Annotated in this window: 53 protein-coding genes and 2 tRNA genes (2 of these 55 running past the window's edge); 22 read left to right on the top strand and 33 right to left on the bottom strand. The window is 70.3% G+C overall.

Going from position 1 to position 56629, the window contains the following annotated elements; genetic code table 11:
* A protein-coding gene (gene uvrB, locus BJ991_RS11360; protein WP_179490052.1) for an excinuclease ABC subunit UvrB crosses the window boundary here: on the bottom strand, positions 1-1039 show its 5' end (the start). Its footprint begins 1043 nt before the window's first position; only the first 1039 of its 2082 coding nucleotides appear in the window; its start codon is at positions 1037-1039; its stop codon lies off the left edge, out of view.
* 54 nt (positions 1040-1093) lie between these two features.
* Positions 1094-1732, bottom strand: coding sequence for a dephospho-CoA kinase (gene coaE / locus BJ991_RS11355; RefSeq protein ID WP_179490050.1), 639 nt, complete (start codon positions 1730-1732; stop codon positions 1094-1096).
* Between the two features lie 581 nt (positions 1733-2313).
* Here coaE and BJ991_RS11350 point away from each other — a divergent pair.
* On the top strand, positions 2314-3066 hold the full coding sequence (locus BJ991_RS11350; protein WP_179490048.1) for a response regulator transcription factor: 753 nt from the start codon (positions 2314-2316) through the stop codon (positions 3064-3066).
* 6 nt (positions 3067-3072) lie between these two features.
* Here the strand turns inward: BJ991_RS11350 and BJ991_RS11345 are convergent, their stop codons facing one another.
* From BJ991_RS11345 to BJ991_RS11320, 7 genes are all read right to left on the bottom strand, one after another.
* Positions 3073-4233: a hypothetical protein gene (locus tag BJ991_RS11345; RefSeq protein WP_179490046.1), complete on the bottom strand. Its 1161-nt coding sequence runs from the start codon at positions 4231-4233 to the stop codon at positions 3073-3075.
* The gene (locus tag BJ991_RS11340) at positions 4230-5471 is read right to left on the bottom strand and encodes a sensor histidine kinase (protein ID WP_343048727.1); all 1242 of its coding nucleotides are present in this window, start codon (positions 5469-5471) and stop codon (positions 4230-4232) included. The genes BJ991_RS11345 and BJ991_RS11340 overlap by 4 nt, the downstream gene beginning before the upstream one ends.
* Positions 5422-5970 (bottom strand): hypothetical protein, encoded by a 549-nt coding sequence (locus BJ991_RS18440; protein ID WP_246301082.1) that lies wholly within the window; start codon positions 5968-5970, stop codon positions 5422-5424. The genes BJ991_RS11340 and BJ991_RS18440 overlap by 50 nt, the downstream gene beginning before the upstream one ends.
* 133 nt (positions 5971-6103) lie before the next feature.
* A complete protein-coding gene (gene rpsA, locus BJ991_RS11335) occupies positions 6104-7549 on the bottom strand; it encodes a 30S ribosomal protein S1 (RefSeq protein ID WP_179490044.1) in 1446 nt (481 codons plus the stop codon).
* 224 nt (positions 7550-7773) lie between these two features.
* Positions 7774-8538 (bottom strand): PH domain-containing protein, encoded by a 765-nt coding sequence (locus BJ991_RS11330; RefSeq protein WP_218852931.1) that lies wholly within the window; start codon positions 8536-8538, stop codon positions 7774-7776.
* Positions 8535-8702: a hypothetical protein gene (locus BJ991_RS11325; protein WP_179486428.1), complete on the bottom strand. Its 168-nt coding sequence runs from the start codon at positions 8700-8702 to the stop codon at positions 8535-8537. The genes BJ991_RS11330 and BJ991_RS11325 overlap by 4 nt, the downstream gene beginning before the upstream one ends.
* A 113-nt stretch (positions 8703-8815) precedes the next feature.
* Positions 8816-9169, bottom strand: a complete 354-nt coding sequence (locus BJ991_RS11320; protein ID WP_179490042.1) for a TraR/DksA family transcriptional regulator — start codon at positions 9167-9169, stop codon at positions 8816-8818.
* A gap of 154 nt (positions 9170-9323) precedes the next feature.
* Here BJ991_RS11320 and BJ991_RS11315 point away from each other — a divergent pair, with 154 nt between their 5' ends.
* Positions 9324-10421 carry an FUSC family protein gene (locus BJ991_RS11315; RefSeq protein WP_179490040.1) on the top strand — a complete coding sequence of 366 codons (1098 nt, stop codon included), beginning with the start codon at positions 9324-9326 and terminating at the stop codon, positions 10419-10421.
* Here the strand turns inward: BJ991_RS11315 and BJ991_RS11310 are convergent.
* On the bottom strand, positions 10390-10770 hold the full coding sequence (locus BJ991_RS11310; RefSeq protein WP_179490038.1) for a hypothetical protein: 381 nt from the start codon (positions 10768-10770) through the stop codon (positions 10390-10392). The genes BJ991_RS11315 and BJ991_RS11310 overlap by 32 nt on opposite strands.
* Positions 10771-10877: 107 nt before the next feature.
* Between BJ991_RS11310 and BJ991_RS11305 the strand changes: the two genes are divergently transcribed.
* From BJ991_RS11305 to BJ991_RS11290, 4 genes are all read left to right on the top strand, one after another.
* Positions 10878-11423: a hypothetical protein gene (locus tag BJ991_RS11305; RefSeq protein WP_179490036.1), complete on the top strand. Its 546-nt coding sequence runs from the start codon at positions 10878-10880 to the stop codon at positions 11421-11423.
* A gap of 182 nt (positions 11424-11605) precedes the next feature.
* The gene (locus tag BJ991_RS11300; RefSeq protein WP_179490034.1) at positions 11606-12178 is read left to right on the top strand and encodes a hypothetical protein; all 573 of its coding nucleotides are present in this window, start codon (positions 11606-11608) and stop codon (positions 12176-12178) included.
* Positions 12179-12277: 99 nt separating this feature from the next.
* Positions 12278-14857, top strand: a complete 2580-nt coding sequence (gene valS / locus BJ991_RS11295; RefSeq protein WP_179490032.1) for a valine--tRNA ligase — start codon at positions 12278-12280, stop codon at positions 14855-14857.
* A gap of 1 nt (position 14858) precedes the next feature.
* Positions 14859-15107: a hypothetical protein gene (locus tag BJ991_RS11290; RefSeq protein WP_179490030.1), complete on the top strand. Its 249-nt coding sequence runs from the start codon at positions 14859-14861 to the stop codon at positions 15105-15107.
* A gap of 52 nt (positions 15108-15159) precedes the next feature.
* Here BJ991_RS11290 and BJ991_RS11285 read toward each other — a convergent pair whose 3' ends face one another.
* From BJ991_RS11285 to BJ991_RS11275, 3 genes are read right to left on the bottom strand one after another with little or no spacing between them, the layout of a single operon-like run.
* The gene (locus BJ991_RS11285) at positions 15160-16512 is read right to left on the bottom strand and encodes an MFS transporter (RefSeq protein WP_179490028.1); all 1353 of its coding nucleotides are present in this window, start codon (positions 16510-16512) and stop codon (positions 15160-15162) included.
* Positions 16509-16733: a hypothetical protein gene (locus tag BJ991_RS11280; RefSeq protein WP_179490026.1), complete on the bottom strand. Its 225-nt coding sequence runs from the start codon at positions 16731-16733 to the stop codon at positions 16509-16511. The genes BJ991_RS11285 and BJ991_RS11280 overlap by 4 nt, the downstream gene beginning before the upstream one ends.
* Positions 16730-17359, bottom strand: a complete 630-nt coding sequence (locus tag BJ991_RS11275) for an ArsR/SmtB family transcription factor (protein WP_179490024.1) — start codon at positions 17357-17359, stop codon at positions 16730-16732. Before BJ991_RS11275 ends, BJ991_RS11280 begins: the two co-directional genes overlap by 4 nt.
* Before the next feature lie 106 nt (positions 17360-17465).
* Here BJ991_RS11275 and BJ991_RS11270 point away from each other — a divergent pair, with 106 nt between their 5' ends.
* Complete coding sequence (locus tag BJ991_RS11270; RefSeq protein ID WP_179490022.1) at positions 17466-19517, top strand: M3 family metallopeptidase; 2052 nt, start codon at positions 17466-17468, stop codon at positions 19515-19517.
* Positions 19518-19530: 13 nt separating this feature from the next.
* Here BJ991_RS11270 and BJ991_RS11265 read toward each other — a convergent pair whose 3' ends face one another.
* Positions 19531-20643, bottom strand: a complete 1113-nt coding sequence (locus tag BJ991_RS11265) for a class I SAM-dependent methyltransferase (RefSeq protein ID WP_179490020.1) — start codon at positions 20641-20643, stop codon at positions 19531-19533.
* A gap of 169 nt (positions 20644-20812) precedes the next feature.
* On the opposite strand from BJ991_RS11265, the gene BJ991_RS11260 reads away from it, so the two are divergent.
* The 4 genes from BJ991_RS11260 to BJ991_RS11245 are packed head-to-tail and all read left to right on the top strand — an operon-like array spanning position 20813 to position 28129.
* Complete coding sequence (locus BJ991_RS11260) at positions 20813-23863, top strand: FtsX-like permease family protein (RefSeq protein WP_179490018.1); 3051 nt, start codon at positions 20813-20815, stop codon at positions 23861-23863.
* Positions 23860-26550 (top strand): FtsX-like permease family protein, encoded by a 2691-nt coding sequence (locus BJ991_RS11255; RefSeq protein ID WP_179490016.1) that lies wholly within the window; start codon positions 23860-23862, stop codon positions 26548-26550. The genes BJ991_RS11260 and BJ991_RS11255 overlap by 4 nt, the downstream gene beginning before the upstream one ends.
* Positions 26547-27449 carry an ABC transporter ATP-binding protein gene (locus BJ991_RS11250; protein ID WP_179490014.1) on the top strand — a complete coding sequence of 301 codons (903 nt, stop codon included), beginning with the start codon at positions 26547-26549 and terminating at the stop codon, positions 27447-27449. The genes BJ991_RS11255 and BJ991_RS11250 overlap by 4 nt, the downstream gene beginning before the upstream one ends.
* Complete coding sequence (locus BJ991_RS11245; protein WP_179490012.1) at positions 27446-28129, top strand: ABC transporter ATP-binding protein; 684 nt, start codon at positions 27446-27448, stop codon at positions 28127-28129. Before BJ991_RS11250 ends, BJ991_RS11245 begins: the two co-directional genes overlap by 4 nt.
* A 7-nt stretch (positions 28130-28136) precedes the next feature.
* Here the strand turns inward: BJ991_RS11245 and BJ991_RS11240 are convergent, their stop codons facing one another.
* From BJ991_RS11240 to BJ991_RS11205, 8 genes are all read right to left on the bottom strand, one after another.
* A complete protein-coding gene (locus BJ991_RS11240) occupies positions 28137-29285 on the bottom strand; it encodes an epoxide hydrolase family protein (RefSeq protein WP_179490010.1) in 1149 nt (382 codons plus the stop codon).
* Positions 29286-29350: 65 nt separating this feature from the next.
* Positions 29351-30619 carry an ATP-dependent Clp protease ATP-binding subunit ClpX gene (gene clpX / locus BJ991_RS11235; RefSeq protein ID WP_179490008.1) on the bottom strand — a complete coding sequence of 423 codons (1269 nt, stop codon included), beginning with the start codon at positions 30617-30619 and terminating at the stop codon, positions 29351-29353.
* A gap of 225 nt (positions 30620-30844) precedes the next feature.
* Positions 30845-31516 carry an ATP-dependent Clp protease proteolytic subunit gene (locus BJ991_RS11230; protein WP_179490006.1) on the bottom strand — a complete coding sequence of 224 codons (672 nt, stop codon included), beginning with the start codon at positions 31514-31516 and terminating at the stop codon, positions 30845-30847.
* Between the two features lie 30 nt (positions 31517-31546).
* Positions 31547-32134, bottom strand: coding sequence for an ATP-dependent Clp protease proteolytic subunit (locus tag BJ991_RS11225; RefSeq protein ID WP_179490004.1), 588 nt, complete (start codon positions 32132-32134; stop codon positions 31547-31549).
* 78 nt (positions 32135-32212) lie between these two features.
* Complete coding sequence (locus BJ991_RS11220; RefSeq protein WP_218852930.1) at positions 32213-32704, bottom strand: tetratricopeptide repeat protein; 492 nt, start codon at positions 32702-32704, stop codon at positions 32213-32215.
* Between the two features lie 76 nt (positions 32705-32780).
* A complete protein-coding gene (tig, locus tag BJ991_RS11215) occupies positions 32781-34235 on the bottom strand; it encodes a trigger factor (protein ID WP_179490002.1) in 1455 nt (484 codons plus the stop codon).
* A 71-nt stretch (positions 34236-34306) separates the two neighbouring features.
* Positions 34307-34380 (bottom strand) — tRNA-Pro (locus BJ991_RS11210).
* An 81-nt stretch (positions 34381-34461) separates the two neighbouring features.
* A complete protein-coding gene (locus tag BJ991_RS11205) occupies positions 34462-34842 on the bottom strand; it encodes a nuclear transport factor 2 family protein (protein WP_179490000.1) in 381 nt (126 codons plus the stop codon).
* A 97-nt stretch (positions 34843-34939) separates the two neighbouring features.
* On the opposite strand from BJ991_RS11205, the gene BJ991_RS11200 reads away from it, so the two are divergent.
* Positions 34940-35013: transfer RNA gene (locus BJ991_RS11200), tRNA-Gly, on the top strand.
* A gap of 145 nt (positions 35014-35158) precedes the next feature.
* Complete coding sequence (locus BJ991_RS11195) at positions 35159-35611, top strand: hypothetical protein (RefSeq protein WP_179489998.1); 453 nt, start codon at positions 35159-35161, stop codon at positions 35609-35611.
* A gap of 6 nt (positions 35612-35617) precedes the next feature.
* Here the strand turns inward: BJ991_RS11195 and BJ991_RS11190 are convergent, their stop codons facing one another.
* From BJ991_RS11190 to BJ991_RS11180, 3 genes are read right to left on the bottom strand one after another with little or no spacing between them, the layout of a single operon-like run.
* On the bottom strand, positions 35618-35980 hold the full coding sequence (locus BJ991_RS11190) for an A1S_2505 family phage non-structural protein (protein ID WP_179489996.1): 363 nt from the start codon (positions 35978-35980) through the stop codon (positions 35618-35620).
* A gap of 1 nt (position 35981) precedes the next feature.
* Positions 35982-36524, bottom strand: a complete 543-nt coding sequence (locus BJ991_RS11185) for a gamma carbonic anhydrase family protein (protein ID WP_179489995.1) — start codon at positions 36522-36524, stop codon at positions 35982-35984.
* 9 nt (positions 36525-36533) lie between these two features.
* Positions 36534-38672, bottom strand: coding sequence for an SGNH hydrolase domain-containing protein (locus BJ991_RS11180; protein ID WP_179489993.1), 2139 nt, complete (start codon positions 38670-38672; stop codon positions 36534-36536).
* A gap of 172 nt (positions 38673-38844) precedes the next feature.
* Here BJ991_RS11180 and BJ991_RS11175 point away from each other — a divergent pair, with 172 nt between their 5' ends.
* Positions 38845-39330 carry a Dps family protein gene (locus BJ991_RS11175; RefSeq protein WP_179489991.1) on the top strand — a complete coding sequence of 162 codons (486 nt, stop codon included), beginning with the start codon at positions 38845-38847 and terminating at the stop codon, positions 39328-39330.
* Between the two features lie 64 nt (positions 39331-39394).
* On the opposite strand, the gene BJ991_RS11170 is transcribed toward BJ991_RS11175, so the two are convergent.
* The 5 genes from BJ991_RS11170 to BJ991_RS11150 form a co-directional block, all read right to left on the bottom strand.
* Positions 39395-40072, bottom strand: coding sequence for a response regulator (locus BJ991_RS11170; RefSeq protein ID WP_179489989.1), 678 nt, complete (start codon positions 40070-40072; stop codon positions 39395-39397).
* The gene (locus tag BJ991_RS11165; protein WP_179489987.1) at positions 40072-41484 is read right to left on the bottom strand and encodes a sensor histidine kinase; all 1413 of its coding nucleotides are present in this window, start codon (positions 41482-41484) and stop codon (positions 40072-40074) included. The genes BJ991_RS11170 and BJ991_RS11165 overlap by 1 nt, the downstream gene beginning before the upstream one ends.
* On the bottom strand, positions 41465-42997 hold the full coding sequence (locus BJ991_RS11160; protein ID WP_179489985.1) for a multicopper oxidase family protein: 1533 nt from the start codon (positions 42995-42997) through the stop codon (positions 41465-41467). The genes BJ991_RS11165 and BJ991_RS11160 overlap by 20 nt, the downstream gene beginning before the upstream one ends.
* Positions 42998-43109: 112 nt before the next feature.
* Positions 43110-44618, bottom strand: a complete 1509-nt coding sequence (locus BJ991_RS11155; protein ID WP_179489983.1) for an amidohydrolase — start codon at positions 44616-44618, stop codon at positions 43110-43112.
* Positions 44615-45289, bottom strand: a complete 675-nt coding sequence (locus BJ991_RS11150) for an FMN-binding negative transcriptional regulator (RefSeq protein ID WP_179489981.1) — start codon at positions 45287-45289, stop codon at positions 44615-44617. The genes BJ991_RS11155 and BJ991_RS11150 overlap by 4 nt, the downstream gene beginning before the upstream one ends.
* 73 nt (positions 45290-45362) lie before the next feature.
* On the opposite strand from BJ991_RS11150, the gene BJ991_RS11145 reads away from it, so the two are divergent.
* Positions 45363-46190, top strand: coding sequence for a nucleotidyltransferase domain-containing protein (locus tag BJ991_RS11145; RefSeq protein WP_179489979.1), 828 nt, complete (start codon positions 45363-45365; stop codon positions 46188-46190).
* 19 nt (positions 46191-46209) lie between these two features.
* Here the strand turns inward: BJ991_RS11145 and BJ991_RS11140 are convergent, their stop codons facing one another.
* Genes BJ991_RS11140 through BJ991_RS11130 form a run of 3 tightly spaced genes read right to left on the bottom strand, consistent with a single transcriptional unit; the run spans position 46210 to position 48971 of the window.
* Positions 46210-47211: an Fpg/Nei family DNA glycosylase gene (locus BJ991_RS11140; RefSeq protein WP_179489978.1), complete on the bottom strand. Its 1002-nt coding sequence runs from the start codon at positions 47209-47211 to the stop codon at positions 46210-46212.
* On the bottom strand, positions 47211-47756 hold the full coding sequence (locus BJ991_RS11135; protein WP_179489976.1) for a ribose-5-phosphate isomerase: 546 nt from the start codon (positions 47754-47756) through the stop codon (positions 47211-47213). The genes BJ991_RS11140 and BJ991_RS11135 overlap by 1 nt, the downstream gene beginning before the upstream one ends.
* Positions 47757-47777: 21 nt before the next feature.
* Positions 47778-48971, bottom strand: coding sequence for a ferrochelatase (locus BJ991_RS11130; protein WP_425487528.1), 1194 nt, complete (start codon positions 48969-48971; stop codon positions 47778-47780).
* 77 nt (positions 48972-49048) lie between these two features.
* Here BJ991_RS11130 and BJ991_RS11125 point away from each other — a divergent pair, with 77 nt between their 5' ends.
* The 7 genes from BJ991_RS11125 to BJ991_RS11095 all read left to right on the top strand — a co-directional run.
* Positions 49049-49417 (top strand): ArsR/SmtB family transcription factor, encoded by a 369-nt coding sequence (locus BJ991_RS11125; protein ID WP_179489974.1) that lies wholly within the window; start codon positions 49049-49051, stop codon positions 49415-49417.
* Complete coding sequence (locus BJ991_RS11120; RefSeq protein ID WP_179489972.1) at positions 49414-51111, top strand: SulP family inorganic anion transporter; 1698 nt, start codon at positions 49414-49416, stop codon at positions 51109-51111. The genes BJ991_RS11125 and BJ991_RS11120 overlap by 4 nt, the downstream gene beginning before the upstream one ends.
* Complete coding sequence (locus tag BJ991_RS11115) at positions 51080-51544, top strand: class I SAM-dependent methyltransferase (protein ID WP_343048845.1); 465 nt, start codon at positions 51080-51082, stop codon at positions 51542-51544. The genes BJ991_RS11120 and BJ991_RS11115 overlap by 32 nt, the downstream gene beginning before the upstream one ends.
* A gap of 114 nt (positions 51545-51658) precedes the next feature.
* Complete coding sequence (pepN, locus tag BJ991_RS11110; RefSeq protein WP_179489968.1) at positions 51659-54223, top strand: aminopeptidase N; 2565 nt, start codon at positions 51659-51661, stop codon at positions 54221-54223.
* 86 nt (positions 54224-54309) lie between these two features.
* Complete coding sequence (locus BJ991_RS11105) at positions 54310-55383, top strand: mechanosensitive ion channel family protein (protein WP_179489966.1); 1074 nt, start codon at positions 54310-54312, stop codon at positions 55381-55383.
* A complete protein-coding gene (locus BJ991_RS11100) occupies positions 55380-55898 on the top strand; it encodes a globin (RefSeq protein WP_179489964.1) in 519 nt (172 codons plus the stop codon). The genes BJ991_RS11105 and BJ991_RS11100 overlap by 4 nt, the downstream gene beginning before the upstream one ends.
* A gap of 38 nt (positions 55899-55936) precedes the next feature.
* A protein-coding gene (locus BJ991_RS11095) for an FAD-binding dehydrogenase (protein ID WP_179489962.1) crosses the window boundary here: on the top strand, positions 55937-56629 show its beginning. The gene runs 975 nt beyond the window's last position; 693 of the gene's 1668 nt are visible here — the first part of the coding sequence; its start codon is at positions 55937-55939; its stop codon lies off the right edge, out of view.

Genomic DNA, 56629 nt, shown 5'->3' with positions numbered 1-56629 from the left:
TGACGTGCGACTCGTCGATCACCATGAGGAAGTCGTCGGGGAAGAAGTCGAGCAGCGTGTGCGGCGGCTCTCCCGGTGCGCGGCCGTCGAGGTGCCGCGAGTAGTTCTCGATGCCGGAGCAGAACCCGAGCTGCTGGAGCATCTCGAGATCGAAGGTCGTGCGCATGCGCAGGCGCTGCGCCTCGAGGAGCTTGTTCTGCGACTCGAGTTCCTTCAGTCGCTCGGCGAGCTCCTCTTCGATCGTGCCGATCGCGCGGCGAACGGTTTCAGTGCCGGCGACGTAGTGCGACGCGGGGAAGATCGGAACAGAGTCGAGCCTCTGCACGACATCGCCGGTGAGCGGATGCAGCATGTACAGCGCCTCGATCTCGTCGCCGAACAGCTCGATGCGGATCGCGTACTCCTCGTACACGGGGATGATCTCGATCGTGTCGCCGCGCACCCGGAAGTTGCCGCGCGAGAAGTCGACGTCGTTGCGGTTGTACTGCATGGCGATGAACTTGCGGATGAGGGCGTCGCGGTCGTAGACCTCGCCGACCTGGAGCGCCACCATCGCGCGCATGTACTCCTCGGGGGCGCCGAGGCCGTAGATGCACGACACCGTCGAGACGACGACCACATCGCGCCGGCTGAGCAGCGAGTTCGTCGTGGAGTGACGCAGCCGCTCCACCTCGGCGTTGATCGACGAGTCCTTCTCGATGAAGGTGTCTGTCTGCGGGACGTACGCCTCGGGCTGGTAGTAGTCGTAGTACGAGACGAAGTACTCGACCGCGTTGTGCGGCATGAGCTCTCGGAACTCGTTGGCGAGCTGGGCGGCCAGTGTTTTGTTGTGCGCGAGCACGAGCGTCGGCCGCTGAACGGCCTCGATGAGCCAGGCCGTCGTCGCCGACTTGCCCGTTCCCGTCGCCCCCAACAGCACGACGTCTGTCTCGCCGGCGTTGATGCGCGCCGCGAGCTCGGCGATCGCCTGGGGCTGGTCGCCGCTCGGCGCGTACTCGCTGACGACCTCGAAGGGTCGGACGGATCGCGTCGTCTGCATCCTTTCAGCGTAGAACGGACCTGCGACATCGGGACCGGCGTTCGCTGATCGCGGTCAGTACGGCCACGCCCCGCCGCGATCGGGTCGTCGCGCGATGAGCTCCGGAAGCGCCGCCCACAGCTCGTCGACTTGGCGCAGGGTGTCGTCGATCGTGCCGGTCGTGTCGATCACGACGTCCGCGATTGCGAGCCGTGCGCTGTCGTCCACCTGCGAGGCGACGCGGGCCGCGGCATCCGACTCGCTCATCGCCCGAAGATCCACGAGACGCCGCAGCCGGACGTCCGCCGGTGCGTGGGCCACGACGATGAGCTCCCACGGGTCGTCGACGCGCGCCTCGACGAGCAGCGGAACGTCGTACACGACGATCGCGCGCGGGTCGGAGGCGAACGCCTCGTCGAACCGCCGCTGGGACTCGGCCCGGACGGCGGGGTGGACGATGCGATTGAGCCGCGCGACCGCGTCGTCATCGCCGAACACGCGTGAACCCAGACCCGGTCGGTCAAGCGAGCCGTCGGGGCGGATGACATCCGCCCCGAACTCCCGCGCGATCTCGTCGAGCACCGGCGACCCAGGCTGCTGCACGTCGCGGACGATCGCGTCGGCGTCGACGACGATCGCGCCGTGCTCGGCGAGACGCGTGGCGATGGTGGACTTGCCCGAGGCGATCCCCCCGGTCAGGGCGATGAGCGGCATGCACACGAGGATGCCACGACTGCGACTCCCCGGCGCACTCGCCAACCTTTGGACGCTCCTGAGGAACGCCTGAGGAGCGCTTGAGGGGCGACCACTAGGTTTTGGGATACCCGAAAGAGAGACGGACTTCGGCACGAGCGGAGTCTGGGGAGGTCGTGAGATGCTCGAGCGGCGCCGCACATCAGCGCCATCGACTCACGCGGCCCTCTGCTCGTGCCGCACCGCCGTCGCCCACGCGCGACGCGGTGTCTGCCCGGATCCCATCAAAGGCGTAGGCGACGGTGCGGGGGCACCCGCGCAGCGCCGGAGGGCGATGCGGGTGGCGTGGGCGCACGCGGGGGGCGCGCCGCCCACCACTCGCAGCGGCAGGGCGAGCGACGGGGAGCGACTGGGGACCCCCCCTCGCCGTCCTTCCGTATCGCCACCGCGTCGACGCGGCGTCGCTCCGCTTGACGCACTCGGCCCCTCCCCATGCGGTGATTGAGATGCCCGGCGACCGCCGGTTCGAGGCGGCGTTCTGGGATATCATGACCGACGTCAACGATCCGACGGCGGAATCAGCCGCGCCCGGGGGTGCTTCGATGGATCAGCAGCGCGTCGCGGTGGTGATCGAAGACGAGGAAGACATCCGCTCACTCTTGAGCACCGTGCTCGCCAACGCGGGCTTCACCGTGCACGGCGCCGCCACCGGAGCCGAGGGCCTTCGCCTCGTCCGCGACCACGAGCCGCTCGTGACGACGCTCGACGTCAACATGCCCGGCATGGACGGATTCGAGACGGCGAAGCGGATCCGCACGTTCAGCTCCACGTACATCGTGATGCTCAGCGCCCGCACCGAGGAGATCGACGCACTGCAGGGACTCGAAGCCGGCGCCGACGACTACATCGCCAAGCCCTTCCGCCCGCGTGAGCTGCGCGCCCGCATCGACGCGATGCTCCGCCGTCCGCGCCATCGCGTCGACATCGCACCCACGGCCGGCACCGACCCCATCGCCGAGCCCGCCCTACCGACGAACTGGCTCGAGCACAAAGGCGTTCGCCTCAACCGCGACATGCGGATCGCGACGCTCAACGGGCAGGACCTCGAGCTCACGCGCAGTGAGTTCGACATCCTCGCCGACCTGCTCGCCGCAGGCCGCCGTGTGCGTGGCAAGAGCGATCTCGCCCTCATGCTCCGCGGTGAGCGGTACACGGGAATCGAGTACGTGAGCGACAGCGACGCCCGCGCGATCGAGGTGCACGTCGCGAACCTGAGACGCAAGCTCGGCGAGTCGCCGGCGAACCCGCAGTGGATCGAGACCGTTCGCGGCGTGGGCTATCGCCTCACCGCCTGACGCCGGTCAGCGCTCGTCGCCGACGAGGACGGATGTCTCGACGCTCGCGGCCGCGCGCCGTGCGGCGTCGCGCGCGATGCGCACGAGGGCCTCGGTGTCGTACCCAGCCGTGTCGCTCAGGCTCACGCCGACGCCCACCACGGGCAGCACTCCCCCGCCGACCTTCCCGAGGTCGTCGAACAGCCCTCGGTAGATGACGCCCGCGTTCCGCCGGGCCGTCGCCGGCGAATCCGCGACCATGGCGACGAGGAGTCCCGTGGGACCGTCCTCGCCGACGATCGCGTTGGACGGGGCGTGCCTTCGCACACCCGCCCGCCATGCGTCGGTCACCGCGCGGGCCACCTCACTGCCGAACGCCGTCGAGATCTGGTCGAGGTCCTCGACGCGGATCGCGATGACGCCCACGAGATCGCTGCGCCACGCCGCGCGGCTGCACACGTCGCTCAGATCGCGCTCGAACGCCGCGATCGGGACGATCCCGTCCTTGCGATCGCCGTGGGCGACCGGCCCGTACCCGCGCACGGGCGCGCGGGATGCGCGCAGCACCGACGTGACGACCACGGCCACGATCGTGAGCACGACGGTGAGCATCGCGGTGTTCCCTGTGCCGAACACGCCCTGGAACAGCGTGCTGTCGGGACCGGCGATGAGGAACGCACTCGTCCGCGCGATGAAGTAGATCGCCTGGAACGCCAGCACGGTCGCAAGCACCCACGCCGTCCTGCTCTCGAGCAGCGCGCCGCGCAGGCATTCGGCGGCGCCGAGGCCCGCGAAGGCGACGAGCGCGAGGAACATCCACGTCGCGCCCGCCCAGTCTCCGCCGACGGGGTCGAGCATGGTCGCCAGGGCGGCTCCGCCGACCGCGAGGACGACGACGGCGGATGCCGCGACCATGCGCCGCCCGTTGTACGCCCGCGCGCCCAGCCACATGCATCCGGTCCCTGCGACGAAGGCCGCGTTGCCGACCGCGATGGGCCACGCAACCCCCGGCATCTCGGTCCATAGGACGTACGCGATCGTCGTGAGCATCGCCGCCAGGAAGCCGATAGACCAGATGCGGCCGGCGCCCTCGTCCCGCCGGATGATCGTCTCGACGATGAACAGCACCCCGCTCGTGTTGACGACGAGGGCCGTCATGACCATCACGCTGAACAGGTCGAGGTTCATTCCGTGCTCACGCTCCCGCTCCACGCCGGCCCGGCCGCGGCCGCGGCTTGAGTCGCCGGCAGCTTGACCACGAAGGTCGAGCCGACGCCGGGCGAGCTGTGCAGGCCGATGTCGCCGCCGTGTGCGCGCACGATGTCGCGGCAGATCGAGAGGCCGAGCCCGGTGCCGGTGCCCCGCGGCGCCGAGGCTCGATAGTAGCGGTGGAACAGCCGCGCGCGATCCGCCTCGCCGATGCCGACACCGGTGTCGCGCACGAGAACCCACGTCGAGACTCCGTCGGTCGTCGTGCCGAGGAACACCGAGCCGCCGTCGCGGTTGTACGTGATCGCATTCGCGAGGAGGTTGTCGATCACCTGCCGCAGCCGCATCGGGTCCGCCCACACCTTCGCGGGCTCGAGCCCGCTGGTCTCGATCGTGATCGCGCGTGACCGTGCTCGCGGCAGCATCGCCTCCGCCGCCGCCCGCGCGATGTCGTCGGCGCTCACCTCGCGCGGCGACACGGTGAGCTCGGCCGACGAGGGCGAAGAGCTCGACGCCGCGAGGATGTCCCCGACGATGCCGAGCAGCCGCTCCGCATTGCGCTCCGCGATCTCGAGTCCCCCGCGCACGCGCTCGGGCAGTTCCTCGTCGTCGAGCGCGAGATCGAGGTACCCGAGGATCGAGGTCAGCGGTGTGCGCAACTCGTGCGAGACGGATGCCACGAGGTCGTCGCGCGCGCGGAGGGCGGTGAGCTCCGCGGTGACGTCGCGCGAGATGACGACCGCTCCGGCGTCCGCCCCCGATGTGTCGGTGAGCCGTCGCGCCGTGATGTTCAGCGCGCGGCGGGCACCCGAGGGGTCGCCGAACCACACGACCTGGCCGTCGAACGCCTCGCCGCGCAGCGCCCGCTCGAGCGGCAGCTCTCCGGGCGGAAGGAGCGTCTCGCCGTCGTCGAGGTAGGCCGGCACCTCGTGCTCGTCGCTGGGGTCGTCGGGGTCAGACAGGTCCGTGCGATCGACCGCGCCGAGCGCGAGCTGCAGGCGGCCGTGCGCCTCGTTCGTGACCGCCACCTCGCCGTCGGGTCCGATGCGGATGACGCCGAAGTCGACGGCGTCGAGCACCTCGGTCAGCTCCTGCTCCTGCCTTCGCGTCCGTTCGAGCACGCGCCGGAGCAGCTGCGCCTGCTTCGCGAGGAGCGTGCGCTGCGCGTCAGTGCGTCGTGCGGTGAGGAAGTTCGTCGCGGCGACCGCGAGCAGCACGAGCGGCAGGAGAAGCGTCGCGTAGTTTGAGCTCCTGGCCGCCGACGGGCAGGAGGATCGCGAGCATCGCCGCGATGCCGGCGACCGCGCCGTAAAGGCCGAGCGCGCCGAATCCAGCGGAGAGCCACGTGACGGGGAAGATCCACAGGAGCCCGAGGGGCGACCGCGGCGACGACAGCTGGATGAGGATGATCGCGACCATGTCCAGCGCCGGGATCATCGCGACCCAGCCGGGTGCGAGACGGTTCCACGGGATGAGGAAAGTCGCACCCGTGAGCACGAGCACGAGCACGACCCCGAAGAAGAAGAGCGCGATCTCGCCGCCGAACGGTCCGAGGGCGACGATCACGGCGAGGATGAACACGACGGTCGCAAGCAGCAGCTGATTGAGCACGGCCGCTCGTTCGCGCGTGCGGTCGGCGCCGCGATCGCTGAACGTGCGCACGCCGGCGTCGACGAAGTCGGTCGGCGGCGCGACGTCGTCGTCTGCCACAGCCATACCGTGAAAGGTAACCGAAACCGGGCACGTGCGCGCGGGATCGCGTACTCGATGAGACGGATGCCGCGGCATCCGTCTCACGCAAAGGGAAGGGGCCGGAACCCGAAGGTTCCGGCCCCTTGCGTGGGATCGATCAGCGACCCGACAGCTTCTCGCGCAGAGCGGCGAGCGCCTCATCGTCGGCGAGGGTGCCCTGCGGACCGCTCTCGGATGCGAAGCTCGACGGACCGAGGTCGGTCGCGGCAGCCTCGGCCTCGAGGGCCTTGGTGACCTGCGCCTTGTGGGCCTCCCAGCGCGCGTGGGCGGCAGCGTACTCCTGCTCCCACTTCTCGCGCTGCTCGTCGAAGCCTTCCTTCCACTGGTTGGTCTCTGGGTCGAAGCCCTCGGGGTACTTGTACTCCCCGTTCTCGTCGTACTCCGTGACCATGCCGTAGAGGGCCGGGTCGAACTCGGTGCCGAACGGGTCGACCGAGTCGTTCGCCTGCTTGAGCGACAGCGAGATGCGGCGACGCTCGAGGTCGATGTCGATGATCTTGACGAAGACCTCTTCGCCGACCGACACGACCTGCTCGGCGAGCTCGACGTGCTTGCCCGAGAGCTCCGAGATGTGCACGAGGCCCTCGATGCCGTCCGCGACGCGGACGAACGCACCGAACGGAACGAGCTTGGTGACCTTGCCCGGCGCGACCTGGCCGATCGCGTGGGTGCGGGCGAAGACCTGCCACGGGTCCTCCTGCGTCGCCTTGAGCGACAGCGAGACACGCTCGCGGTCGAGGTCGACCTCGAGGATCTCGACGGTGACCTCCTGGCCCACCTCGACGACCTCGGACGCGTGCTCGATGTGCTTCCACGACAGCTCGGAGACGTGCACGAGACCGTCCACGCCGCCCAGGTCGACGAACGCACCGAAGTTGACGATCGACGAGACCGTGCCCTTGCGGACCTGGCCCTTGTGCAGGTTGTTGAGGAACGTGGTGCGCGACTCGGACTGCGTCTGCTCGAGGAGGGCGCGACGCGACAGAACGACGTTGTTGCGGTTCTTGTCGAGCTCGAGGATCTTCGCCTCGATCTCCTGCCCGAGGTACGGGGTGAGGTCGCGGACGCGACGCAGCTCGATGAGCGAGGCGGGAAGGAAGCCGCGGAGGCCGATGTCGACGATGAGGCCGCCCTTGACGACCTCGATCACCTGACCGGTGACCACACCGTCGTTCTCCTTGATCTTCTCCACGTCGCCCCAGGCGCGCTCGTACTGGGCGCGCTTCTTGGAGAGGATGAGGCGCCCTTCCTTGTCCTCCTTCTGGAGAACGAGGGCCTCGACCTCGTCGCCGACCTTGACGACCTCGTTGGGGTCGACGTCGTGCTTGATGGAGAGTTCGCGGGAGGGGATGACGCCCTCGGTCTTGTAGCCGACGTCGAGGAGGACCTCGTCGCGGTCGACCTTCACCACGGTGCCTTCGATGAGGTCGCCGTCATTGAAGGACTTGATCGTCTTTTCGACCGCGGCCAGGAAGTCCTCGGCAGATCCGATGTCGTTGATCGCGACCTGCTTGGTGGCCGGGGCGGTCGTTGCGGTAGTCATGTAGTGGGTTGTCCTAGTTGGTTGTTGTTCGGGCTCCGGCACGCGACTTCCTTGTTCTGTCGCGGTCGTGAACGACCGAGGAGCAAGGCGCAGCACACCGGAGCGGAGCGGATTGTTGTCGTGCGATGCCACACGGACCGAAGTCCGGGCGTGCAGAACGAGCCACACGTGTGACACTCCAGAGTATCAGAACGCCGTCGGCGACAGTGATGTTCCCGCGCGGCTCAGGCTCCCGTGCGCGGCAGGTCGATCGGCGCCGTCGTCGTGCGGTCGGGATCGAACGGCGGGTAGGGGCTCTCCTCCTCGCCTCGCAGCTCGGCGATGCGCTGCGCCTCGCGCAGCTGCGCTGCCTCGAGCCAGCCCATGCGGCGCCAGCTGTCGTCCTGCGCGGGCGCGGGTGCATCAGTCGGCTCGACCGGAGCGACCGTCCGCGCGGGCTCCGCGGGTCGCGACACCGGCATGGGGCTGCTCATCCCGCCGGGCTGGGCGGCCAGGCCCCGCAGGCCTGCCTGCTGGATGACGCGCTGGATCGTCAGGCCGCGCCCGTCGGGGTCGCCGACGTACTTGATCTCGCGCAATCCCTGCTCCTGGGCGGCGGATTCGAAGATGAAGTGGCCGTAGCCCAGCATCCGTCCGATCAGCGGCCTGTGCACCGAGATGTCGAGGATTCGCGCGAGCGGCATCGTCGCGATGCGCTGCGACAGGATCCCGTGCACGCGGAACACGCGCATGTTCGTGATGACGAACCGGTCCACGTGGCGATCGAGGATCCGCCACCCGCCGTGCACGATGATCGCGGCACCGCCCAGAACGGGCAGCCACCACACCTGCGACGGCACGACGACCACGAAGGCCATGACGAAGACCCCGCCCAGCATCTCGAGTGCGGCCGAGACCAGAGCCGCCCAGTGCTTCTTCACCTCGTCGATCACGACCTCGCCGAGATCCGAGATGAGATGCTTCTGAGTCTTCGGGTCGAACAACCTCACCCGCCCGCGAGGCTGACGAAGAACTGCGTCACGGCGACACCCGCGCCCCACACGGCGCCGACGGCGCCTTGCACCGCGTTCGCAGCGTCTTCGGGACGGGTCACGAGGTAGAACACGGCGAACGCGATGATGAGCCCGATCACGATTCGCTTGACCAGCTTCACGGCACGGGGTCCCTTCAGTCGGCGAGATTTTGGACGGTCCCCCCGGATCGTAACGGTGCTGTTCTACCGCAAAAGCGGCCGGATGCGGCACCCAACGCGCCGATATGACGAAGTCAGCCGCCCGCCCGCTCCGCGCACGCGACGCAGCGAGTGGCCGTCGGACGGGCGCGCAGCCGAGCGACGGGGATCGGCTTTCCGCAGTCCTGGCAGACGCCGAACTCGCCCGCCTCCCACCGTGCGAAGGCCGCCTCGATGTCGTGCTGCTCGCGTGCGATCTCATCGCGCAGCCCCGCCAGGCGCGACCATTCGGCAGAGAGCGTCGCGCCTTCGGGGTCGTGCTCGTCGTCGGCCTGATCGCCCCGCCGATCGGCGCGCAGCTCTTCGAGATCCGCGTCGATGGCCGCCAGTCGCGCGGACGCATCCGCGGCGAGCTCGTCCAGCAGCTTGCGCATCTCGGCCTCGCGCATCTCGACCTCCCCACCGGCTCGATTGTTCGAGACTAGACCCGCCCCATCGGGTCGAGGCCGTTGGCGTCCCGGCGCGCCGGGCGCGCGGCATCCGTCTGTCACAGGTCGCACATTCCCCCCCACATCCAGGGCGGCCGGGCCGTAGCGTGGGCGCATGCGCATGACCCAGTCGTTCCGTGCGACGAAACGGGCTCCGCTGCTGCAGGTGACGAAGTCCGCCGTCGCCACTGTGGTCGCGTGGATCGTCGCGGCGCTGCTCGTGCCCGGTCCGCCGCCGGTTTTCGCGGCGATCGCGGCGCTGCTCGTGGTCCAGCCGAGCCTGAACCAATCGTTCACGAAGGCCGTCGAACGAAGCGTCGGCGTGATCGTGGGCGTCGTGATCGCGTCTCTGCTGGGCCTGGCCTTCGGGTCGGCATCATGGGTGATCCTGCTCGCGACGGTCATCGCCCTCGCCGTGGCGTGGGCGCTGCGGATGACGTCCGGCACCACGAACCAGGTCGCGATCAGCGCGCTTCTCGTGCTCGCCCTGGGCACCGCAACACCCGGATACGCGATGAACCGCGTGCTCGAGACGCTCATCGGCGCCGTGATCGGCATCATCGTGAACGTGATCCTCGTGCCTCCCGTCGCGGTCGCGCCGGCGCGGACGGATGCTCTGGGCCTCGGCGCGGCCGTCGCCGACTCGCTCGAGCGGCTCGCGCACGCCCTCACCTCGGTGCAGACTCCCGCGCAGCTCACCGGACTCATGCTCGAGGCCCGCCTCATGCGCCCGATGGTGCGCAAGGCGGAGACCGACATCGACGCCGCGAGCGACTCCCTCACGCTCAATCCGCGGGCGCGCCGCCACCGGGCGGACCTCGCCGTCTCGCAGGCGCTCGTGGACCGATACTCCCCCATCGTGACGCAGGTGATCGGGATGACGCGGGCGGTGGTGGACCGCTACGACCCCGGGCTCGTCGACGAGCCGGCCGTCCACGCGATCGCCGACCAGCTGAGGCGCGCCGCCCACGACGTGCGCCTCGACCCGCAGCGCGCGACCGCTGCGCCGGACCTGCCGCCCGTGCCGCACGCCGACTCAGCGGGACTGCCGGACGAGGAGCCCGCCCTCACGGCACCGCTGACCATCGAGACGCCGTCCGTCGACCACTGGGTCCTCATCGGGTCGCTGCTCGAAGACCTGCGCCGCATCCACGACGCGCTCGTCGAACCGCCGGCGGTCGCTACGGAGTCCGCTCCGCCACCACCACGGTGAACTCCAGCGGCTGGATCCCGCCGTCCTCGTTCGTCATCACGACGCCCGTCGACCCGACCCCCACGGCGTTGACGCCCGGGTTGAACGTCGCCGTGTCGTCCTCGCGCCCCTGCGAGAACGTGGCGACGGACTCGTCCTCGATCTCGGCGGTGTAGCTGTCGACCGGGAGCGACCCCGTGTCGATGTTGAGCACCTGTCCCACGACGAGGTCGACGGTCTGCCCCTGCAGATCGTTCGCGCTCATCGTGACCGGTGCGATCACAGGCTGGTTCATCGCCGGCGTGCACGCGGTGAGGGCCAGCGCGGCGGTGACGGCGACGAGAGCCGAGAAGACTCGAACGGATCTCACGGTGGTCAGCATGGCATTGCACGGATGTCCCGTCTACCACTCCTCCACACGACGCCGCCTGTGGACAACTCAGCAGCGGCGCAGGCTCGCGGGACTACCGTGTTCGTGTGCTGCCACGGATCGTATCGGGCCTCGTCGCCCTTCTGCTGGTCGGCGCGATGGCGACCGGATGCAGCGGCCAGCCCGCGCCCGAGCCCTCGACGCCTTCGGCGCCGACGTTCGCGAGCGATGAAGAGGCGTTCGCGGCGGCCGAGGAGACCTATCGGGCGTACGTGGATGCGTTGAACGCGGTGGATCTGAGTGACCCGGCGACGTTTGAGCCGGTGTTCGCGTGGCTCACGGGCGATGCGAGTGCCGATGCCCGCCAACAATTGAGTGAAATGCATGCCAACGGATGGCAAGTCGAAGGCACCACTGCAATTGTGCTTGCGGAGGGCCGCCCACCGGGCTCCGCATTCGCCACAGCTTTGAACGTGTGCGAGGACGTGTCCGACGTGGACGTCGTGGATGCCACAGGGACGTCGGTAGTCAGCGGCGATCGTCCAGACGTGCAACCGGTTCTCGTTGGTTTCGAGTTGAGTGTTACCTCCCCAACCGGACTGTTGATGTCGAGCATTGAGGGACGACAAGGACCACCGCTGTGCGAACAGTAGGCATCGTCGCGTCTGCGGTACTCGCTCTGTTGCTTGCTATCGCACAGTCAGATCCGGCCGCCGCCGAAGGCTGCAACCGGTGGCTCGATCAGTGCGCCGTGTCCAACTCGGGCGAAAGCGTCGATGTCGCCGGGTCCACGACTGACGACGGGGATTCGAGTCCGTCAGATGAGTATCAACACGTGGCCGCACCGCCACCCACCGCCGAACCAGACGACTGCGCATCCGCCACCGTCTGCCGCGCGATGCCGTACGAGATCGTCTCGATCCCCGACGTCATGATCGAGGACCTCGCCTCGTTCCGTCCCTCTCCCCCGACTCTGACCGGCGAGCCGCTCGGGTTCGGGGTCGTCGGGCTGCCGACGAACGTCGTGGCCGCGGCATCCGAACAGCGCCTGAGCGGTGAGCTGCTCGGCTGGGACGTGACCGTCCGCTTCCGCCCCGCGGGCTACGTGTTCGACTACGGTGACGGCACCACGGGCCGGACGGCGACGGGCGGCACGTCGTGGGCCGCGATCGGGCAGGCGCAGTTCACGCCGACCGCGACGAGTCACACGTATCGTGCACGCGGCACGTACACCGTCTCGACCCGTGTGCTCTACTCGGCCGCCGTCGACTTCGGGTCGGGCGTGTGGCGGGCGGTGCCCGGCTACGTCACCGCCCACTCGGGCGCGTATCGGATCGACGTGCTCGAAGCACGCACGGCGCTCGTCGACCGAACGTGCGTCGAGGATCCGCGCGGCCCCGGCTGCTGAGGGCACGCAGCGACGATCAGGGACGACCGGTAGAATCGCTGCGTTCCCACACTCAGGCACGCTCACACAGTGCCGCACATATCGCCTTAGGAGACCCCCATGGCCGACGCGCAGATTCCCGACAAGCCCGCCCTCGAGGGTCTCGAGCAGAAGTGGGACGCCGCGTGGCGCGAGCAGGGAACCTACCTGTTCGACCGCATCGGTGCCGCCGAGGTCGGCCGCGACGGCGTGTACTCCGTCGACACTCCCCCGCCCACGGCGTCGGGAAGCCTCCACATCGGGCACGTCTTCTCGTTCACGCACACCGACCTCAAGGTGCGGTTCGAGCGCATGCGCGGCAAGACCGTCTTCTACCCGATGGGCTGGGACGACAACGGCCTGCCGACCGAGCGCCGCGTGCAGAACTACTACGGCGTCCGCTGCGACCCGTCGCTGCCGTACGACCCCGACTTCACGCCCCCGTTCGAGGGCGGCGAGAACAAGAGCAGCAAGGCCGCCGATCAGGTGCCGATCAGCCGCCGCAACTTCATCGAGCTGTGCGAGACGCTCACCGTCGAAGACGAGAAGCACTTCGAGGCGCTGTTCCGCCAGCTCGGTCTGAGCGTCGACTGGACCCAGACCTACCGCACGATCTCCGACGACACGATCCGCACGAGCCAGCTCGCGTTCCTGCGCAACCTCGAGCGCGGCGAGGCGTACCAGGACCTCGCGCCCACCATGTGGGACATCGACTTCCGCACCGCGATCGCGCAGGCGGAGCTCGAGGAGCGCGAGCAGCCTGCCGCGTTCCACCGCGTCGCGTTCCACCGCGCCGACGGCTCGGGCGATGTGCACATCGAGACGACGCGTCCGGAGCTGCTCGCAGCGTGCGTCGCGCTCGTCGCCCACCCCGACGACGAGCGCTATCAGCCGATGTTCGGCACGACCGTCCGCACGCCGCTGTTCGACGTCGAGGTGCCGGTGCTGGCGCATCCGCTCGCCCAGCCCGACAAGGGCTCCGGCATCGCCATGATCTGCACCTTCGGCGACGTGACCGACATCGTGTGGTGGCGTGAGCTCGATCTGCCGAACCGCACGATCCTCGGGCTCGACGGACGCGTCGTCGCCGACCCGCCCGCGGCGATCACCTCGGACGCCGGCCGCACCGCGTACGCCGAGCTCGCAGGCAAGACCGTCTTCAGCGCGAAGAAGCGCATCGTCGAGCTCCTCCGCGAGTCGGGCGAACTCGTCGGCGAGCCGAAGCCCTTCACGCACGTCGTGAAGTTCTACGAGAAGGGCGACCGCCCGATGGAGATCGTCTCGACGCGCCAGTGGTACATCCGCAACGGCGCGCGCGACGAGGCACTGCGCAGCCGGCTCATCGAGCTCGGCCGCGGCATGGCGTGGCATCCGGACTTCATGCGCGTGCGCTACGAGAACTGGACGAACGGCCTCACCGGGGACTGGCTCGTCTCGCGTCAGCGCTTCTTCGGCGTGCCGATCCCCGTGTGGTACGCGCTCGACGAGAACGGCGAGCGCGACTACGACCGCGTGCTCGCACCGGATGCGTCGCAGCTTCCGGTCGACCCGAGCACCGACGTCCCGTCGGGCTACACCGAGGACCAGCGCGGCAAGCCCGGCGGCTTCGACGGCGAGAACGACATCTTCGACACATGGGCGACCTCGTCGCTCACGCCGCAGCTCGCGGGCGGCTGGGAGCGCGACCCCGAGCTGTGGAATCTCGTCGCGCCGTTCGATGTGCGCCCGCAGGGTCAGGACATCATCCGCACGTGGCTGTTCTCGACGATGCTGCGCAGCGCGCTCGAAGACGGGCGGGCGCCCTGGACGGATGCCGCGATCTCCGGCTTCATCGTCGATCCCGACCGCAAGAAGATGTCGAAGTCGAAGGGCAACGTCGTGACGCCCGCCGACATCCTCGCGCAGCACGGATCCGACGCCGTCCGCTACTGGGCCGCCTCGAGCCGCCTCGGCGCCGACGCGGCGTTCGACCCGCAGAACCCCACGCAGGTCAAGATCGGCCGCCGCCTCGCGATCAAGGTCCTCAACGCGGCGAAGTTCGTGCTGTCGTTCCCCGTGCCCGAGGGCGCCGAGATCACGCACGCGCTCGACGCGTCCATGCTCGCAACGCTCGACGAGGTCATCCGCCAGGCGACGAAAGCCTACGAGGCGTACGACCACGCTCGTGCCCTGGAGGTCACCGAGGCGTTCTTCTGGACGTTCTGCGACGACTACCTCGAACTCGTGAAGGAGCGCGCGTACGACCGCACCGACGTCGGTCAAGCATCCGCCGCTCTCGCCCTGTGCCTCGCGCTCTCGACGCTGCTGCGTCTGCTCGCGCCGGTGCTCGCGTTCGCGGCGGAAGAGGCGTGGTCGTGGTTCAACGACGGCTCCGTGCACGTCGCGTCGTGGCCCGAGCCGCTCGAGATCCAGGGCGACCCGGTTATCCTCACCGCGGTGAGCGAGGCGCTCGTCGGCATCCGTCGCGCCAAGACCGAGGCGAAGGCCTCGCAGAAGACGCCGGTGGCCCGTCTCACGATCGGGGCGCCTGCGGCGGCCGTCACGGCGCTCAAGGCAGCGGAGGGCGACCTCAAGGCGGTCGGGCGCATCGACGACCTCACTTTCGCGGATGCCGAGGCCGTCGCGGTCTCCGACATCGAACTCGTCCCCCAGGAGGCCTGACATGCAGCTCGGCACACGCTGGACCTCGGGCGACGAGCCGCCGAAGGCGGTTCCGGAGGCGCTGGTGCGCGGCATCCGGTCTGTCGACGCGTCGATCCCCGGCGACGAGCTCGGTCAGCCGCGTCCGCGCTGGACGCTCACGTGGCTCGAGGGCAAGCCGATCGCCGAGCTCGACACCGGGGTCATCGTGACGCTCGACGAGAACGGTGAACCGGTCGCGCAGAACGACCCCGACGCGGGGTTCGCCTGAGACGTGAGAAGGGGCGGTGCCGCGGCTGCGGCACCGCCCCTTCGTCCTGCGGTCACACGTGCTCGACGCCCGCCTCGGCACCTGCCTTGCGCGTGCCCACGATGAGCAGCCGCGAGCCCAGGAGGGCGGCGACGACGATCACGCCGCCTCCGACGATGAACGGCACTCGCAGGTCGATGCGAGACACGAGTCCGCCGAGGATCGTGGCGATCGGGAAGAGTCCCCACGTCAGCATCCGGATGATCCCGAGCACGCGGCCGAACAGGTGCGCGGGCACGATCTGCTGACGCAGCGCGCCCCACGGCACGTTCCAGATCGAGACGGACATCGCGCCCACCGCGTACGCGACGCACGCGGTGGCCACCTCGGGCGCGAGCCCCGTCAGCAGCAGCCCCACGCCGGCGCCGATGTTCGCCGCGAGCATCACGGTGCCGCGCCCGAACCGCTCGACCAGCCGGGACGCGATGAGCGAGCCGATGAGAGCACCCACGCCGATCGACGCCGTGACGAAGCCGATCGCCGCGGGAGCGACGTGCATGACGTCGAGGAAGTACAGGATGGTCGCAGCCTGCGAGAAGGTGAGCGCGCTGCCGACGAGCGCGGTGAACATCACCATCGTGCGGAGGTATCGCTGGTGCCACAGGTACGAGATCGCCTCACGCGCGGAGACCTTGGACGGGGAAGGCGGTGCGGGCACGGGTTCGGCCACCGCGCCGGCGGTGACGTCCGGAGCATCTGCGTCGACGACGACGTCTCGCTCGCGCAGAGCACGCGCGGCCGAGAGCGGGAGCAGCAGGGCGAGCACGATCGGCACGAGGTAGCCGGCCGACCCGACCCACAACGGCAGTGCGAGCGAGGCGGCGAACAGCAGACCGGCGATCGGCTGCGACACGAACGAGTCGATCGTGATCTGTGCGGCCTGCATGCGTCCGTTCGCGCGGTCGAGCTGCGGACGGGTCACGACACCGGGGATCACCGCGTTCGTCGCGTTGTCGAAGAGCGTCTCGCCGAGGCCGAACACGAGTGTGCCGAGGAACAGCGCCCACAGGTCGAGTGACCCGGTCACCGTGAGCACGGCGAGCCACAGCGCGACGCCGCCCCGGATCCCGTTCGCGACGGCCATGATGACGCGCCGGTCGAAGCGGTCGACGATCATTCCCGCCGGCAACCCGAACACGAGCCACGGCACGAAGGCCAGGGCCGTGATCACCGAGATCGCGAGAGGGTCGCGTGTGAGGGTCGTCGCGATGAGCGGGACCGCGGTGCGGCCGAGCCCGTCGGCGAGGTTGCTGAACGCGGCGGCCGTCCACAGTTTGCCGAAGTCGCGGCCGAGCGGGGCCCTGCTCCCGCGCCCGGCCGCGCGCTCGGGTGCCTTCGGCGCGGCGGTTTCGGTCGCCTCGCTCATCGCGGGAGCGTACCGGTCGCGCCGAGCGCCTCAGCGCGGCGGCGCGCCTCGACGTAGCGGTCCTGAGCCGCGGCGGCGGCACGGGCCGCGGTCATCGCGCGGCGCTCGAGGCGGCTCGCGACGAAGGCCTCGACGGCGGCCGTCACGCGCAGCAGAGCACGCTCGAAGCGCGTGGTCGACACGCGGGGGTGGGAGAACCGCGGTGCGGAGATCGTGGTCATGACTCTTCTCCAAGCTGTGGGAGCGGGAAGACGTCGGCGCGGATCGTGACCGGCCGCACGTCGTCGCCTGTCTGGTTGCGGTAGTTGTCGACGGCCTCATCGATCAAGGCCATGATCTTGCGGGTCAGCTCCGCGCTCTGCGCCGGCGTGAGGCGGGCGTGGGCGGTGGAGATCATGCTCGACTCCTGCCACGCCTCCTCTTCGTCGGTGAGCCCGTGTCGAATGAACTCCATGAGCTGCTCGTTGCGCAGCCGGAAGAACTCGCTCATCACGAGCTGTGTCGCGGCGCGCCCCGACGGTGTCTTCATCGCGTCGGGGTTGGCGAAGGACACGCCCCCGACAGGTCGCTGCCACCAGCGCTCGCGGGCGTTGCCCCGACCTTCGACCTCTTCGATCAGGTCGTGCTTCGCGAGTGCGCGCAGGTGGTAGCTGGTCGATCCCGACGACTCACCCAGCCGCTCGGCGAGTGAGCTGGCGGTCTGCGGACCGTACTGGCTCAGGATGTCGTAGATCCGCACCCGCAGCGGGTGCGCCAGAGCCCGGAGGGCGCCGGTGTCGAGCACGCGGTCGTCAGGGCGGGCGCCCAGCAGAGCCTTGTCGTCCTCTTCGCGGATCTCGTCTTCCATGGCCCTCACGTTACTCGTGCAAACAACTCTTTGCAAGTATTCCTTTGCAATCGCTTGTTTGCAAAGGAATGGCGGCACCCGATGCCACCTCAGTAGGCTGGGAAGCATGGCGACCGACAACCCGCTGCTCTCCCCCAGTCCGCTGCCCTATCGACTCCCCGACTACCCCGCCATCAGACCCGAGCACTACCTCCCCGCATTCGAAGAGGCCTTCGCGCTGCACAAGGCCGAGGTAGCCGAGATCACCCGGAACGCCGAGGAGCCGACGTTCGAGAACACGCTCATGGCCCTCGAAGAGAGCGGCCGCCTGCTCGGCGATCTCGCGCGCACCTTCTACACGGTGTCGTCCGCCGACGCGACAGATGAGATCCAGCGCATCGAAGAGACCCTCGCACCCCTCATGGCCGCGCACCAGGATTCGATCCAGCTCGACAGCGCGCTCTTCGGCCGCATCCGCAGCCTCTACGAGAAGGCCGGCGACCTCGGCCTCGACGAGGAGCAGCGGTATCTCCTCGAGCGCCATCACACCGAGATGTCGCACGCCGGTGCCGGGCTCGACGACGCCGCGAAGACGCGGCTCACCGAGCTGAACCAGCGTCTGTCGACCCTCACCACGCAGTTCGAGAAGAACCTCCTCGCCGACACGAACGACCTCGCGGTCGTGTTCGACGATGCGTCGGAGCTCGACGGGCTGACGGAGGGCGAGATCTCGGCTGCTGCCCAGGCCGCGGCCGACCGCGACCTCGAGGGCAAGTACGTCGTGACGCTCACGCTGTTCACGGGGCATCCGTATCTGTCGACGCTCACCCGCCGCGAGAGCCGCAGGCGCATCATGGACGCGTCCCGTGCGCGCGGGTCGCGCGGAAACGAGCACGACAACCGCGCGGTGCTCCTCGAGATCGTGCGCCTGCGCGCGGAGCGCGCCGAGCTGCTCGGCTACCCGTCGCACGCGGCGTATGTGACGTCCGACGAGACGGCGGGCTCCCCCGAGGCCGTGCATTCGCTGCTGCGCGAGCTCGCGGCCCCGGCCCGGCGCAACGCCGAACGCGAGCGCGAGGCATTGCAGGCGATCATCGACGCCGAGCCCGAGCCGTTTCTGCTCGAGGCCCACGACTGGGCGTTCCACACCGAGAAGGTGCGCGCCGCGCAGTACGACCTCGACACGACGGCTCTGCGCCCGTGGTTCGAGGCGGAGCGCGTGCTGCAGGACGGCGTTTTCCGCGCGGCGACGGATCTGTACGGCGTCACCTTCGTCGAGCGCGAGGATCTGCCCGCGTACCACCCCGACGCCCGCGTGTTCGAGGTGTTCAACGCGGACGGCTCAGCGCTCGGCCTGTACATCCTCGACCTCTACACGCGTGACACGAAGCGCGGCGGCGCGTGGATGAACTCGATCGTCTCGCAGTCCCGCCTGCGCGGCACGAACCCGGTCGTCGTCAACAACCTCAACGTGCCCAAGCCGGCGGCAGGTCAGCCGACGCTGCTGACGCTCGACGAGGTCACGACCCTGTTCCACGAGTTCGGGCACGCGCTGCACGGGCTGTTCGCGACCGTGACCTACCCGCACTTCGCCGGCACGAACGTGTTCCGCGACTTCGTCGAGTTCCCGAGCCAGGTCAACGAGATGTGGATCTACTGGCCCGAGATCCTCGACTCGTACGCCCGGCACGTCGAGACGGGCGAGAAGCTGCCCGTGGGCGTCGTCGAGAAGCTGCGCGCCACGGAGTCGTTCAACCAGGGGTTCGCGACGAGCGAGTACCTGGCCGCGTCGTGGCTCGACCAGGCGTGGCACTCGCTCTCGAGCGAAGAGGCGTCGCGCGACATCGACGTGGCCGAGTTCGAGGCATCCGCCCTCGCCGACATCGGCCTCGACAACCCGGTCGTGCCGACCCGCTATTCGTCGACGTACTTCGCGCACGTCTTCTCGGGCGGGTACAGCGCGGGCTACTACTCGTACATCTGGAGTGAGGTGCTCGACGCCGACACGGTCGAGTGGTTCCGCGAGAACGGCGGGCTGCGTCGCGAGAACGGCGACCGCTTCCGGGAGCGGCTGCTCGGCGTCGGCGGATCGAAGGACCCCCTTGCGGCGTACCGGGACTTCCGCGGGCGCGACGCCGAGATCCAGCCGCTGCTCGAACGGCGCGGCCTGGTCGCGTGATCCGGTCGCGGGGTCACGCGGCTCCGAGGCGGTAGAAGCTCCACAGCTCGTGCTCGACGGACAGCACCTCGAATCGGGTGAACCCGGCCTCGCGAGCCCACCGCTCGACCGTCGGCGCCCGCATCACCGTTCCGTTGGCCTCGTCCTGTCCCTCGGCGATCGTCGCCGGGAGGCAGTGCAGCACGCTGAAGCCGTAATTGAGGCGCTCGAGGAAGTCGCCATCGGGGGTGAACTCGTCGGCGACCTTCTCGTCGCCGATGACGATCGCACCTCCGGGCTCGAGGAGCGATCCGAGCGCGCGCAGCGTCCGCACGGGCCCGTTCATGTCGTGGAGCGCCTCGAACACGGTCGCGAGGGCGATGGGCCCCGGGACGACCCGGCGCACCGCATCCGCGTCACCCGCGTCGGCGCGCAGGAACTCGACCCGGTCACCGAACTCGGTGCCGGCGACGTTGGCGCGGGCGTCCTCGACGGATGCCTCGTCGAGGTCGATCCCGATGACGCGAGCGAGCGGGTAGGTGCGCGCGAGGGCGAGCGTCGACCAGCCGGTGCCGCACCCCGCGTCGACGATGACCGAGGGTCTCGTGCGGAGCCGCTCGTCGAGGTCGGGCACGGCCTGCATCCACTCCCCCAGTGCGAGCGAGAACGCCGGACGGTTGAGCGACGAGATCGCATCCCGCACGGCGGCGCCGTAGTCGCTGTAGGCGACGCCCTCGCCTTTCTCGAAGTCAGCCACGACCGCGTCGAACACGTTCGCCATGCCGACGAGGAACGAGCCGGCGCCCGCCATGGAGTAGGGGTTCTCGCTGTCGAGCAGCACGTCGGCATGCGCCGCGGGCAGCGTGTATCGCCGGGTCTCGGCGTCGCCGTCTTCGGCGACCTCGAGGATCCCCGCGGCGGTCTGCTGCTCGAGCCATTCGCGTGCGTATCTCTCGACGATGCCGGTCTCGCGAGCGAGGTCGGCGACCGTCGCGGATCCGAGTGTCTGGAGGGCGGCGTAGAGGCCGCCCCGCATCCCCAGTTCGACGCACAGCAGCTCCATCGCGGGCACGAGTGCCTCGAAAAGGCGGGCGGAGAACGCCTCCGCGCGAGGTGTTCGGGCTTCGTCCGTGGCGGGCGTTGTCATGGTCGTCCTCCTTCGGGTGGGTGCTGGCCGGAGTGTACGTCCGCGCATGCCGCGCCCGGAAGACCTGTCGGCTCGGATGCCGCGCGGCGCGCTCGACGTCGCGACCCCCCTCCCCAATAGACTCGGCACACCCAAGAGCGCACACCCGAGAGAATGAGGCCGGCGCACAGTGAGGTGGTTCAGGCGGGCCCGCCCGCACGGCGCCGTCTTCGCCGCCGTCGCGGTCGTCGCGGCGCTCGTCACCGGCACGGTCATCGCGCTCCTGGGCGCGCTCGACGCGGCCGCCGACGACGGGGTCCGGCGCGGTCTCGCGACCCGCTCCGGCGCCGACCTCGCCCTTCGCGCGACCCTTCCCGCCGCAGGCGACGTCGAGGCGCAGGACGCCGCGATGCGCGCGGCGATCTCGCGCGCGCTCGCCTCCCTGTCGACGCCGCCCGAGGTCTCCCGCTCGGCCGTGGCGGAGGCCGCCGTCGAGGTCCCCGGCCCGCTCGAGCGGCTCGAAGCACTGGTGCTCATCGACGAGGGTCTGCAGGGTCATGCGGAGCTCGTCGACGGACGGTGGGCCGCGGGTGCCGGCGAACTGACGATGCAGGCGGATGCCGCGGCCGCCCTCGCCCTCGGAGTCGGCGACACCGTGGTCGTCGCCGGCACGCCGACGCTGCTCACGGGCACGTGGCAGGTCACCGACGCGCTCGACCCGCGGTGGCTCGGAGACGAGCGCATCACCGACGGGCGCGGCCGTGCCGCCGTTCCGATCGTGCTCGGCGAGGTCGACGTACGCGCGCTGGAATCGGAGCGCGTGCACTGGACCGTGGCTCCCGACGTGACGAGGGTCACCGCGGCCGACCTCGCCGCCGCGCAGACGGGATGGCCGCGCCTGCGCTCCGCGCTTCGCGCCGAGGGCGTCGACCCCGCGCGCCTGTCGACGACCGGCGGCTTCACCGACACCGCTGCCGAGCTGCTGGCTCAGGTGCAGGGCATGCGGGCGATCGCACCCGTCGTGCTGCTGCTGGTCGCGACCGCCGCCGTCGTGACCATTGCGGAGCTCGCGCGGCTCGCCGGTGCGAGCCGCGCACCCGAGCTGGCCCTGCTGTGGTCACGGGGCCGCTCCGCGACCGCCAACGCGGTCGAGGCGGCTTCGCTCGGGGCGGGAGCGGCCGTGATCGGCGGGGTCGTCGGCACGTTCGCCGCCTGGGCGTCGGCTGCGTGGTGGGGTCGCCCGTCGAGTGTGCCGCTGCCCACCGTGTCGTCGACCGTCGCGATGCTCGCGCTCGTCGCCGCGGCGGGCTTCTGGATCGGAGCCGCGCGAGCGTCGCGGCCGCACGGCGCCGACGCGAGCGGTGCAGGACGGGCGAGCCGTCTCGTCGCCCCCGGCGCCGCGGTGCTCCTGACGCTCGCGGCGGCGACCGCGGTGTGGCAGCTGCAGCTGTACGGCTCGCCGATCACCGTGCAGGCGGACGGCGAGGCATCCGTCGACCCCGTCACCGCGTTCGCGCCCGCCCTCGCCCTCGTCGCGATCGTCTTCGTCGGGCTCACCGCCCTGCCGGCGATGATGCGCCCGTTCGAGCGGCTGTCTCGCCGGTCGGCCGCCACGGGCATGCTCACGGCGCACAACGTCTCGCGCCGGCTGCCGCGCCTCACCGCGTCGATCGTCGTTGTGGGGGTTGCGACCGGCACGCTCGTCACGGCCGCCGCGTACCAGGCGACGTGGGCCGACGGGTTCGAGCGCGTGAGCGCGTTCCGGTCGGGCGCCGACATCCTCGCGACCGCCTCCGGAGGCGGGTTCAGACCGCAGCAGCTCGAGGTGCTCGACGCGCGGCCGTCCGTCGCCGCCGTCTTTCCTCTCCAGCACGCGCAGCTGCAGGTGCGCGACGGCAGTGCGGCGCTCGTCGCCGCACCGCCGGCGGCTCTTCCGACGCTCGTCGCGCCGGTGCGTGAGGCCATCGACGCGGATGCCCTCGCCGAGTCGCTGCCCGTGGACGCGCCGGGGGTCGTGATCCCGGAGGGCGTCGAGGCCGTGGTGCTCGAGGCCGACACCCGGCACCTCTCCGCCGATCCTGTCGTCACCGTGCTCGTGCTCGACAGCGGCGGGCGACTCACGCGCGTGACGGCCGAAGTCTCGGGATCAGGCGATCCGGCGACCGGACGCTCCATCACGGCGACATCGCCGGTGCCCGCCTCCGCCCGCGACGGGCACGCGCAGGTGCTGGCGGTCGACGTCGACCTGGCGGACGACGCGGTCATCGCCGATGAGGCGCGCTTCGTCCCGACGGCGTGGACGGACGCGACCGGGGGATCCCTCACCGCGTTCGCGGAGCGGCAGTGGTCGCCGCGCGGCGGCGAGATGGTGATCGTCGCTCCCCTGCCTCTCTCCGAAGGCGGGTTCGGAGCCGCACCGGGCGTGACGAACGTGCGGCTCATGCCCGACGCCGATGACTCGGCCGGGCTCTTCCGACCGCCGATCGCTGTCACGCGGTCGCTCGCAGATCGCTACGACCTCGCCATCGGCGACACGTTCTCGTTCGCGGTCGAGCGCTCATACGCCCGCATCGACGGCGAGGTGGTCGCGATCGTGCCGGCGGTCCCGTCCGCGGGCGACGCGGACGCGGTGCTCATCGACCTCACGGTGCTCCAGCTCGACGCGGTGCTCACGACCGAGTTCCCCCGCGCGCCGAACGCCCTGTGGATCCAGGAGGCAGAGACGGATGCCGCGGCCGACGTCCGCCGCGCCCTCCCGCCCAACACCGCGCTGAGCTACGCCGACGATTCGGCGGAGCGCGCCGTCGTCGGCTCGGCCGCGCTCGCCGTGTGGGGGGCGGGCGCGCTGTGCTGCCTGCTCGCACTCGTCACCCTCGCTGCGGTCGCGAGCGCCGAGCATCGCGCGCGCATGCCGGAGATCGGACTGCTTCGCGCGCTCGGGTTCCGTGCGCGCGAACAGGCGTCGAGCCGAAGGGGCGAGTGGATCGCGGTGCTGGCGTGCGCCGTCATCATCGGACTCCTCGCCGGATTCGTCGTCGGGGCGCTGACCGTTCCGCAGCTCGCCAGCGCGGCCATCCCGGGCGTCGACCTCGGGCTCGGCACGCCGCTCCGCCTGGATGTCACGGGACTGGCGATCGCGCTCGCCGCGCTCGTGCTCGTGTGCGCGGCATCCGTCACGTGGGTGTCGGCGAGCGTCGCCCGTGACGCACGCATCGTTAGAGGACCGGAGGGGCTGCGATGAGCGCGCGTTCCCGGTACGGCACGATGGGCCTGCTCGTTCGTCACGCACGGCGAGGCATCGTCGCGACGCTGCTCATGGCGGCGCTCGTCGCGGTGTCGGTCTTCGCGGTGGCGGCCGCGCCCCGCGCGGTCGCGCGCCTGGGCACCGAGGAGGTACGGCGGACGGTCGCGGCGATGCCGCCCATCGTGCACGACCTGCGCGGGGTCGGTCGGGTCGGCCTGCCCATCGGCCTGGCGGGGACTCCGGCCCCGCGCCTCGTCGCCCCGACGGACGGCGCGATCGGGCTCTTCCTCGACGATCTGCCCGAGCCTGTGGCGTCCATGGCGGGCGAGCCGCACTGGGTCGCGAGCACGCCGTCGGGCGACGCCCTGCGCACGGACGGCGAACCGGCCTCGCGGTTCATCCTGCGCCTCGCGACGGATCCTCGGTGGCTCGAGCAGGTCCGCATCGTGTCGGGCGACCCGCCGGCGGCGTGGGAGGGCGACGAGAACGAGCCGGCCGAACAGCCGCCGATCGACATCGCGGTGTCGACAGCCGTCGCCTCGGAGGCCGGCGTCGAGGTCGGCGACAGTCTCCGGTTCGGCGGGCTCCAACTGCGGGTCACGGGGCTCTACGAGCCGAACGATGAGACGGATGCCTACTGGACGCACTTCTCCGACCTCGCGGCGCCGCTCGTCGAGCGCGAGCCCGGGTCGACGCCGATCGTGCGCGCGTCGGTGTACGTCGATCCCGGCTCACTCGGCGGGCTCACAACGAGCATCCCCGACGGGTCCCTCGTCGCGTGGATCCCGCTCGACGACTCCCCGCTGACCGCCGCCAACGCATCGACGGTCGCCGCGCAGCTGCGCGCGGCGGTTGCGGCCGACATCGCCCTCCCGTACGGCGGACGCCTCACGTTCGGCACGGCGCTCGCCGACGAGCTCGAGGAGGCGATCGGCCGCACGGGCACCGTCGCGGGGCTGCTGGCGCTCGGCGCATCCGGTCTTCTCGGTGTTCTCCTCGCGGTCTTCGCCCTCGGGATCGGGTCGATCGTGGACCGCCGGAGACCTGTGCTCGCCCTCGCGCGTGCCCGGGGTGCGAGCGAGCCGGAGGTCCGGGCCGCGATGGCCCTCGAGGGGCTCGCCATCGCGATGCCGGCCATGGCGCTCGGGATCGCGGCGGCCGTCGCGGTGATCCCCGAGCCGGTGGGTGCGGATGCCTGGGTGCTCCCGATCATCGTTGGCGCGGCGGTGCCCGTCCTGTTCCCGCTCCTGTCCGGGCCGCGACCGTTCCGCGCTGAACGCGAGGACGGTCGGGCGGCTGCAGGAGATCGTCGCATCCGCATGATCGCGGAGATCGCGGTCGTCGGCCTCGCCGTCGTTTCGATCGCGCTGCTCGCGCGCCGCGGGATCGACCCCCCGGGCGACGCGGGCGGTGTCGACCCGTTGATCCTCCTCGCGCCGCTGCTCATCGCCGCCGCGCTGTGCATCGGCGCCCTGCGGCTGTATCCGATCCCGCTGCGGCTGGTGCTGGCGGGTCGTCGCGGGCGCGACGGCGCGATCGCCCTGCTCGGCTCGGCGCGTGCGGTCCGCTCCCCCGTGTTCGGGTTCGCGGCGTCGTTCGCGCTGCTCCTGGGGGTGTCGGTCGTCGTCTTCTCGGCTGTCCTCGGCTCGACGCTGCGGGAGGCCATCGTGGCGGGCACGCGCGACCGCGTCGGCGCGGACGTGCAGATCAGTGCGGCGAACCTCGGGCCCGAGGTGATCGCGGCGATCGGCCGTATGGATGGCGTCGACGACGTGGTGGCGCTCGCGCCCGTGACGGGCGTGCGCGTGCTGGGGCACGCCGGCACGGCGACGGTCACGCTCGTCGCGGCCGACACCGCCGCCCTGCACCGCGTGCGCCCCGATATCCCTGCGGCCGACGCTCCTCGCGACGGCACGGTCCCCCTCGTCGTCTCGAGCGGCGCCCTCGCGCGGGCCGGCTCCGATCCGCGCATCGGGAACGCCGACGTCGAGGCGGTCGCCGAACTGCCGCCGGAAGCCCTGCCCGGCGGGGCGCGCGCGTGGGCGATCATCGACACGCGGTTGGCCGCGGACGTCGGTCGCGCCGACATCGAGACCGAGCGGCTGCTCGTGGGACTGCGCGACGACGCCGACGCCGCGACCGTCGCGGCCCGCATCGAGGAGGCCGTGTCGGCCGCACAGTCCGACGACCGGCTCGGCACCGTGAGCGTGCTGTCGGCGCAGCTGCTGCTCGATGAAGCGCGATCATCCCCGCTCACACGAGGTGTGGAAGCGTCCCTGCCGTGGGTGTCCGCCGCGGCGCTGCTGCTGACGCTCATCGGCGTCGCCCTCGCCACCGTCGCCACCTCCGGCACCCGTGGGCGAACGGTCGCCGTCCTGCGGATCCTCGGCGCCGACGCACGCCAGCAGCGCGGCGTGCTGCTGTGGGAACTCGCTCCCCCGGTGGTCGCGTCCGTGCTCGTCGGCACCGCCGTGGGCTTCGCGCTGCCCGCCGTGCTCTCGCAGGTGATCGATCTGAGGCCTTTCGTCGGAGGCACCGCGCCGCCAGCGCCGACGGTCGATCCCGCGTCGATCTCCCTCGCTCTGGGAGCCGTCCTGCTGTTCGCGTTCGCGGCCGGCGCGGTGGCGTTCTTCGTCGGGCGTCGCATATCCGTCGCCACCACGCTCAAGATGGGAGAGAGATGACCGCCCACATCCGCTGCGTCGACCTCGTGCGCATCTACAGCGCCGAGGGCGTCGAAGTTCAGGCCCTTCAGGGGCTCACCCTGAACGTCGTGCGCGGCGAGCTCACGGCGATCGTCGGCGCATCCGGCTCGGGCAAGTCCACGCTCCTCGGGATCCTGTCGGGGCACGACAAGCCGACGGCGGGCTCCGCGCACGTCGCGGGGCACGACCTCCTCACGATGTCGAGCCGGGAGCGCACGCAGTACCGGCGGCACACGGTCGGCTTCGTGTGGCAGCAGGCGTCCAGGAACCTCGTCCCGTACCTGACCGCGGGCGAGAACATCGCGATGGCCCTCGCGATCGGACACGCTCCCCGCGCGTCCCGGAAGGAGCGCGCGACGGCCCTCCTCGAGCTCATGGGCATCGATCGACTCCACGATCGGCGCCCGCCGGAGATGTCGGGTGGCGAGCAGCAGCGCGTCGCGATCGCCGTCGCCCTTGCGAACAAGCCCGAGGTGCTCTTCGCGGATGAGCCCACGGGCGAGCTCGACGAGGCGAACTCGCAGCTCGTGTTCTCGTCGCTCCGCGACGTCAACCAGCAACTCGGCACGACGATCCTCATTGTGACCCACGACGAGGGCGTGTCGGCTCAGGTCCGCCGCACGGTGCAGATCCGCGACGGACGGCTGTCGACCGAGGTGCACCGCCGGCAGGCCGTCGACGAGCACGGACAGGAGCGGATCCACGCGCAGGAGTACGCCGTGCTCGATCGCGTCGGCAGGCTCCAGCTTCCGGCCGACTACCTGCACGCGCTCGACATGCGCGACCTCGTCCGCCTCGAGCTCGAGACCGACCACGTCGCGGTCCACCCGACCGAGCCTCCAGACGCGCGGCCGACCGAGAGCGGCGAGCAGCGATGACCGCCGACGTCATCGCCCGGTGCGAGCAGGTCACGAAGACGTACGGTCGCGGGGCCGCCGCGGTGCACGCGGTGCGGGACGCGTCGATCGCCCTGCGTGCGGGCGAGGTCGTCGTGCTGCAGGGACCGTCCGGCTCGGGCAAAACGACCCTCCTGAATCTCATCGGCTCGCTCGACGCACCCGACTCCGGCCGCATCTGGGTCGGCGACCGCGAGGTCACCGGCGCGAACGAGCAGCAGCTCGTCGAGCTCCGGCGGCACGATCTCGGGTTCGTCTTCCAGACGTTCGCGCTGCTCCCCGTGCTCTCCGCGCGAGAGAACGTCGACCTGCCGCTGCGGCTCGCGGGCGTGCGTCGAAGGGAGCGCGAACGGCGCGTCTCCGAGCTGCTCGACGCCGTCGGTCTCACCGCGCACGCCGAGCAGCGTCCTCCCGAGCTCTCGGGCGGGCAGCAGCAGCGGCTCGGCATCGCCCGCGCCCTTGCGACGCGCCCACGGCTGCTCATCGCCGACGAGCCCACCGGTCAGCTCGACAGCCTCAACGCCGAGGCCATGATGGGGCTCATCGCCGGCATGGTGCATGAGCGCGGGATCGCCGCGATCGTGTCGACGCACGACGCTCGCATCGCCGCCCACGCGGATCGGCTCGTGTCGATTCACGACGGAGTCGTCGCGGCCACGTGAGGTCGATTCAGCGTCGCGCCGCGGCGGCACCCGCATCCGCGAGCAGTCCGAGCTCCACGGCGAACGCCCTCGTTCGATCGGCCATCACGTCGGGAACCTCGGCGACGACGAAGTGCCCACCCTCCGCCAGCCGCTCGAACGTCCGCAGGTCGCGGTAGTACCTCCGCGCGAGAGATTCCGGGTAATCGCCCTCGTGGCGCTGGATGTGCACCGTCGCCGGCACCTCGACGGACGGCATCGCGTCGGGCTGGTCGGCGCCCTCGTAGTACGGGCGGAACGACGTGCCGATGCTCCGGGTCACCCAGTAGATCATCGCCTCGGTCAGGATTCGCTCTCGTGAGATGCGCCGCTCGACCTCGGCGGGCCGCTCGGTCGGGGTGTCGCTCCACTCCACGAGCTTCTCCGTCAGCCACGCGAGCAATCCCGCGGGCGAGTCGTTGAGCGCGGCGGCGAGCGTGTCGGGGCGCGTCGCCTGCACGTGCCCATACGCGCCGTCCGTGCCGTGGGCCGCGTCGAGGCGCGCGAAGAAGGCCTGCTCGTCGGGTGCCGCGAGCGCCGCGCGCTCTTCGCGTGACGGGAAGTGCGAGTGGGTGACGATGATCCCCTGCACCGCTTCGGGATGGGTCGCCGCGATGAGGTCGTTCACGTTCGCGGAGACGTCCTCGCCGTAGGTGAGGTAGCGGTCGTAGCCGAGCACGTCGGTCATGAGGGCGTGCATCGTGTCGGCGAGTCTCGTCTCGGTGATGGGTCCGTCGCGGTAAGGCGAAGAGAACGCGAATCCGGGAAAGCTCGGCACGACCACGTGGAAATCGGGCAGCAGATCCGCGAAGTCGAGCTGCAGCGCGAAGGTGTGCGGCCACCCGTGCATCACGAGCAGCGCGGGCGAGTCGTCTCGCTCCGACCTGAGATGCGCGAAATGGATCGTCGAGTCGCCGATGTCGACGAGGAACTGCGGATGCCGGTTGAGCCACTCCTCGCGTGCCCGCCAGTCGAACGTGGCCCACGAGCTGACGAGCTCGGCCAGGTACTCGGAGTTCATACCGGCCGGCTTGCGGCGCGGTGAGTCGGGCAGCGGACGGAACCGCGAGAGACGGTCGTGCAGGTCGTCGAGGACCCGGTCGGGGACGGCGATGCGGAACGGCTGCGGTGTCTGCATCCGTCGACACTATGGAGTGTCACCGACATCGTCGGCGGGCCGCCTGACGGACCGCTCCGCGGGTGTCAGGCGCTCTTGCGCGCCTGGCGCACCACGAGGGTGGGCGCGGCGCCCTGCTCGACTGAGGCCCGTGTGATGACGACCTTGTCGACATCGTCGGTCGACGGGATCTCGAACATGATCGGGCCGAGCACGTCTTCGAGGATCGCGCGCAGTCCGCGCGCCCCCGTCTTGCGCTCGACCGCGAGGTCGGCGATCGCCTCGAGCGCCTCGGTCTCGAACTCCAGCGACACGCCGTCGAGCTCGAACATGCGCTGGTACTGCTTGACGAGCGCGTTCTTCGGCTCGGTCAGGATCTCCATGAGCGCGTGGCGGTCGAGCGGCGATACGGATGCCACGACCGGAAGCCGGCCGATGAACTCGGGGATCAGGCCGAACTTGTGCAGGTCCTCCGGCCGCACCTCGCTGTAGAGGTTGAGGTCTTCGCCCTTGTTGTGCAGCTCGGCCCCGAAGCCGATGCCGTGCTTGCCGACGCGCGACGAGATGATGTCTTCGAGACCCGCGAACGCACCGGCAACGATGAACAGCACGTTCGTCGTGTCGATCTGGATGAACTCCTGGTGCGGGTGCTTGCGTCCGCCCTGCGGCGGCACCGAGGCGACCGTGCCCTCGAGGATCTTCAGCAGCGCCTGCTGCACGCCCTCGCCCGAGACGTCGCGCGTGATCGAGGGGTTCTCGGCTTTGCGAGCGATCTTGTCGACCTCGTCGATGTAGATGATCCCGGTCTCGGCGCGCTTCGTGTCGAAGTCGGCCGCCTGGATGAGCTTCAGCAGGATGTTCTCGACGTCCTCGCCGACGTAGCCTGCCTCGGTCAGCGCCGTCGCGTCGGCGACCGCGAACGGCACGTTGAGCCGCTTCGCGAGCGTCTGCGCGAGGTAGGTCTTTCCGCACCCGGTCGGGCCGATGAGCAGGATGTTGCTCTTCGCGATCTCGACCTCGTCGGCGCGCTGCTCCGCCGGCTGAAGCGTTCCGTGCGCGCGGATGCGCTTGTAGTGGTTGTAGACCGCGACCGACAGGGCGCGCTTCGCGTCGTCCTGCCCGACGACGTACTCCTCGAGGAAGGAGTAGATCTCGCGCGGCTTGGGAAGGTCGAAGTCCGCGACCGCGCCCTGGCCCGACTCGGCCATGCGCTCTTCGATGATCTCGTTGCACAGTTCGACGCACTCGTCGCAGATGTAGACACCGGGTCCTGCGATGAGCTGCTGCACCTGCTTCTGGCTCTTGCCGCAGAAGGAGCACTTGAACAGGTCGGCGCTCTCACCGATGCGTGCCATCAGGCTCCTCCTCGTGGCCGGCGTGTGCTTTCCCGTGCACGTGTTCGAGCCTAACGGGTGACGGCGACAAGCGGATGGATTGCGACGCGGAATCCGGATGCTCTGAGCGGCTCCGTCCGCTCAGAGCGGAACGTCTGCCGCACGGTGGATCACCAGGACGAAAACGAGCGCCCCGCCACCCTTCCGGGCGACGGGGCGCGGGCGGAGCATCCGCTGAGGCTTCGCCTACTTCGTGAGCGCGGGCTGGGCCCGCTTGCGCGACGAGAGCACCTGGTCGACGAGGCCGTAGTCGACGGCCTCCTCGGCGGAGAGGATCTTGTCGCGGTCGATGTCCTTGTTGACCTGCTCGGGCGAGCGGTTCGAGTGCTTCGACAGCGTCTCCTCGAGCCACGTGCGCATGCGCATGATCTCAGCAGCCTGGATTTCGATGTCGGAGGCCTGGCCGTGGCCCGCCTCGCCCATCGCGGGCTGGTGGATGAGGATGCGCGAGTTCGGCAGCGCGAGTCGCTTGCCCGGCGTACCGGCCGCGAGCAGCACGGCCGCCGCTGACGCGGCCTGACCGAGGACGACGGTCTGGATCTGCGGCGCGATGTACTGCATCGTGTCGTAGATCGCCGTCATCGCCGTGAACGAGCCGCCCGGCGAGTTGATGTACATGATGATGTCGCGGTCGGGGTCCTGCGACTCGAGCACGAGCAGCTGCGCCATGACGTCGTCGGCCGACGCGTCGTCGACCTGGACGCCGAGGAAGATGACGCGGTCCTCGAACAGCTTGTTGTACGGGTCCTGACGCTTGTAGCCGTAGGCGGTGCGCTCCTCGAACTGCGGCAGGATGTACCGACTGTTCGGGACCTGGAGGCCCTGCGGAAGGCCGGCGCCGAAGGTGGGGGTGTGCATTGCGATGTCTCTCTTTCGCCCTCGGTGCCGTCAGTTCGCGGTTCCGCCGCCGCCGGACACGTCCACCGCGTGCTCGCGGATGTGGTCGACGAAGCCGTACTCGAGCGCCTCCTCGGCGGAGAACCATCGGTCGCGGTCTCCGTCGGCGTTGATCTGCTCGACCGTCTTTCCTGTCTGAGCGGCGGTGATCTCGGCGAGGCGACGCTTCATGTCGAGGATGAGCTGCGCCTGCGTCTGGATGTCGCTCGCGGTCCCGCCGAAGCCGCCGTGCGGCTGGTGCAGCAGCACGCGCGCGTTCGGGGTGATGTAGCGCTTGCCCTTCGTGCCGCTCGTGAGCAGCAGCTGGCCCATCGACGCGGCCATGCCGATTCCGACGGTCACGATGTCGTTCGGGACGAACTGCATCGTGTCGTAGATCGCCATGCCGGCCGTGATCGAGCCACCGGGCGAGTTGATGTAGAGGTAGATGTCCTTCTGCGAGTCCTCGGCCGCGAGGAGGAGGATCTTCGCGCAGATCTCGTTCGCGTTGTCGTCGCGCACCTCTGATCCGAGCCAGATGATGCGGTCCTTCAGCAGCCTGTCGAAGACGCTCGTCGCGACAAGGGGTTCAGCGGCCATGTGTGCTCCTGATTCCGTTCGTGGCATCGAATCTACCGGCGGCTCGCGTGCGACCCGCCCGTGTTCGCCCTGGGCAGATCAGCGCACGCCGGTGTCGATCTCGTCGACGTACGCGAGGACCGATCGCCGGTATCGGGACAGGTGCGGAGCGAGTGCGCGAAGCGCGACGGATGCCCCCTCCCGCTCGTGCCCGGCCGAGACGAGCGCCAGCGCGAGGAACGCGGCGGCCTCGTCCCGGAGTGGGGACGGCGGCTCGCGATCGAGCTCGGCGCGGAGCATCCGGATCGCCTCGTCCGTCCTGTCGAGGTTGCGCAGGGTGCTCGCGAGCTGGATCGCGGCCTGCGGGCGATGCTCGTCGTCGAGCCCCGCCTCGAGCGCTGCGCGGTACAGCGGCTCGGCCTCCGCCTCGAGCCCCGCCGAGTCGCGGGAGCCTGCCCGCTCGAACAGGGCGCGGGCATCGTCGTCAGGCCGCTCGGACGCCAGTGCGTCGATCCGCGCGATGACCTCCTCGTCGGACGCGGTCTCATCCGCCCACACCGCCGCGATCCGCTCATCCCAGTCGTCGATCATCGTCATTCCTCTCGAAAGACGACAGGGGGACGGATGCCGCAGCACCCGTCCCCCCGGTCACATCGCCGTGCGGCGATCACTCCTTGTCGGCGGCCGCCTTCTTCTTGGCGGGAGCCTTCTTCACCGGGGCCTTCTTCGCCGGCTTCTCTTCGGCGGCGGCCTCTTCGGCCTCGATCACGGCGTCGGCCTCGGCCGCAGCATCCGCGCTCTCCTGGGCCTCTTCGACGACCTCTTCCTCGGCCTCGGCCTCGTCTTCGGTGGCGACGAAGCCGGTCAGGTCGACCGCGGCGCCGTTCGTGTCGACCACGGTGACCTTGCCGAGTGCGACCGCGAGGGCCTTGTTGCGCGCGACCTCGCCGACGATCGCGGGCAGCTGGTTGTTCTCCTGGAGGGCGTTGACGAAGTCCTGCGGGGACATGCCGTACTGCGCGGACGACTGGACCAGGTACTGGGTGAGCTCGTCTTGCGAGACCTGGACGTTGAACTTCTCGGCGACCGCGTCGAGCAGCATCTGCGTCTTGAACTGCTTCTCGCTCGCCTCGGTCACCTCGGCGCGGTGCACGTCGTCTTCGAGACGGCCTTCGGACTCCAGGTGGTTGTGCACCTCGTCCTCGACGAGCTGCGCCGGAACCGGGATGTCGACCTCTTCGAGCAGGCGCTCGACGAGCTTGTCGCGAGCCTGCGAGCCCTGCGTGAACGCGGACTGCTGTCCGACGCGCTCCTTGAGGCTCTCGCGCAGCTCGGCGATCGTGTCGAATTCGCTCGCGATCTGGGCGAAGTCGTCGTCGGCCTCGGGAAGCTCACGCTCCTTCACGCTCTTCACCGTCACCGAGACCTCGGCCTCTTCGCCGGCGTGGTCGCCGCCGATGAGCTTCGAGCGGAAGGTCGTCTCCTCGCCGGCGGTGAGCGACTCGACGGCCTCGTCGATGCCCTCGAGCAGCTCACCCGAGCCGACCTCGTACGACACGCCGTCGGCGCGGTCGATCTCGCCGCCGTCGATCGTCGCGACGAGATCGAGCTCGACGAAGTCACCCGTGCTCGCCGGGCGGTCGACCGTGACGAGCGTGCCGAAGCGCGCACGCAGGCGGTCGAGCTCCTCGTCGATCGCGGCCTCGTCGACCTCGGCGGCCTCGACCTCGATGGTCGTGCCCTCGAGCTCGGGAAGCTCGAACTCAGGACGGACGTCGACCTCGACGTCGACGAGCAGGTCGCCCGAGAAGTCCTTCTCGTTGGGCCACTCGACGATATCGGCGCTGGGACGGCCGAGCACGCGCACGCCCTGCTCGGCGACCGCGTCACGGTAGAAGGTGTCGAGGCCCTCGCTCACGGCGTGCTCGAGAACGGCGGCACGGCCGATGCGCTGGTCGATGATCGGGGCGGGCACCTTGCCCTTGCGGAAGCCGGGGATCTGCACGTCCTGCGCGATGTGCTCGTACGCGTGCGCGATGCTCGGCTTGAGCTCTTCGGGGGTGACCGTGATGCGGAGCTTCACCCGCGTCGGGCTGAGCTTCTCAACGGTGCTCGTGACCATGCCTGTTCGTTCTCCTCGTGTGGTCCGCGCACAGCGCGGCGGCTGAAGTCTGGGTCTCGGGGGCCGTGACGTCGGGGCGACAGGATTTGAACCTGCGGCCTCCCGCTCCCAAAGCGGGCGCTCTACCAAGCTGAGCTACGCCCCGGGCGGGTGCGCACACGAGTGCGCCGAATTCGGCCCCGGTAAGTCTAGCCGACGCGGTGACACCGATATGTCGGATGCCCCGCTACCGCGTCCGCTCGACCCACTGGGCGCGCCAGTCGGGCGCCGGGAACGGCTTGGTCCAGTAGGCGGTCTCCTTCGCGATGCGCCCGTCGCGCAGCTCGAAGATGAACACGGTCTGGTACGGGTCGCCGTCGCCGTAGTCGAGGTCCGCTTCGGCGACCCACAGGTCGCCCTCGCCGGTGATCCGGCGCGGCGTGATGGTCGGAAGCTGCGGAAACGACCCGTAGATCGCGCGGCGATTGTCGCCGCCGACGATGCGCTCGGCCGACTGCGGCCACTCCATCACCGCGTCCTCATGGAACACATCGTCCATGCCCGGCACGTCGCCGGCGTTGAGCGTCGCGATAAGAGCCTCTACGACCGCCTTGCCGTCATCGGACATCACTGTCTCCTCCCGTGACTCCGCGCGGAGGCTGGCGGTGGAATGGCGAGGTCCGCCGGTGTATTACGATTGGTCGGGTGCCCGTCAGCGGGCGCACGGGGATGTAGCTCAATGGTAGAGCCCCAGTCTTCCAAACTGGCTACGCGGGTTCGATTCCCGTCATCCCCTCCAAAGCCCTGAGGGCCGCCGATTCGGCGGCCCTCAGGGCTTCCGCGTGAATGCCGTCGGAACCGACCCGCTTGCGGGGGTCCCGCTCCGCGCCCCGTCATCCCGGTTCGCCGGGCCGCCAGGACGCGCACACCGCTAGGGTCGGCTCATGGTGCTGACCAGGTACGGCGGTGTCGCCGGTCTCCTCATCCTGATCGGCACGCTGGTCGGCGCCGCGCTATTCCTCCTCATGCACGTGGTCATGCCCCCGGATCGCGGGGAGGAAGGGGTAGCTCTGACTGTCTTCATGGCGATCTTCGGCGGGGCCATCGGCGCCGGAACGGCATTCGTGGCCGCTCTGGCGTTCCTCCTCAGCATGCTCGCGTGGACCAGGGGTGGACACCGGTCCGTCGGCTCCCGCGCCGTGATCGGCGGCTCCGGCGCCGCCGCTGGGGCCGCGCTGGTCTGGGTGTGCGTCGGAATCGCGTGGAACAGTCCCTATGCGCGGCACGTGTGGGGAGCGATCGCCGGATTCTGCGCGCTGCTGGCGGCGATCGTCGCCGTGCCGGCGACCGCTCGAGCGGCGCGGCGCGCCGACAGCGTCACTCCTGCGACGGTGTGACCCGGATCACTCCCCCTGGAGCACTCTCACGAACGACTCCGGCAACACCACGTTCTCCGCAGCGCCGCGGAAGAACCCGGCGACCTGCTCCGGCGCGTAGCCGGCGATGCCGCATCCGACCTCAGTCACGAGAAAGCGCAACTCGGGATGCGCGCGCGCGAACTCGACGAACCGACCAGCCTGCTCCTCGAGCACCCCGAGCCCCGACATCGTGTCGATCGCGTAGGACTGCCCCTGAAGACCCTCGGCCTGGCCCCACACCGCGCCGAAGCGCTCGTGCGCGAAGCGTGCCGCTCCCCCGGCGTGCGCGCCTTGCGCGTTCGATCCGAAGACGAAGACCTCGCCGGGCTGGAGCGACTCGACGCGCATGTCAGCCTTCAGCCGAGGCCGCGGACTCGTGCGCGTCGCGCAGCCGCAGATAGCCGACGGCGTTGTCGCGGATGCCGTCGCGCTCCTCATCCGTGAGCTCGCGACGCACCTTCGCCGGAACGCCCGCGACGAGCGACCCGGGCGGAACGACCGTGCCCTCCAGTACGACGGCTCCGGCGGCGACGAGCGACCCCGCTCCGATCACCGAGTTCGAAAGCACGACGCTGCCCATCCCGATGAGCGCGCCGTCTCCGACGGTGCATCCGTGCACGACGGCATTGTGGCCGACCGAGACGTTCTCGCCTATCACGACGGGCGAGCCGCGGTCGACGTGGACCGACACGTTGTCTTGCAGGTTGGTGTTCGCGCCGATCGTGATCGTGTCGCCGTCCGCGCGGAGCACCGCGTTGTACCAGACGCTCGCGCCTTCGCCGAGGGTCACGGCGCCGATGACCCGGGCACCGGAGGCGACGAAGGCGGTCGGGTGCAGGTCAGGCGTCGATCCGGAGACGGACAGGACGGATGCGTCGTCGGCGATGGTCATGCTCCGAGCCTATTCGCGTGCGAGCGCGCCTTCGATCGCCTCGGTGTACCAGGGAGCGAGGGTGTCGGCGAAGGTCACCGTGAGGTGGTCCTGGTCGCGATACACGTTCGCGCCCCCCACGACGGGGCTGCACACGTCCGCGCCGCAGAACACGTCCGTGAAGTCGAGCAGCGTGACGCCCTCGACATCCGTCGCGGCCGCCCTCAGCGGATCGTCGTCGACGAGAAGCGCCGAGCGCGGTCCGTCGCACTCGGACGCGTCGCGCGTGCGCAGGCACTTGTTCGGGTCGGTCTCCCACACAGGGTTGTCGATGACCGTGACGACAGGGATGCCGCGGTCGAGCACCTCTCCCCACGCCTCGCGGTAACCGGCGACCGCGGCGTCGTGCGCCGAGTCGAACCCGGCAGACGAGTACGGCGTCGTGGCGATCGCGGCGGTGAACACCGCGTCGAGGTCGCGGTCGGCGAGCTGGGCGCGCACGGCGTCGCGCCACTGGGTGCACGCCTGCCCGAACGCGCCGGGTGTCGAGAGCGGCGTCGTGTTCCACGGGCATGCGCCCTTGAAGTACGTCACGAGCCGCCAGCCGTTCTCGTCGGCCATGCGCTGGAACGTCGACAGCAGCTGGAAGGCGTGGCTGTCTCCGATGAGCGCGACGGTCGGGGCATCCGCGTCGTCTGAGCCGAACTCGCACGACACCGGACGCGCGTCGTTGAGCTGCACGAAGCACTGCTCGTCTGACGGTCGGTCGACTCCCGCGAAACCGGGTGCCGGCAGGATCGTGTCGCCGAAGTCCACGCCCTCGCACCCGGGATCGAGCTCGAGGGCGGCGCCGAAGCACTCGGGCGGGTTCTCGCGGAGCTCCTGCAGCGCGCGAACGCCCTCGTTGTACGCGGGGGCGTTGACGGCCCACGCGGTCCCCGCGGCGCCGCCGACCACGAGCATCGCGACGAGCGCCGACCACAGGGTCACGCGTGCGGGCCGCGTGGTGAGCACCTTCCACCCGCGCACGGGGTCTTCGACGAATCGCTTCGTCAGCCACGCGAGCACGAAGCACAGGGCGAGCAGCGCGAGCCGGTGGTAGATCGTGAGGCCCCAGAACGGCACCGACGGCGCGATGATGATGAGCGGCCAGTGCCACAGATAGAGCGAGTAGGAGATGTCGCCGACGAACTGCGCGGGGCGCAGCGAGAGGACGCGCGTCGGGTACCACCAGCGCTCCGAGTTCGAGGCGGCGATGATCGCCGCGGCACCGAGGGTCGGCAGCGCCGCAGCGTAGCCGGGGAACGGCGTCTGGCCGTCGAACCGGAAGAGCGTGAAGACGATGGCGGCGACACCCGCCCACCCGAGCACGAAGCTGCCGAGCGCGTTGCGGATGCGCAGCATCGGGATGAGCGCCACGAGGGCGCCGACGCCGAACTGCCACATGCGGCCGAAGGTCACGAAGTACGCGGGTGCCGGGTTCGTGAGCGTGAACCACACGCAGAACACGAACGACACCGCCGAGACGATCGCGAGCGCCGCGATGACAGCGCGCCGCCGGGCGCCGTGGAACCACTTCAGGCCGATCCACGCCGCCAGCAGCATGATGAGCGGCCACATGACGTAGAACTGCTCCTCGAGCGACAGCGACCAGTAGTGCTGCACCGTCGTCGGATCACCCGAGTGGTTGAGGTAGTCCGCGGAGTTCAGCGCGAGGTACCAGTTCTCGACGTAGAACGTCGACGCGATGATCTCCCGCACCTCGTTCGGCAGGGCCGAGGTCGGCATGAGGTACGCAGAGCCGGCCACGATCGCGCAGAACAGCAGCACGAGCAGCGACGCCGGCAGCAGGCGTCGCGCACGGCGCGCCCAGAACTGGGAGAGCTTCACGGTGCCGGTCGCCGTGAGCTCGCGCATGAGGTGCGATGTGATGAGGAAGCCCGAGATCACGAAGAAGATGTCGACGCCGACGTACCCGCCCGGGAACCGCCCCGGCCAGAAGTGGTACAGCACGACGCACATGACCGCGATCGCGCGGAGCCCCTGCACGTGCGGGATGAACCGCGACGGCTCGGCGTGCTCAGGCGAACGGTCGGTCGGCTGCCGCAGCACGACCCGCGCGGGGTCTTCGAGGTGCTGCGGTCCGAGATCGTGATCGGCGGATGGCACCCCTCGACGTTAGTCGCTCCGAGCAGGTGGCGACGACGCGCCGAGCCGTGGTCGAACCCACCCTTCGCCTCGCGGTTAGCCCAGGCTTCTCTTGGTTGCGGAATGCGGAGCGCTGAGTAGCGTTGCTCCCATCGGACCGATCGGTTCCCCGACGCTATCGGAGGCGAAGGCCATGACGAACACGCACACGACCCCCGCGACCGCTGCCGACCCGACGGTCGCTGCAGCAGCCGCACAGTTCCTCACTCCCCTCGTCCTCGGACTGCAGGCCCTCGCGGTGAACGGCAAGCAGGCCCACTGGAACGTCCGCGGTGCGAACTTCATCGCCATCCACGAGCTGCTCGACACGCTGGTCGCCCACGCGCAGGACGGCGCCGACTCCGCCGCGGAGCGCATCGTCGCCCTCGGTCTGCCGATCGACGCGCGCGTGGCGACGGTCGCCGAGAAGGCCAAGAAGACCGCTGTCGGCGGCGGCTTCACGCAGTGGGAGGACATGATCCGCGCGGTCATCGCCGACATGGACGCCGTGATCGCCGACACCCAGGCGGCCATCGACGGCCTCGACGAGATCGACCTCACGAGCCAGGACATCGCCATCGCGATCAAGGAGTCCCTCGAGAAGGATCGCTGGTTCCTCTTCGCGCACCTCGCCGAGTAGAGACCTGAATGACGGATGCCCCGGCCGCGGTTCACCGGCGGCCGGGGCATCCGTCGTCTTCACGTCACGATCGCTGCGTGAAGGCGAGCACCGCGAGCACGCGCCGGTGCTCGCTGCCCGTCTCCTCGAGCCCGAGCTTCGCGAAGATCGAGCTGATGTTCTTCTCGACCGCGCCCACGCCGATGAACAGTCGCTCCGCGATGCTCGCGTTGCTGCGGCCCTCGGCCATGAGCTCGAGCACATCCCGCTCGCGCGGAGTGAGGCGTTCGAGCGGGTCCGGTCGCGCGGCGAGCAGTTCGCGCACGACGAGCGGATCGAGCACGGTGCCGCCCCCGTTCACGCGGCGCACGGCGTCCGTGAACTCATCGAGCGACGTGACGCGGTCCTTGAGCAGGTAGCCGATGCCGCCGTCGCCGCCCGCGAGCAGCTCTCGCGCGTACAGCCCCTCCACGTACTGGCTGAGCACGAGGATCCCGACCTCAGGAGCCTCCGCACGGAGGCGGATCGCCGCCTTGATGCCCTCGTCGCGGAACGTCGGGGGAAGCCGCACGTCGAGGATCGCGACATCCGCTTCGGCGCCGCGCACCCGCGCGACGATGTCGTCCGCGTCGCCGAACGCGCCCGCCGTCACGTAGCCGGCCTCGTCGAAGAGCCGCACGAGGCCCTCGCGCAGGAGGACGGAGTCCTCGACGAGCACGACGCGAAGTCCGGCATCCGTCGTCTCGGTTCGCGGATCGGCCATCACCGCACCTCCACTCCCGCGTCCGCCGCAGCCGGGGCCGGCAGCGGCACGTGCGCGCCGATCGTCGTCGGTCCTCCGTACGGGCTCTCGACGCGGAGGATGCCGCGCAGGCCGGCCACCCGGTCGCGCAGGCCCTCGAGCCCGTGCCCCGGCGACATGTGCGCGCCGCCGTGGCCGTTGTCGAGGACCCACACGTCGAGCATCGCCTGCGTCTGTGCGGTGGCCGGCCGCAACGCGGCGCGCACGGTCACCTCCGAGGCGCCGGAGTGCTTGACCGCGTTCGTGAGGAGCTCGGCGACCACGAAGTAGATCGTGCGCGCGATCTCGGGGCTCACCGCATCGACGGCGGGGTCGACCTCGAGGTTCACCGGCAGCGCGGTCGCGGCTCCGAGCGCGCTCAGGGCGGCTGCGAGCCCGCGGTCCTGCAGCAGCGGCGGTGCGACGCCGGTCGACAGCGCGCGCATCTCGTCGAGCGCCGCCTTCGCGTGGAACTGCGCCTCGCGTGCGAGCTCGGCCGCGGCATCCGTGTCTCCTGCCTCGGCGCGTCGCTGCAGGGCCGCGAGGTCCATCTGGAGACGCACCAGGCGCTGCTGCGGGCCATCGTGGATGTCGCGTTCGAGGCGGCGGAGCGCCGCGTCCTCAGCCTGCACGGCCAGGCCGCGGGCCGCAGCCTCGGCGCGCACCTCGGCGGCGAGGTCGTCGGACGGCCAGCGACCGAGCATGCCCTGCGCGATCGCGTGGTGCATGCGGGCGAGACCGCCCATGACCCACGGCAGGGTGAACGTGAAGATGATGCCGGCGACGAGGTACAGCACGACCTCGATCGCCCACCACGACCAGCCGCCGAACAGCCACGGCATGAAGTCCGCCACGTATTGGCCCCAACGGCCGGCGTCATCACGCGGCAGGAAGACACCCCAGAACCAGTACGTCAGCCCTCCGAGGCCCACGCTGAGCCACGTGACGGTGAGCGCGAACGAGATCGTCGAGATGATCGGGTTCACGATCATGCCGTGAACGAGGTACGACCAGTAGTGGCCGTTGCGGATCGGCCGGGTCAGCGTCATCCAGAAGCCGCCGGCGTCCGGCGCGTCGCGGTTCCACTCCGGCTCGGCGACCCGCGGGAGGCCCGTCAGTCCCAGGAGGAATCGGTCCACGACGCCGAACACGCGCGCGATCAGCAGCGTCAACGCAACCATCGGGAGCCCGATCACGAGGATGAGCAGGCCGATCCCGGTCCAGAAGAACGACGCGAGCACCCCGATGCTCGTCATCGCGAGGGCGAAGACGACGAGCAGGTAAACCGCGCTTCCGGGCGCGTTCACCCACCAGCGCCCGTAGGTGGCCCAGAAGCCCTCGGCGGCCCGCTGCTGCGGGGGCGCCACGGCGGTGTCAGTGGTCGTGGTGGTCATCGGATCCTCCCGGTGTTGTGCGAAGGTCGGGCTGCTGGCCCGGCTCGACGACCAGGAACTGTCCCATCATGCCCTGGTCCTCGTGCCACAGCAGATGGCAGTGGTACATGTACGGTGTGGTCGGGTCGGCGTAGTCCTCGAACCGCACGAGCAGGCGGTACTCCCGGTTCCACTCGAGCGCGATCGTGTCCTTGTAGCCGGCCAGACGCGCAGGCGGCGCCTGACCGTCGATGCTCAGCACGCGGAACTGCGTGTCGTGCACGTGGAAGCTGTGCGGCAGCGGATTGTCGTTGCGCACCCGCCACACCTCGCTCGTGTCCACGGTCACGACCTCGTCGACGCGGCCCATGTCCATCTGGCGGTCGTTGATGTTGTGGCCGCTGAGCTCGAACGTCCGCTCGCCGTCGGCTGTGGAGGCATCCGGCTCGGGGATGTCCGCCAGTCGCTCGGGAAGCTCGAGAGACGGGTCGAGAGCGGATGCCGCGCGCAGCTCCATCACGTCGAACGACGACGAGCCGGCGTTGAGATCCGCGTCCGGCGCGAGCGAGCGGAGCACGGCACGCTCGCCCGGAGACATCGTCACGACGATCTCGGCCCGCTCACCCGGTGAGAGCGGGATGCTCTCCGACTCGACGGGAGCCTCGAGCAGACCGCCGTCGGTCGCGATGAGGTCGAACGGGCGACCGTCGTCGAACGCGAACTCGTACATGCGGGCGCTCGAGCCGTTCAGCAGTCGCAGGCGCACGCGCTCGGTTGTGACGTCGAGGTACGGTGACGCCGTGCCGTTGACCAGGATCGTGTCGCCCAGCACGCCGTCGAACTGCCCGAGCTCGCCGGTGAAGGCGCCCTCGGCGTCGAACGAACGGTCCTGCACGATCACGGGGATGTCGTCGACGCCGTACTCGTGCGGGAGCGGGAGCGAGGCCTCGACGTCGTCGCGCACGAGGAACATGCCCGCGAGGCCCGCGTCGACCTGCTCGCGCGTGATGCCGTGCAGATGCGGGTGGTACCAGAGCGTCGCGGCAGGCTGGTCGACCATCCACTCCGGCGACCACGTCTCGCCCGGTGCGATCGGGTTGTGCGGGCCGCCGTCCATCGCCGCGGGCAGGTGCATGCCGTGCCAGTGCACGGTGGTCGTGTCGGGCAGCTGGTTGTCGACGTCGACGCGCACGATCTCACCGCGTTCGGCGACGAGGGTCGGACCGAGGTACGAGCCGTTGTAGCCGAGCGTCGGTGTCTGGCCCTCGGGGACGATGCCGGTCGACCCCGCGGCGGCCGTGAGCTCGAACACGCGGACGCCGTCCTCGACCGTCGACTCGGCGAGCGGCGGCACGCGCAGCGGGTTCGAGAACGAGACGCTCCCGGCTGCGGGCGGCGCGGGGCGCGCGAAGACGGCGCATCCGGAGATGCCCACGGAGAGGCCGACGCCCACGGCCGCGAGGGCGCCGACGGTCGCCGTGACGGCGCGGGGTCGTCGGAGTCGCCGGCGTGTTGACAGGGATCGGTGAAGCATGACTCCAGCCAACCGAGGCGGGCCTCGAAGGGGCATCCGGGTGCCGACCGAATGCGGACGGGGGTTGTCCCCCCGATCCGGCGCGGGAGTTCCTCCGGGCGCGTCGCAGCCGTCAGGCCACGTGCGTCAGGCGGCCTTCGATCATCGTCGCGGAGACGCGCATGCCTCGCAGCTCGCCCTCCGTCGCCGTGAGCGGGTCGTACTCGACGATCGCGAGGTCCGCGATCACGCCGGGCTCGATCGTGGCGGCGTCGTCGCCCGAGCCGCCGTGCGTCGACGCGGCAAGAGCCGTCGCGGCGCCGAGCGCCTGCTCGGGACGCCACGCGGGACGCCCGTCGCGCGTGCGATGGACCGCGGCCGCGAGGGCCGCCCACGGATCGAGGGGCGAGACGGGGGCGTCCGATCCGAACCGCAGGGTCGCGCCCGCGTCGGCCAGCGCGCGCAGCGGGTACGGGATCGCCGTCTGCTCCGCCCAGATCGTGTCGGTCAGGTCGCGGTCGTCCACGGCGTGCTCGGGCTGCACGCTCGCGGCGACACCGAGCCGGGCGAAGCGCGGGATGTCGACGGCCGAGACGAGCTGCGCGTGCTCGATCGTTCCGACCGCGCCCGTCGTGGCGAACGCGTCGAGCGCGTGAGAGTTCGCGACGTCGCCGATCGCGTGGATCGCGCACTCCAGGCCCGCGCCCATCGCGCGCGTCATGAGCTCGACGAGGTGGGCGGGATCCACGGTGAGCATGCCGTGGTTGTGCGGATCGCCGGGGTACGGATGCGAGCACGCCGCCGTGCGCGTGCCGAGTGAGCCGTCGGTGATGACCTTGAGCGGGCCGACGCACACGAGGCCGGACTCCGCACCGCGCACGAGGTCGCCCGAGCGCAGCCCTTCGGCGATCGCGCGATCGAGGAGGTCCGGATACACGCCGAACTCGACACGGAGCGCATCGAACCCGCCGGCGAGCCGCCGCGCCCAGGCCTCCTCGTTCCACGCCATGTCGAGGTCGACGATCCCGACGACGCCGCGCGCGGCGGCATCCGTCGCCATCGCCGAGACGAGCTCGTCGCCGACCGCCGGCTCGACGGCGTTCAGGCGCCGGGAGATCTCGAATGCGGGCGCCTCGCGCAGGAAGCCGGATTCATCGGCCTCGAAGCCCTCGCGCCGCAGCGCGACGGAGTTCAGCCACACGCTGTGCACGTCGGCGTTGATGAGGTACGTCGGCACCTCGCCGGTCGCCGCGTCGAGCATCGCGAGAGTCGGCCGGTCGGACCACAGCGCGTCGCGGAACCCGGTGCCCACGCGACGGCCGTCCGCGAGGACGGGTGCGTTCGCCATGATCGCAGCCGCCTCCGCGGCGGATGCCGCGTGCCCCAGCGCCTCCCGCTGCGCCACCAGCGCCCACTGGACCGTGTGCACGTGGTGGTCCCAGAGCCCCGGAATGAGCCATGACCCCGCGGCATCGAGCACGGCGCCTCGTCGCGGCAGCGCTTTCGCAGGGGCGATGTCGGCGATCACGCCGTCCGCGACGTGGACGTCGACGGGGTCGGCGCCGAACGGATCGAGGCGGTCGCGTCCGGTCAGGCGCACGTTCGCGATGACCGCGACGCGCTCGCCGCGCGCGAGCGTCATCGGGTCGGACCCGCGTCTGCGGCCTCGAGTGCTGCGCGCGCCGCGGCGATCGCGTCGTGCGCACGGCGCATCTCGGCTGCCAGCTGCGGATCGGCGTACGGGCCGTCGCCCGAGAGCTCCGCGATGATCGTCTCGACGACCTCGGGACTCCTATTCTGGCTGAGCTTGCGCTTCGCGACGACGCGCGTGGGCGTCAGCCGGAAGCCGACCGTGCCCTTCTCGAGCTTCTCGATGAACGATCGGTCGTTGGGCGGCTGCCACATGAGCCTCGGCTGCGGCATCCGGCTCTCGAATCTCGCGACGAGCCGGTCGAGCACCGCGAGATTCTCTTCGGTCGACAGCAGCTCGGGGACGCCCGTGAGGTGAGCGGCCACGAAGTTCCAGGTGGGGACGGACTGGGTGTCGCCGTACCAGCCGGGTGAGATGTACCCGTGGGGCCCCTGCACGACGACGAGCAGCTCGCGCCGGCCGAGGCCGTGCACGATGTCGTCAGGACGCCCGACATGCCCCACGATGGTGAGGTCGTCGCGGCCCTCGTCGAGCAGCACGGCGTAGTGCGAGGCGACGAGTCCGTCGTCGGTGCCGCTGACGAGCGTGACCCACGGGTTCTGATCGATGAGCCGACGCAGCTCGCTGACGTCGGTCATCGCGAAGGACGGGTTCTGGCGCACGTCACCAGCCTACGAGTCCCTGCGAGTGCGAGCGATCGCGAGGGAGCCCCGCCGCACGCTAGCGTGTGCGTCTGTGACCATTGCCCTCCCCCCGCTCGACGACGTGCGCATCTGGCCGCACCAGCTCGAGACCGTCGAGCGCGTCTTTGCGCACTTCTCCGCCCAGCCCGACGTCGAGGCTCTGCTGCTCACCGGCTCGCTCGCGCACGGCTTCGGCACCGAGGCATCCGATGTCGACATCGTGATCGTCGTGCCGCACGACGAGTTCGAGCGTCGGCTCGCCGTGCCCGACACCGGCTTCGTCAGCCACGACCTCAGCACCTACGAAGGCGGGTACGTCGACGGCAAGTACGTCTCGCGGCGCTTCCTCGAGGACGTCGCCGCGCGCGGGGACGACGCGACGCGGTGGGGCTACCAGGACGCGCGCGTGCTGTTCTCGCGCGCGCCCGGCCTCGACGAGACGCTCACGGGGGTCGTGCGCTTCCCGGTCGAGGAACAAGCGCAGCGGCGCGAGCGGTTCGTGTCGCAGGCGCTCGCGTGGCGCTGGTACCACGAGCAGGGGTGGGAGAAGCAGAACCCCTACCTGCGCGGCATCTCGCTGAACCGCGCGGTGCTGTTCGCGTGCCGCATCGTGCTGAACGAGAACGCGATGCTCTTCCCCTTCCACAAGTGGCTGCTGCGGGTCACAGCGGATGCCCCGAACCGGCCCGTCGGGCTGCTCGACGACATCTCGGCGCTCTACGACGATCCGACCGTGGAGCGCGTCGACGATCTTGTGCACGGCGTGCTCGAGCACTATGGCGTCGACGTCGCCGCGGCCGAGAAGACATGGGGCGCGTGGTTCATGCGCGACACCGAGTGGTCGTGGATCGACGGGCCGGCGCCCGTCGACGATCTGTGAGGCCGCCCTCAGCGCCGCGTCACGCCTGGCAGGTCGGGCACCAGTACAGCTTGCGAGTCGCGAGCTCCTCGACGACGATCGCGGTGCCGCACACGCGGCACGGCAGCCCGGCGCGGTGGTACACCCAGTGGCGATCGTCGCGGTGCGCCATCGCCTTGCGGTACGCGTCGGGGCCGAGCCCGTCCATCGTCATCATCTGACCCGTCTCGACGCCGATCGAGAGCAGACGCACCCAGTCGCGCCACAGCTCGCGTACGACCTCCTCGGGGACGTCGCGGCCCGGCGTGTGCGGGTTGAGGCGGGCGCGAAACAGCAGCTCGGCGCGGTAGACGTTGCCGATGCCGCTCACGACGCTCGGGTCCATGAGCAGGAGCGCGATCGAGGTCGGCTTGCGCCGCACGACCGACACGAAGCGCTCCTCGCCCTCCTGCACGTCGTCGACGAGCGGGTCCGGACCGAGCTTCGCGATCACTGCCGACACCTCGTCGGGCGTGAGAAGCTCGCACGCGGTCGGCCCGCGCAGGTCAGCGCACGTCACGTCGGTGAGCAGCCGCAGGCGCACCTGACCCACAATCGGGGGCGGCCACTCGGCGCCCTCGTCGGGCAGGCCCGTCGTCTGCTCCGACATGCGCACGTGCACGCGGGTCCGCCGCGGCGCGCCGATCGACGTGAGCGAGTTCTCGCCTGCGGAGTCCAGGATCGGCTCGTCTTCGAGCGTCGTGCCCCGCTGGTTCGTCTGGCCCATGCGTCCGTTCGCCGAGGCGATCGTCGGGTCGACGAGGATCTCGCCGGCGAAGTCCCACGCGCCGTACATGCCGAGGTGGACGCGCAGCCAGATGTCGTCGTCGAACTCGAGGAACATCTGCTTGCCGACCGCGCGCACGCTCGTCACGGTGCGCCCCGAGATCACGGCGGCGCCCTCGGCGAACCTGCCCTGCGGACTGGACGCCGTCACCGTGCGGCCGACGAAGTTGCGGTCGAACTGGCGGGCGATCCGATGGACGGAATGGCCCTCGGGCATCAGCCGGCTTCGGGGTCGAACGAGCTCGAGTCGTCGGCGAGCACGTCCGGCTCGCCCACCGTCGCACGCGGGTCCGGCTCGAGCGTGCCGTCGGCCTCGAATGCGGCGATCTGGCCGATGCGCCGCACGTGGCGCTCCTCGTTCGAGAAGGGCGTCGAGATGAACCGGTCGATGAACGACGCGGCCTCCTCGAACGTGTGCTGGCGGGCGCCGATCGCGATCACGTTCGCGTCGTTGTGCTCGCGCGCGAGCTCGGCGGTCGCGATGCTCCACACGAGGGCGGCCCGCACGCCGCGCACCTTGTTGGCCGCGATCTGCTCGCCGTTGCCCGAGCCGCCGAACACGACGCCGAGCGCGTCGATGCCCGCCTCCTGGTCGCGCACGACCGCCTGAGCCGCACGGATGCAGAAGGCCGGGTAGTCGTCGACGGGGTCGTACTCGATCGGTCCGTGGTCGACCACATCGTGACCCTGACCGGCCAGATGGTGCTGCAGCTGGGTGGAGAACTCGAGGCCGGCGTGGTCGGTCGCGATGTGGATGCGCATGACCTCAATCCTACGGACGAGTCAGGGCGCCAAGCCCGCCGCCGCGGGCTTGAAACCGGCGCGCACGTTCTCGCAGCACGCGGGCCGGCACACGTCGAACCAGGGCCCCAGCTCGGTCACGTGCGGACGCTCGGCCGCCGGCACCCCGCGCAGCCGCTCCTCGACGAGATCGACGAGTCCCGCCACGAACGCGGGGTCCACGCCCGGGGTGGGAGTGCGCAGGACTCGGAGGCCGGCGGCGGTCGCGGCATCCGTCGCCTCGGTGTCGAGGTCCCACAGGACCTCCATGTGGTCGCTGATGAACCCGACCGGCACGATGACGACCGCGCGCACGGCGATCGCGGGCAGTCCTTCGATGACGTCGTTGATGTCGGGCTCGAGCCATGGCTGGCTGGGCGGACCGGAGCGCGACTGATAGACGAGCTCCCACCCGATGTCGACGGCGTCGACGGATGCCTCGACCTGCGCCATCACGTACGCCGCGACCGCCTCGTGCTGCGCGGCGTACGCGCCGCCCTCGCCCCACTCGCGGTGCAGCTCGTCCCCCTCGCGTGGGCCGGACCGCTGCGCGTCGGCGGTCGGCACGCTGTGCGTCGAGAAGAGCACGCGGATGTACCGCCCTTCGATGCCTTCGCCGAGAAGCTGCGTCACGGCGTCGCGCACGCCGTCGATGAACGGCTGCACGAAGCCCGGGTGATCGAAGAACTGGCGCACCTTGTCGATCGTGACGGTGCCCGCGAGTCCCGTGTCGGCGAGCACGCGTGCGAAGTCCTCGCGGTACTGACGGCAGCTCGAGAAGGAGCTGTAGGCGCTCGTGGCGATCGCGATGAGATTCGTGTGGCCGGATGCCGCGGCATCCGTCACCGCCTCATCGAGGTACGGCGCCCAGTTGCGGTTGCCCCAGTACACCGGCAGGTCGATGCCGCGGCGGGCGAGCTCGTCCTCGAGCGCCGCCTTGAGCTGACGATTCTGCGCGTTGATGGGGCTCACGCCACCGAAGGCGCGGTAGTGGTGCGCGACCTCTTCGAGCCGCTCGTCGGGGATGCCGCGGCCGCGCGTCACGTTGCGCAGGAAGGGGATGACGTCCTCCTGCCCCTCGGGCCCGCCGAAGCTCGCGAGGAGGATGGCGTCGTAGGGAACCGGGGTCTCGACGTACGGGTCGCCGCCGCTCGCCGCGGGCGATGCGAAGGGGACCTGCTGTGCTTCTGCGCTCACCAGTCCATCCTCGCACCGCACGGCGGAGAGCCCGCCGGTTCGGAGTGCGCTCGAGGACACGATATGATGGTTTCATCATGCCATTTACCCAGCAGCAGAGTCCGCTCTACGAGGTGAAGGCCGGCCTCTTCAAGGGCTTGTCGCACCCGTTCCGCATCCGCATCCTCGAACTCCTCGCGAGCGCGCCCGAGCTCAGCGTCGCGGTCCTTCAGGATGAGACCGGACTCGAGGCCTCACACCTGTCGCAGCACCTCGCCGTGCTGCGCCGTCACCGCCTCGTGTCGTCCGAGCGGCGCGCGAGCCACGTGTACTACAGGCTCGCCGAGCCGCGCGTCGCCGACCTCCTCGCGATCGCGCGCGCGCTGCTGCTCGAGATGCTCCGCTCCGACGGCGCGCGCCTCGCCGACGCCGACGGGCTGCCCGAGCTGCCGGGGGCTCCGCGATGACCCGCGCGACGGATGCCACCGTCCCCGCCTCACGGTGGCGGCGTGCGGGCGCCGCAGCGCTGTCGCTGCTCCCCTCCCCCGACGACTATCGCCCCGCGAAGCGCACGTGGCGCCGCGACCTCATCGCCGGGGTGACCGTCGGCATCGTCGCGCTGCCGCTCGCGCTCGGCTTCGGCGTGAGCTCGGGACTCACGGCCGAGCAGGGGCTCATCACCGCGATCGTCGCGGGCCTGGTCGCCGCGGTCTTCGGCGGATCCAACGTGCAGGTGTCCGGCCCCACGGGAGCCATGGTGGTCGTGCTGCTCCCGATCGTCGCGTCGCACGGCATGGGGGCGATCGCGGCGGTGAGCGTGCTCGCCGGCATCGCCGTGCTCGCCGCGGGGGCTCTGCGGCTCGGCCGTGCGGTGTCGTTCATCCCGTGGCCGGTGATCGAGGGCTTCACGCTCGGCATCGCGCTCATCATCTTCATGCAGCAGGTGCCGCTCGTGACGTCGCCCGCGACGCCGCACGCGGGCGAGCACAGTTCGAACGCGATCGTCGCCGCCGTGCAGTCGGTCATCGAGGCGGACTGGTCGTACGTGCCGTGGGGGCTCGGGGCGGTCGCGATCGTCGCCGCGTGCATGCTCATCGCGCCGAAGATCCATCCCTCGCTGCCGGGTTCGCTCATCGGCATCGCGATCGTCGCCGTGCTCGCCGTTGTCCTTCCCACACCGCTCGCGGTCATCGGCGTGCTCCCGTCGACCCTCCCCGCCCCGTCGCTCCCGTCGATCGATCCGGCCGCACTCGGCGCCCTCGTCCCCGCCGCGCTCACCGTCGCAGCCCTCGCGGCGATCGAGTCGCTTCTGTCGGCGCGCGTGGCGGCGTCGCTCGCCGACACCGGACCCTACGACCCCGACCGCGAGCTCGTGGGACAGGGTCTCGCGTCCGTGGCATCCGGCCTGTTCGGCGGTATGCCGGCGACCGGGGCGATCGCCCGCACCGCCGTCAACGTCCGTTCGGGCGGCCGCACGCGCATCGCGTCGATCACGCACGCGATCGTGCTGCTGCTCATCGTGCTCGTGGCATCCGGCCCCGTCGGGATGATCCCCCTCGCCGCGCTCGCCGGCGTGCTCATGATCACCGCGACGCGCATGGTCCACGCCGCGACCGTGCGATCGATCCTGCGCTCGACGCGGTCCGACGCGGTCGCGTTCGTCATCACGGCGGTCATCACGGTGTCGTTCGACCTCATCGTGGCCGTGGGCATCGGGGTGCTGTCCGCGGGGGTGTTCGCGCTCCGCAACCTGTCCCGCGCGACCGGCGTCCGCCGCGAGGACCTCGCCGGGCCCGCGCAACCGGGCGACGAGCGCATCGCGATCATCCGTTTCGACGGGCCGCTGTTCTTCGCGGCATCCGATCGCGTGTTCGAGACCGTCACCCGTATGAAGGGCGTGTCGGTCGTCATCCTGCGGATGTCGCAGCTCGAGCTCGTCGACGCGAGCGGCGCCCGCGTGCTCACCGAGATCGTGCAGTCCCTCGAGCGGCGCGGCGTCACCGTGCTCATCAAGGGCGTTCAGCCCGGGCACGAGGAGCTGTTCCGCACGGTCGGCGTGCTCGACTCGCTGCGTCACCACAAGCACCTCTTCGCCGACCTGCCGTCGGCGATCGAGCACGCCCGCAGCCATATCGCACGAGAGGCGGCCGGCAGCCGGTGACGCCGCAGGCCTCGCCGACCGGGTGTGCTTCCTGAACGCCGACATCGCGGCGCTCGGGGCCGCCGATGCGATGTACGACCTCGTGCTCATCGTCGAGGCCGTGCACGATCTCGCCCGCCCGGTCGCCGCGCTCGCCGAGGCACACCGCGTCGTCAAGCCCGACGGCTTCGTCGTCGTCGTCGACGAGCGCACGCCGGACGAGTTCACGGCGCCGAGCGACGACCCCGTGGAGCGCGTGCTGTACGCGATCAGCGTGCTGCACTGCCTTCCGGCGACGATGGCGCAGCATCCGCTCGCCCTGCCCGACGGCGCCGCGACCGGGACCGTCCTGCGCCCGTCGACGCTCCGGGAGTACGCGCAGCGCGCCGGTTTCGCGCGCGTCGAGACGCTGCCGGCCGAGCACGAGATGCTGCGCGGGTACCTGCTGCGCTGAGTGCTCGCAGGGGTGAGGGCGGATGCCGAGCCCTGACGTAGAGTGTCAGGGTTGCCGTGCGCGCGAACGGCGTGGCACGGGCGCCCATCCCCTTCACCCCTGGGAGAGAACGCAGTGCCTGGAGAGAACCTCACCCGCGTCGAGGCGCAGGAGCGCCGAGCGATCGTCGACACCCACTCGTACGAGGTCACGCTCGACCTGACCCGCGGGGCGGAGGTCTTCGGGTCCCGCACAGTCGTGCGGTTCGCCGCGACCGAGGGCGCTTCGACCTTCATCGACCTCATCGCCCGCGACGTGCGCGAGATCATGCTCAACGGCCGGTCCATCGACCCCGCCACCGCGTTCGCCGACTCGCGCATCGCCCTCGACGGCCTCGCCGCCGAGAACGAGCTCGTGATCGACGCCGACTGCCTCTACACGAACACCGGCGAGGGTCTGCACCGCTTCGTCGACCCGGTCGACGGCGAGGTGTACCTCTACTCGCAATTCGAGGTGCCGGACTCGCGCCGCGTGTACGCCGTGTTCGAGCAGCCCGACCTCAAGGCGACGTTCCAGTTCACCGTCACCGCGCCCGCGGCCTGGAAGGTCGTGTCGAACTCCCCCACCCCCGAGCCGACCCTGCATCAGGCTCAGGGCCCGGATGATGCGGCCACCGCGACGTGGGCGTTCGACCCGACGCCCCGCATCTCGTCGTACATCACGGCCCTCATCGCCGGCCCGTACGAGGCGACGTTCTCCGAGCTCACGAGCTCGTCGGGCCGTGTGATCCCGCTCGGCGTCTACGGGCGCAAGAGCCTGTGGCAGCACCTCGACGCCGATTACATCTTCGAGAAGACCCGCCAGGGCTTCGCGTACTTCGAGGACAAGTTCGACTACCCGTACCCGTTCGCGAAGTACGACCAGCTCTTCGTCCCCGAGTTCAACGCCGGCGCCATGGAGAACGCGGGCGCGGTCACGTTCACCGAGACGTATGTCTTCCGGTCGAAGGTGACGGATGCCGTCAAGGAGCGCCGCGTCGTCACGATCCTCCACGAGCTCGCGCACATGTGGTTCGGCGACCTCGTGACCATGAAGTGGTGGAACGACCTGTGGCTCAACGAGTCGTTCGCCGAGTGGGCGTCGACGATCGCGACCGCCGAGGCGACCGAGTGGACTGAGGCGTGGACCACGTTCAACGCGATGGAGAAGACCTGGGCGTACCGCCAGGACCAGCTTCCGTCGACGCATCCGGTCGTCGCCGAGATCCGCGACCTCGAGGACGTACAGGTCAACTTCGACGGCATCACCTACGCCAAGGGCGGATCGGTGCTCAAGCAGCTCGCCGCGTGGGTCGGCATCGAGCAGTTCTTCGCCGGCGTCGCCGCCTACTTCAAGAAGCACGAGTGGTCGAACACCGAGCTGTCCGACCTGCTCGCCGAGCTTGAGACCACGAGCGGCCGCGAGCTGTCGAGCTGGTCGAAGAAGTGGCTGGAGACCGCCGGCGTCAACACGCTCTCCCCCGAGATCCGGACCGACGTGGACGGCGGAATCACGCGCTTCGCGATCGTGCAGACCGCCCCCGCGGACTACCCCACGATCCGCCCGCACCGCCTCGGCGTCGGGTTCTACGACCTGCAGGGCGACGCGCTCGTGCGCACGCACCGCATCGAGCTCGACGTCGACGGCGACCTCACCGAGGTCCCCGAGCTCAAGGGCCGCACGCGCCCCGACCTGGTGCTGCTCAACGATGACGATCTCGCGTACGCGAAGATCCGCCTCGACGAGCAGTCGCTGCGCACGGCGATCGACCACCTCGCGAAGATCAGCGATCCGCTGGCCCGTTCGCTCGTGTGGGGCGCCGCGTGGGACCAGACGCGCGACGCCGAGGCATCGGCGAGCGACTACATCGACCTCGTGCTGCGCAACATCGGCGCCGAGACCGAGTCGACAACCGTGCGGACCACCCTCGCACAGCTGCAGCTCGCCGCGAACTCCTACGTAGCGCCCGACAAGCGCACCGCGTCGCGCGAGAGGGTCGCCGACGGCCTGTGGGAGCTCGCCCAGGCGGCTGAGGCCGGAAGCGACAGCCAGCTGCAGTTCGTGACCGCGTTCGCGAACGCCGCCGCGACCCCCGCGCAGTGGGAGACCGTGCGCCAGGTGCGCGACGGCGAGATCGAGCTCGACGGGCTCGAGATCGACACCGACCTGTCATGGCAGCTGCTCGTGTCGCTCGCCGCGGGCGGCGTCGTGACGACCGGCGACATCGACGCGGCCCTCGCCGCCGACAACACCGCGAAGGGCGGCGAGTTCGCGGCGCAGGCGAAGGCCGCACTCCCCGGCCCCGAGGCGAAGAACGCTGCGTGGTCATCGCTCATCGACAAGGACGACCTGCCGAACACCATCGTGCGCTCGGCGACGCTCGGCTTCACGCACCCCGCGACCGTCGGCGACCTGACCGCGTTCGTCGAGCGGTACTTCGCGATGTTGCTGCCGGTGTGGGAGTCCCGCACTTACAAGATCGCCGAGTACCTCATCACGGGCCTGTACCCGGCCCCGCTCGCGAACCGCGGACTGCGCGACGCGACGCGCGCGTGGCTCGAGGCGAACGCCGACGCGGCGCCCGCACTGCGCCGCCTCGTGCTCGAGAACCTCGCGGGCGTCGAGCGCGCCCTCTCGGTGCAGGAGCGCGACGCGCAGTAATCACGCGATCCGGATGCCCCGGCCCGGCGCGCGCGGACGGCCGGGGCATCCGCATCTCCCCGCCTCGGCTCGTTAAGATCGTGACAATGGACATCGCCCCGCTCGCAACGGCTCCGCCCACCCAGTGGTCCTGGGAGTGGTGGCTCGAGATCATCACCTTCACCGGTGGCAAGGCGCTCGCCATCGCGGCGATCATCGTCGGCGCGTTCGTCGTCTCGTGGCTGCTGAGGTTCGTCATCCGGCGCATCGTCAACCGCATCGTGTCGGGTGCCAAGAACAAGGCTCGCGTCGATGACACCCAGGCGCTCGAGCGCAGCCCGCTCGCCGCCGTGCGGCTCGTGCAGCGCACGCGCACGCTGGGCTCGATCCTGCAGAACATCGTCAACGTGGCGATCGTGATCGTCGCGATCCTGATGATCGTCAACGTCATCGACTCGTCGGTGCTCGGCTCGTTCGCGCTCCTGTCGGCCGCGATCGGCGCGGGACTCGGCTTCGGCGCGCAGAACATCGTCAAGGACGTGCTCAACGGCATCTTCATCGTCGCGGAGGACCAGATCGGCATCGGCGACGTCGTCGACGTCGGCCTCGCCTCGGGCATCGTCGAGTACGTCAGCGTCCGCATCACGCACGTGCGCGATGTCAACGGGACGCTCTGGTACGTGCGCAACGGCGAGATCACGCGCATCGGCAACATGTCCCAGGGCTGGTCGCGCGTCATCATCGATCTCGCGGTGCCGGCCGACGCCGACATCGAGCAGGTCGAGGACGCTCTGCTCGAGGCGGCCAAGGCGCTGCACAAGGAGCCGAAGTGGCGCACGCGCATCCTCGAGCAGCCTGAGGTGTGGGGTCTCGAGTCGGTGACGGGCGACGCGCTGGTCATCCGCGTCGTCATGAAGACGCGCCCGAACGCGAAGGACGACGTCGCCCGCGAGCTGCGCATGCGGCTCAAGCATGCGATCGACGGGCTCGGGCTCACGCTCCCACAGCTCAACACGATCATGCTGACGGGTCTCGAGGGTGCACAGCGCGTGCGCGGCGCCAACCCGCCCAAGACGAAGCCCAACCCCGTGCCACCCGGCGCGGCCAGCGCGGGCGGTGTCGTGTGGAAGCCGAAGAAGCCCAAGCAGCCGAAGCAGGATCCGAGCGGGAGTACGTCATGACCGAGAACGCGGATGCCACGCCCCTCACCTTCTACGAGGAGGTCGGCGGCCACGAGACCTTCGTCCGCCTCGTCGACGCGTTCTATCGCGGCGTGGCCGACGACGAGGTGCTGCGCCCGATGTACCCCGAAGAGGACCTCGGTCCCGCACGCGAGCGGCTCACGATGTTCCTCGAGCAGTACTGGGGCGGACCCACGACGTACAGCGAACGGCGCGGGCACCCGAGACTGCGGATGCGGCACGCCGCGTTCCACGTCAACCCCGACGCTCGCGACCGGTGGCTCCAGCACATGCGCGACGCGCTCGACGAACTGCAGCTTCCGCCGCTCCACGAGGAGACGCTGTGGGACTACCTGCAGCGCGCCGCCTTCGCGATGGTGAACACGTTCGAGCCGTCCGGCATCGGGCCCGCCGCGGGCGGGCGCGATGCGACGATCGTGCCCGGCCCCAACGCGCGGAACGTGCCGCGGTCGTCGATCCCCGTGACGGCTGCTCAGCCGCCCGACACCGACTGACCCCCCGCCACCACGCAGCACACGACAAAGGAGTCGCCATGCCCGCACCCTCGCCCCACTCCGCGGACCTGCTCGTCATCGGCTGGGGTCTGGCCGGTCTCGTGGCCGCATCCGAGGCGGTCGCCGCCGGAAAGCGCGTCGTCATCGTCGACCAGGAGCCCCGTACGAACCTCGGCGGTCAGGCGTGGTGGTCGTTCGGCGGTCTGTTCTTCATCGACTCGCCCGAGCAGCGGCGGTTCGGCATCAAGGACTCGCTCGAGCTCGCGCGCCAGGACTGGTTCGGCAACGCGGGCTTCGACCGCGAGGACGATGCCTGGCCGCGCCGGTGGGCCGAGGCCTACCTGCAGTTCGCGCACGGCGAGAAGCGCACGTGGCTGCGTGCGAAGGGCGTCGGGTTCTTCCCCGTCGTCGGCTGGGCGGAGCGCGGCGGCTACACGGCCGCAGGGCCCGGGAACTCGGTGCCGCGCTTCCACATCACGTGGGGCACCGGTCCGGGGCTCGTGGCGCCGTTCCAGTCCGCCGTGGAGGCCGCTGAGGCGGCGGGACGACTCACGATCCTCCCCCGGCACCGCGTGACGGCGCTCACGACCTCCGACGGCGCCGTGACGGGTGCGAGCGGCGACATCCTCGAGCCCTCGGGAGCGGCCCGCGGCGTGGCGACCTCACGCGAGGTCGTGGGCTCGTTCGAGGTGACCGCCGGAGCGACGATCGTCGCGTCGGGCGGCATCGGC

It is taken from the genome of Microbacterium immunditiarum (assembly GCF_013409785.1).
Lineage (GTDB): Bacteria > Actinomycetota > Actinomycetes > Actinomycetales > Microbacteriaceae > Microbacterium > Microbacterium immunditiarum.
The sequence above is the reverse complement of the archived record's forward strand: the minus strand, read 5'-3'. Positions and strand labels throughout refer to the sequence as shown.

Coding starts and splice junctions, on each gene's coding strand:
- coaE (WP_179490050.1), bottom strand. CDS start 1,732: ATGCCGCTCATCGCCCTGACCGGGGGGATCGCCTCGGGCAAGTCCACC.
- BJ991_RS11350 (WP_179490048.1), top strand. CDS start 2,314: ATGGATCAGCAGCGCGTCGCGGTGGTGATCGAAGACGAGGAAGACATC.
- BJ991_RS11345 (WP_179490046.1), bottom strand. CDS start 4,233: ATGAACCTCGACCTGTTCAGCGTGATGGTCATGACGGCCCTCGTCGTC.
- BJ991_RS18440 (WP_246301082.1), bottom strand. CDS start 5,970: ATGGCTGTGGCAGACGACGACGTCGCGCCGCCGACCGACTTCGTCGAC.
- rpsA (WP_179490044.1), bottom strand. CDS start 7,549: ATGACTACCGCAACGACCGCCCCGGCCACCAAGCAGGTCGCGATCAAC.
- BJ991_RS11320 (WP_179490042.1), bottom strand. CDS start 9,169: ATGCGCGAGGCCGAGATGCGCAAGCTGCTGGACGAGCTCGCCGCGGAT.
- BJ991_RS11315 (WP_179490040.1), top strand. CDS start 9,324: ATGCGCATGACCCAGTCGTTCCGTGCGACGAAACGGGCTCCGCTGCTG.
- valS (WP_179490032.1), top strand. CDS start 12,278: ATGGCCGACGCGCAGATTCCCGACAAGCCCGCCCTCGAGGGTCTCGAG.
- BJ991_RS11290 (WP_179490030.1), top strand. CDS start 14,859: ATGCAGCTCGGCACACGCTGGACCTCGGGCGACGAGCCGCCGAAGGCG.
- BJ991_RS11285 (WP_179490028.1), bottom strand. CDS start 16,512: ATGAGCGAGGCGACCGAAACCGCCGCGCCGAAGGCACCCGAGCGCGCG.
- BJ991_RS11280 (WP_179490026.1), bottom strand. CDS start 16,733: ATGACCACGATCTCCGCACCGCGGTTCTCCCACCCCCGCGTGTCGACC.
- BJ991_RS11275 (WP_179490024.1), bottom strand. CDS start 17,359: ATGGAAGACGAGATCCGCGAAGAGGACGACAAGGCTCTGCTGGGCGCC.
- BJ991_RS11270 (WP_179490022.1), top strand. CDS start 17,466: ATGGCGACCGACAACCCGCTGCTCTCCCCCAGTCCGCTGCCCTATCGA.
- BJ991_RS11265 (WP_179490020.1), bottom strand. CDS start 20,643: ATGACAACGCCCGCCACGGACGAAGCCCGAACACCTCGCGCGGAGGCG.
- BJ991_RS11255 (WP_179490016.1), top strand. CDS start 23,860: ATGAGCGCGCGTTCCCGGTACGGCACGATGGGCCTGCTCGTTCGTCAC.
- BJ991_RS11250 (WP_179490014.1), top strand. CDS start 26,547: ATGACCGCCCACATCCGCTGCGTCGACCTCGTGCGCATCTACAGCGCC.
- BJ991_RS11245 (WP_179490012.1), top strand. CDS start 27,446: ATGACCGCCGACGTCATCGCCCGGTGCGAGCAGGTCACGAAGACGTAC.
- BJ991_RS11240 (WP_179490010.1), bottom strand. CDS start 29,285: ATGCAGACACCGCAGCCGTTCCGCATCGCCGTCCCCGACCGGGTCCTC.
- clpX (WP_179490008.1), bottom strand. CDS start 30,619: ATGGCACGCATCGGTGAGAGCGCCGACCTGTTCAAGTGCTCCTTCTGC.
- BJ991_RS11230 (WP_179490006.1), bottom strand. CDS start 31,516: ATGCACACCCCCACCTTCGGCGCCGGCCTTCCGCAGGGCCTCCAGGTC.
- BJ991_RS11225 (WP_179490004.1), bottom strand. CDS start 32,134: ATGGCCGCTGAACCCCTTGTCGCGACGAGCGTCTTCGACAGGCTGCTG.
- BJ991_RS11220 (WP_218852930.1), bottom strand. CDS start 32,704: ATGATCGACGACTGGGATGAGCGGATCGCGGCGGTGTGGGCGGATGAG.
- tig (WP_179490002.1), bottom strand. CDS start 34,235: ATGGTCACGAGCACCGTTGAGAAGCTCAGCCCGACGCGGGTGAAGCTC.
- BJ991_RS11205 (WP_179490000.1), bottom strand. CDS start 34,842: ATGTCCGATGACGGCAAGGCGGTCGTAGAGGCTCTTATCGCGACGCTC.
- BJ991_RS11195 (WP_179489998.1), top strand. CDS start 35,159: ATGGTGCTGACCAGGTACGGCGGTGTCGCCGGTCTCCTCATCCTGATC.
- BJ991_RS11190 (WP_179489996.1), bottom strand. CDS start 35,980: ATGCGCGTCGAGTCGCTCCAGCCCGGCGAGGTCTTCGTCTTCGGATCG.
- BJ991_RS11185 (WP_179489995.1), bottom strand. CDS start 36,524: ATGACCATCGCCGACGACGCATCCGTCCTGTCCGTCTCCGGATCGACG.
- BJ991_RS11175 (WP_179489991.1), top strand. CDS start 38,845: ATGACGAACACGCACACGACCCCCGCGACCGCTGCCGACCCGACGGTC.
- BJ991_RS11170 (WP_179489989.1), bottom strand. CDS start 40,072: ATGGCCGATCCGCGAACCGAGACGACGGATGCCGGACTTCGCGTCGTG.
- BJ991_RS11165 (WP_179489987.1), bottom strand. CDS start 41,484: ATGACCACCACGACCACTGACACCGCCGTGGCGCCCCCGCAGCAGCGG.
- BJ991_RS11160 (WP_179489985.1), bottom strand. CDS start 42,997: ATGCTTCACCGATCCCTGTCAACACGCCGGCGACTCCGACGACCCCGC.
- BJ991_RS11155 (WP_179489983.1), bottom strand. CDS start 44,618: ATGACGCTCGCGCGCGGCGAGCGCGTCGCGGTCATCGCGAACGTGCGC.
- BJ991_RS11140 (WP_179489978.1), bottom strand. CDS start 47,211: ATGCCCGAGGGCCATTCCGTCCATCGGATCGCCCGCCAGTTCGACCGC.
- BJ991_RS11135 (WP_179489976.1), bottom strand. CDS start 47,756: ATGCGCATCCACATCGCGACCGACCACGCCGGCCTCGAGTTCTCCACC.
- BJ991_RS11125 (WP_179489974.1), top strand. CDS start 49,049: ATGCCATTTACCCAGCAGCAGAGTCCGCTCTACGAGGTGAAGGCCGGC.
- BJ991_RS11120 (WP_179489972.1), top strand. CDS start 49,414: ATGACCCGCGCGACGGATGCCACCGTCCCCGCCTCACGGTGGCGGCGT.
- BJ991_RS11105 (WP_179489966.1), top strand. CDS start 54,310: ATGGACATCGCCCCGCTCGCAACGGCTCCGCCCACCCAGTGGTCCTGG.
- BJ991_RS11100 (WP_179489964.1), top strand. CDS start 55,380: ATGACCGAGAACGCGGATGCCACGCCCCTCACCTTCTACGAGGAGGTC.